The 57,671-nt window shown below is 45.5% G+C and carries 51 protein-coding genes and 2 pseudogenes (2 of these 53 running past the window's edge); 40 read left to right on the top strand and 13 right to left on the bottom strand.

Going from position 1 to position 57,671, the window contains the following annotated elements:
* Positions 1 to 1,973 carry the 5' portion of a methyl-accepting chemotaxis protein gene (locus HGP28_RS09150; RefSeq protein WP_168836144.1) on the bottom strand. It extends 19 nt beyond the left edge of the window, so 1,973 of the gene's 1,992 nt are visible here — the first part of the coding sequence; its start codon is at positions 1,971 to 1,973; its stop codon lies beyond the left edge, outside the window.
* Between the two features lie 361 nt (positions 1,974 to 2,334).
* On the opposite strand from HGP28_RS09150, the gene hinT reads away from it, so the two are divergent.
* From hinT to HGP28_RS09130, 4 genes are all read left to right on the top strand, one after another.
* Positions 2,335 to 2,694, top strand: a complete 360-nt coding sequence (gene hinT / locus HGP28_RS09145; protein ID WP_168836143.1) for a purine nucleoside phosphoramidase — start codon at positions 2,335 to 2,337, stop codon at positions 2,692 to 2,694.
* Between the two features lie 388 nt (positions 2,695 to 3,082).
* Complete coding sequence (locus HGP28_RS09140; RefSeq protein WP_168836142.1) at positions 3,083 to 3,514, top strand: YcfL family putative periplasmic lipoprotein; 432 nt, start codon at positions 3,083 to 3,085, stop codon at positions 3,512 to 3,514.
* A gap of 117 nt (positions 3,515 to 3,631) precedes the next feature.
* Positions 3,632 to 4,171 (top strand): alpha/beta hydrolase YcfP, encoded by a 540-nt coding sequence (gene ycfP / locus HGP28_RS09135; protein ID WP_168836141.1) that lies wholly within the window; start codon positions 3,632 to 3,634, stop codon positions 4,169 to 4,171.
* A 522-nt stretch (positions 4,172 to 4,693) separates the two neighbouring features.
* On the top strand, positions 4,694 to 5,983 hold the full coding sequence (locus HGP28_RS09130) for an NAD(P)/FAD-dependent oxidoreductase (RefSeq protein ID WP_168836140.1): 1,290 nt from the start codon (positions 4,694 to 4,696) through the stop codon (positions 5,981 to 5,983).
* A gap of 105 nt (positions 5,984 to 6,088) precedes the next feature.
* Here the strand turns inward: HGP28_RS09130 and HGP28_RS09125 are convergent, their stop codons facing one another.
* Genes HGP28_RS09125 through HGP28_RS09115 form a run of 3 tightly spaced genes read right to left on the bottom strand, consistent with a single transcriptional unit; the run spans position 6,089 to position 10,927 of the window.
* Positions 6,089 to 6,853, bottom strand: a complete 765-nt coding sequence (locus HGP28_RS09125; RefSeq protein WP_168836139.1) for a peptidoglycan binding protein CsiV — start codon at positions 6,851 to 6,853, stop codon at positions 6,089 to 6,091.
* Between the two features lie 6 nt (positions 6,854 to 6,859).
* A complete protein-coding gene (gene mfd / locus HGP28_RS09120) occupies positions 6,860 to 10,321 on the bottom strand; it encodes a transcription-repair coupling factor (protein WP_168836138.1) in 3,462 nt (1,153 codons plus the stop codon).
* A 12-nt stretch (positions 10,322 to 10,333) separates the two neighbouring features.
* The gene (locus tag HGP28_RS09115; protein WP_168836137.1) at positions 10,334 to 10,927 is read right to left on the bottom strand and encodes a PilZ domain-containing protein; all 594 of its coding nucleotides are present in this window, start codon (positions 10,925 to 10,927) and stop codon (positions 10,334 to 10,336) included.
* Between the two features lie 388 nt (positions 10,928 to 11,315).
* Between HGP28_RS09115 and lolC the strand changes: the two genes are divergently transcribed.
* From lolC to lolE, 3 genes are read left to right on the top strand one after another with little or no spacing between them, the layout of a single operon-like run.
* Positions 11,316 to 12,524, top strand: coding sequence for a lipoprotein-releasing ABC transporter permease subunit LolC (gene lolC / locus HGP28_RS09110; protein ID WP_168836136.1), 1,209 nt, complete (start codon positions 11,316 to 11,318; stop codon positions 12,522 to 12,524).
* Positions 12,517 to 13,236 (top strand): lipoprotein-releasing ABC transporter ATP-binding protein LolD, encoded by a 720-nt coding sequence (gene lolD / locus HGP28_RS09105; protein WP_168836135.1) that lies wholly within the window; start codon positions 12,517 to 12,519, stop codon positions 13,234 to 13,236. Before lolC ends, lolD begins: the two co-directional genes overlap by 8 nt.
* Positions 13,236 to 14,474: a lipoprotein-releasing ABC transporter permease subunit LolE gene (lolE, locus tag HGP28_RS09100; protein WP_168836134.1), complete on the top strand. Its 1,239-nt coding sequence runs from the start codon at positions 13,236 to 13,238 to the stop codon at positions 14,472 to 14,474. The genes lolD and lolE overlap by 1 nt, the downstream gene beginning before the upstream one ends.
* 66 nt (positions 14,475 to 14,540) lie before the next feature.
* On the opposite strand, the gene HGP28_RS09095 is transcribed toward lolE, so the two are convergent.
* Positions 14,541 to 16,268, bottom strand: coding sequence for a glycoside hydrolase family 36 protein (locus HGP28_RS09095; RefSeq protein ID WP_168836133.1), 1,728 nt, complete (start codon positions 16,266 to 16,268; stop codon positions 14,541 to 14,543).
* 382 nt (positions 16,269 to 16,650) lie between these two features.
* Between HGP28_RS09095 and HGP28_RS09090 the strand changes: the two genes are divergently transcribed.
* On the top strand, positions 16,651 to 17,127 hold the full coding sequence (locus tag HGP28_RS09090) for a DM13 domain-containing protein (RefSeq protein WP_168836132.1): 477 nt from the start codon (positions 16,651 to 16,653) through the stop codon (positions 17,125 to 17,127).
* Between the two features lie 126 nt (positions 17,128 to 17,253).
* On the opposite strand, the gene HGP28_RS09085 is transcribed toward HGP28_RS09090, so the two are convergent.
* Entirely contained in the window at positions 17,254 to 17,763 is a 510-nt protein-coding gene (locus HGP28_RS09085; protein ID WP_168836131.1) for a DUF2062 domain-containing protein, read from the bottom strand.
* An 8-nt stretch (positions 17,764 to 17,771) separates the two neighbouring features.
* Here HGP28_RS09085 and HGP28_RS09080 point away from each other — a divergent pair, with 8 nt between their 5' ends.
* The 14 genes from HGP28_RS09080 to HGP28_RS09015 all read left to right on the top strand — a co-directional run bounded on the left by HGP28_RS09080 (position 17,772) and on the right by HGP28_RS09015 (position 32,096).
* Positions 17,772 to 20,111 carry a DNA internalization-related competence protein ComEC/Rec2 gene (locus HGP28_RS09080; RefSeq protein ID WP_168836130.1) on the top strand — a complete coding sequence of 780 codons (2,340 nt, stop codon included), beginning with the start codon at positions 17,772 to 17,774 and terminating at the stop codon, positions 20,109 to 20,111.
* Positions 20,112 to 20,140: 29 nt separating this feature from the next.
* Positions 20,141 to 21,889, top strand: coding sequence for a lipid A ABC transporter ATP-binding protein/permease MsbA (gene msbA / locus HGP28_RS09075; RefSeq protein WP_168836129.1), 1,749 nt, complete (start codon positions 20,141 to 20,143; stop codon positions 21,887 to 21,889).
* A gap of 27 nt (positions 21,890 to 21,916) precedes the next feature.
* Positions 21,917 to 22,924: a tetraacyldisaccharide 4'-kinase gene (lpxK, locus tag HGP28_RS09070; protein WP_168836128.1), complete on the top strand. Its 1,008-nt coding sequence runs from the start codon at positions 21,917 to 21,919 to the stop codon at positions 22,922 to 22,924.
* Entirely contained in the window at positions 22,905 to 23,084 is a 180-nt protein-coding gene (locus HGP28_RS09065; RefSeq protein WP_168836127.1) for a Trm112 family protein, read from the top strand. Before lpxK ends, HGP28_RS09065 begins: the two co-directional genes overlap by 20 nt.
* Positions 23,084 to 23,836 carry a 3-deoxy-manno-octulosonate cytidylyltransferase gene (gene kdsB, locus HGP28_RS09060; protein ID WP_168836126.1) on the top strand — a complete coding sequence of 251 codons (753 nt, stop codon included), beginning with the start codon at positions 23,084 to 23,086 and terminating at the stop codon, positions 23,834 to 23,836. The genes HGP28_RS09065 and kdsB overlap by 1 nt, the downstream gene beginning before the upstream one ends.
* Positions 23,837 to 24,021: 185 nt before the next feature.
* Positions 24,022 to 25,191 (top strand): FAD-dependent monooxygenase, encoded by a 1,170-nt coding sequence (locus HGP28_RS09055; protein ID WP_168836125.1) that lies wholly within the window; start codon positions 24,022 to 24,024, stop codon positions 25,189 to 25,191.
* A gap of 122 nt (positions 25,192 to 25,313) precedes the next feature.
* On the top strand, positions 25,314 to 25,805 hold the full coding sequence (locus HGP28_RS09050) for a hypothetical protein (protein WP_168836124.1): 492 nt from the start codon (positions 25,314 to 25,316) through the stop codon (positions 25,803 to 25,805).
* 25 nt (positions 25,806 to 25,830) lie between these two features.
* Positions 25,831 to 26,013, top strand: a complete 183-nt coding sequence (locus HGP28_RS09045) for a hypothetical protein (RefSeq protein WP_168836123.1) — start codon at positions 25,831 to 25,833, stop codon at positions 26,011 to 26,013.
* Positions 26,014 to 26,032: 19 nt separating this feature from the next.
* On the top strand, positions 26,033 to 26,500 hold the full coding sequence (locus tag HGP28_RS09040; RefSeq protein WP_168836122.1) for a DUF2127 domain-containing protein: 468 nt from the start codon (positions 26,033 to 26,035) through the stop codon (positions 26,498 to 26,500).
* A 19-nt stretch (positions 26,501 to 26,519) separates the two neighbouring features.
* Entirely contained in the window at positions 26,520 to 27,143 is a 624-nt protein-coding gene (locus HGP28_RS09035; protein WP_168836191.1) for a glutathione binding-like protein, read from the top strand.
* A gap of 2 nt (positions 27,144 to 27,145) precedes the next feature.
* The gene (locus HGP28_RS09030) at positions 27,146 to 27,694 is read left to right on the top strand and encodes an HAD hydrolase-like protein (protein WP_168836121.1); all 549 of its coding nucleotides are present in this window, start codon (positions 27,146 to 27,148) and stop codon (positions 27,692 to 27,694) included.
* Positions 27,695 to 27,999: 305 nt separating this feature from the next.
* Positions 28,000 to 28,392 carry a hypothetical protein gene (locus HGP28_RS09025; protein ID WP_168836120.1) on the top strand — a complete coding sequence of 131 codons (393 nt, stop codon included), beginning with the start codon at positions 28,000 to 28,002 and terminating at the stop codon, positions 28,390 to 28,392.
* 164 nt (positions 28,393 to 28,556) lie between these two features.
* Positions 28,557 to 29,264, top strand: a complete 708-nt coding sequence (locus HGP28_RS09020; RefSeq protein ID WP_168836119.1) for an aspartate/glutamate racemase family protein — start codon at positions 28,557 to 28,559, stop codon at positions 29,262 to 29,264.
* Between the two features lie 303 nt (positions 29,265 to 29,567).
* Positions 29,568 to 32,096 carry a bifunctional diguanylate cyclase/phosphodiesterase gene (locus HGP28_RS09015; protein ID WP_343033841.1) on the top strand — a complete coding sequence of 843 codons (2,529 nt, stop codon included), beginning with the start codon at positions 29,568 to 29,570 and terminating at the stop codon, positions 32,094 to 32,096.
* A gap of 121 nt (positions 32,097 to 32,217) precedes the next feature.
* Here HGP28_RS09015 and HGP28_RS09010 read toward each other — a convergent pair whose 3' ends face one another.
* Entirely contained in the window at positions 32,218 to 34,560 is a 2,343-nt protein-coding gene (locus tag HGP28_RS09010; RefSeq protein WP_168836118.1) for a YgiQ family radical SAM protein, read from the bottom strand.
* A gap of 212 nt (positions 34,561 to 34,772) precedes the next feature.
* Here HGP28_RS09010 and HGP28_RS09005 point away from each other — a divergent pair, with 212 nt between their 5' ends.
* The 3 genes from HGP28_RS09005 to HGP28_RS08995 all read left to right on the top strand — a co-directional run bounded on the left by HGP28_RS09005 (position 34,773) and on the right by HGP28_RS08995 (position 36,430).
* Positions 34,773 to 35,474, top strand: a complete 702-nt coding sequence (locus tag HGP28_RS09005) for an HI_1241 family integral membrane domain (RefSeq protein ID WP_168836117.1) — start codon at positions 34,773 to 34,775, stop codon at positions 35,472 to 35,474.
* Positions 35,464 to 35,988: a GNAT family N-acetyltransferase gene (locus tag HGP28_RS09000; protein WP_168836116.1), complete on the top strand. Its 525-nt coding sequence runs from the start codon at positions 35,464 to 35,466 to the stop codon at positions 35,986 to 35,988. The genes HGP28_RS09005 and HGP28_RS09000 overlap by 11 nt, the downstream gene beginning before the upstream one ends.
* A 247-nt stretch (positions 35,989 to 36,235) precedes the next feature.
* A complete protein-coding gene (locus tag HGP28_RS08995; RefSeq protein ID WP_168836115.1) occupies positions 36,236 to 36,430 on the top strand; it encodes a DUF4250 domain-containing protein in 195 nt (64 codons plus the stop codon).
* 13 nt (positions 36,431 to 36,443) lie between these two features.
* Here HGP28_RS08995 and HGP28_RS08990 read toward each other — a convergent pair whose 3' ends face one another.
* Entirely contained in the window at positions 36,444 to 37,361 is a 918-nt protein-coding gene (locus tag HGP28_RS08990) for a LysR substrate-binding domain-containing protein (protein WP_168836114.1), read from the bottom strand.
* Positions 37,362 to 37,701: 340 nt separating this feature from the next.
* Between HGP28_RS08990 and HGP28_RS08985 the strand changes: the two are divergent.
* The 14 genes and pseudogenes from HGP28_RS08985 to metE form a co-directional block, all read left to right on the top strand.
* Positions 37,702 to 38,061 (top strand): annotated as a pseudogene (locus HGP28_RS08985) (5-methyltetrahydropteroyltriglutamate--homocysteine S-methyltransferase); the annotation flags it as partial.
* Positions 38,062 to 38,114: 53 nt separating this feature from the next.
* Positions 38,115 to 39,776, top strand: a complete 1,662-nt coding sequence (locus tag HGP28_RS08980) for a recombinase family protein (RefSeq protein WP_168836112.1) — start codon at positions 38,115 to 38,117, stop codon at positions 39,774 to 39,776.
* 128 nt (positions 39,777 to 39,904) lie between these two features.
* Positions 39,905 to 40,219: a hypothetical protein gene (locus HGP28_RS08975; RefSeq protein WP_168836111.1), complete on the top strand. Its 315-nt coding sequence runs from the start codon at positions 39,905 to 39,907 to the stop codon at positions 40,217 to 40,219.
* Between the two features lie 938 nt (positions 40,220 to 41,157).
* Positions 41,158 to 41,394 (top strand): hypothetical protein, encoded by a 237-nt coding sequence (locus HGP28_RS08970; protein WP_168836110.1) that lies wholly within the window; start codon positions 41,158 to 41,160, stop codon positions 41,392 to 41,394.
* A 1-nt stretch (position 41,395) separates the two neighbouring features.
* Positions 41,396 to 41,554 (top strand): hypothetical protein, encoded by a 159-nt coding sequence (locus HGP28_RS08965; protein WP_168836109.1) that lies wholly within the window; start codon positions 41,396 to 41,398, stop codon positions 41,552 to 41,554.
* Entirely contained in the window at positions 41,535 to 43,217 is a 1,683-nt protein-coding gene (locus HGP28_RS08960) for a hypothetical protein (RefSeq protein WP_168836108.1), read from the top strand. The genes HGP28_RS08965 and HGP28_RS08960 overlap by 20 nt, the downstream gene beginning before the upstream one ends.
* A 239-nt stretch (positions 43,218 to 43,456) precedes the next feature.
* Positions 43,457 to 43,639, top strand: a complete 183-nt coding sequence (locus HGP28_RS08955; RefSeq protein WP_168836107.1) for a hypothetical protein — start codon at positions 43,457 to 43,459, stop codon at positions 43,637 to 43,639.
* Between the two features lie 352 nt (positions 43,640 to 43,991).
* On the top strand, positions 43,992 to 44,339 hold the full coding sequence (locus HGP28_RS08950; RefSeq protein ID WP_168836106.1) for a P27 family phage terminase small subunit: 348 nt from the start codon (positions 43,992 to 43,994) through the stop codon (positions 44,337 to 44,339).
* The gene (locus tag HGP28_RS08945) at positions 44,339 to 44,593 is read left to right on the top strand and encodes a hypothetical protein (RefSeq protein WP_168836105.1); all 255 of its coding nucleotides are present in this window, start codon (positions 44,339 to 44,341) and stop codon (positions 44,591 to 44,593) included. Before HGP28_RS08950 ends, HGP28_RS08945 begins: the two co-directional genes overlap by 1 nt.
* A gap of 447 nt (positions 44,594 to 45,040) precedes the next feature.
* On the top strand, positions 45,041 to 46,306 hold the full coding sequence (locus HGP28_RS08940; RefSeq protein ID WP_168836104.1) for a phage major capsid protein: 1,266 nt from the start codon (positions 45,041 to 45,043) through the stop codon (positions 46,304 to 46,306).
* A 13-nt stretch (positions 46,307 to 46,319) separates the two neighbouring features.
* Positions 46,320 to 47,279: a phage major capsid protein gene (locus HGP28_RS08935; protein ID WP_168836103.1), complete on the top strand. Its 960-nt coding sequence runs from the start codon at positions 46,320 to 46,322 to the stop codon at positions 47,277 to 47,279.
* 94 nt (positions 47,280 to 47,373) lie between these two features.
* Positions 47,374 to 49,374 (top strand): hypothetical protein, encoded by a 2,001-nt coding sequence (locus HGP28_RS08930; protein WP_168836102.1) that lies wholly within the window; start codon positions 47,374 to 47,376, stop codon positions 49,372 to 49,374.
* A 1-nt stretch (position 49,375) separates the two neighbouring features.
* Entirely contained in the window at positions 49,376 to 49,927 is a 552-nt protein-coding gene (locus HGP28_RS08925) for an HK97-gp10 family putative phage morphogenesis protein (RefSeq protein WP_168836101.1), read from the top strand.
* Between the two features lie 58 nt (positions 49,928 to 49,985).
* Positions 49,986 to 51,920: pseudogene (metE, locus tag HGP28_RS08920) on the top strand (5-methyltetrahydropteroyltriglutamate--homocysteine S-methyltransferase); the annotation flags it as partial.
* Between the two features lie 174 nt (positions 51,921 to 52,094).
* Here metE and HGP28_RS08915 read toward each other — a convergent pair.
* The 4 genes from HGP28_RS08915 to HGP28_RS08900 all read right to left on the bottom strand — a co-directional run bounded on the left by HGP28_RS08915 (position 52,095) and on the right by HGP28_RS08900 (position 53,909).
* Positions 52,095 to 52,484, bottom strand: a complete 390-nt coding sequence (locus tag HGP28_RS08915) for a GspS/AspS pilotin family protein (protein ID WP_168836189.1) — start codon at positions 52,482 to 52,484, stop codon at positions 52,095 to 52,097.
* Positions 52,485 to 52,508: 24 nt separating this feature from the next.
* Positions 52,509 to 52,805, bottom strand: coding sequence for a YciI family protein (locus tag HGP28_RS08910; RefSeq protein ID WP_168836099.1), 297 nt, complete (start codon positions 52,803 to 52,805; stop codon positions 52,509 to 52,511).
* 51 nt (positions 52,806 to 52,856) lie between these two features.
* Positions 52,857 to 53,255, bottom strand: a complete 399-nt coding sequence (yciA, locus tag HGP28_RS08905) for an acyl-CoA thioester hydrolase YciA (RefSeq protein WP_168836098.1) — start codon at positions 53,253 to 53,255, stop codon at positions 52,857 to 52,859.
* 93 nt (positions 53,256 to 53,348) lie between these two features.
* On the bottom strand, positions 53,349 to 53,909 hold the full coding sequence (locus HGP28_RS08900; RefSeq protein ID WP_168836097.1) for a septation protein A: 561 nt from the start codon (positions 53,907 to 53,909) through the stop codon (positions 53,349 to 53,351).
* A gap of 333 nt (positions 53,910 to 54,242) precedes the next feature.
* Here HGP28_RS08900 and HGP28_RS08895 point away from each other — a divergent pair, with 333 nt between their 5' ends.
* On the top strand, positions 54,243 to 56,384 hold the full coding sequence (locus HGP28_RS08895) for a methyl-accepting chemotaxis protein (protein ID WP_168836096.1): 2,142 nt from the start codon (positions 54,243 to 54,245) through the stop codon (positions 56,382 to 56,384).
* Positions 56,385 to 56,475: 91 nt separating this feature from the next.
* On the opposite strand, the gene HGP28_RS08890 is transcribed toward HGP28_RS08895, so the two are convergent.
* Positions 56,476 to 57,671, bottom strand: the 3' portion of a protein-coding gene (locus HGP28_RS08890; RefSeq protein ID WP_168836095.1) for a tetratricopeptide repeat protein. Its footprint extends 319 nt past the window's final position; the window shows 1,196 of its 1,515 coding nt (coding positions 320-1,515); its start codon lies beyond the right edge, outside the window; its stop codon occupies positions 56,476 to 56,478.

Raw genomic sequence — 57,671 nt, 5'->3', positions numbered from 1 at the left:
ACCAGTATCGACTGCTTGCTTGCCAATACGGTTAGATTTTGGCTGGCGTGGGTAATATCTTCCATCGCATGGTAGCTCTGATCGGCAATATGATTGATCTCTTCAATATTCTGCGCAATGACCGTTGAGGTTTCACTTTGCTCGCCAGCCGCTTGGCTAATATGAGTGCTCATTTGACTGATTTCGATGATCAGCGCTTGGATCTCTTCCATCGCTTGGTTGGCTTTTGAGGCTTGTTCTACTGAGAGATCCATCTCTGACATGCAGCTTTCAATAACCTTGCTTGCCGAGCGTGAGCTCGATTGCAAATTGCTGATCATTGTTTCGATTTCGGTCGTCGATTGGGTGGTTTTTGATGCCAACACTCGCACTTCATCGGCCACTACGGCAAATCCGCGACCTTGCTCTCCAGCGCGCGCAGCTTCGATGGCGGCATTGAGCGCCAGCAAATTGGTCTGCTCAGCGATGTTGCTGATCACATCGAGAATCGAGCCAATTTGACCACTCATGCGTTGCAGTTCGGCGACCGCGTCAACAGATTCATTGAGGCGTGATTCTAACTGATGAATGGTTGAGATGTTACTTGACATAACATCGCGTCCAGACTGTGACGCCACTTCCACGCGATGTACTAACTCTAATGAGGATTGAGCGCTTTGAGCCACTTCTTGAACCGAATGGGCCATTTCAGTCATAGCTGTCGCGACGCTGGCCGTTTGTTCACGTTGTTGGCTTAGCTGCGACTGTGTTTTTGATGAGGTATTTTCGTTGGCAGTGGCGGTTTGCGTTAAATTTTTCGCCGCGTCATTGAGCTGTTCGATAATGTTGTGAAGGTTATCTGCCAAGCTATTGATGTGGCTCGAAACGCGACTAAATTCATTGTTATAACGAATGTCGATGCGCTGGGTCATATCGCCTTCAGTAAGCGCTTCTAGTGTGCGCAAAATATGAGTCAAAGGAGAGCGAACTGCGTGAGAAATGTGGTAGCCAATTGCCGCAGCAAAAAGTGTAACAATAACGCCAATACCAATCGCTTTAATTACCCCCTCTTGATAAACCTCACCCGCTTCTGCTAACGATGCGTTTAAGCTTATAGTCGCTGCATCTTGAAAACCAGCTAAGATCTCCATCGCAGTATCAACGGTTTGCGTTAAGCTTGAGATATTGTCATACAGCGCGTTTCGAGCGGTTAAATAGTTTGCATGTTGATCAAGAACGCCACCACGCTGGCCAATATCAAGAGTAAACTGTTCAACAGGCGCTTTGAAATCGTCGTTCAGTGACGGCATTTGTGTCGCCAAGCCGCGGAATGCGTAATTCAGATGAGTGGCGGCTTTGCGGTTAGTGGCAATTGCTTTTAGAACAAATTCGATATCAGTGCTTGCCAGAGCATCTGATGTGGCAACTTCCGCGTCTTTAAGTTTGGCAAAATAGCTGTTTGCCATCACTTTAACGGCGATTTTATCTTGATTGTCCACCGCCGCTTTCATACCTAAGGTAAGGTCGCTGTGCTGTTTTTGAAAGCTGCGCACAGACTGTTGCACTTGGCTTTGCGCGGCAAACATCGCTTGGTAATTGTTCATCGCTTCTTGCGCTTCAGTAAAATAGCCTTCTTCGATGGCTTTTAACTGCTTTATCTCATCGCTAAGCGATGGGTAGGCTTGCGCCGCTTTGGTTAGCTGATTGATTGTCTGCTGAAAGCGTTTTCGTTGCTCGCCAAAGAGCGCCAGCAGTTCATCCATACGCGAACTACTTTGGGTTGTGAGAAAATCTTTAAACGATTTATCGGCAGAGAGGAGGTCGACGCTGGTTTGGTTTGATATGGTGACTAGAGGCAGTGAGGTATTACTCACGGTCTCGAAATTGCTATGAATCTGACTGGTGCTGCGAAGCATGATTGTGATGGTGAACGCAAACAGCACAATGATTAATGCGAAGCCCGCGTACATTCTCTTTATTACTGATCCTTGCATGATTTCCCTATCCCCCACTCGTGGATAAACATGACGGTAAGTGATTCTTCCATTTGTGCTCAAGATAGAGTGTTGTGGTGTTTCGGCGCGATCGTGAAAGGGAAAACTAACTGCGATGAGGACCGATTTCTATCGAATCACAAAGAAAAGAATTAACGTCTAATGTCTTAATTATTATCGTATTGGCTATGATTGTATTCAGTGCCGGAAAGGTTTTTTATGACTCAGTGAGCAAAAAAAGTAATAGCATTATATGGTTAGTGAATTTTGTTAAGTGCACTGTATTTTTATTGTTTGCTGCTAGACCGTGGCGCATACTGGCGATATGGAAAATTTTTGCCCCTCAGTATTTGGAGTTAATATGGCTGAAGAAACCATTTTTAGTAAAATTATTCGTAAAGAGATCCCCTCTGACATCGTGTATCAAGACGACTTGGTCACTGCATTTCGCGACATTAGCCCGCGCGCGCCATCGCATATTCTGATTGTACCCAATAAGCTTATCCCAACCGTCAATGATGTCACCGAAGACGATGAGCTGATGATGGGCCGGATGTTTTCAGTCGCAAGGCGTCTTGCGCGCGAAGAAGGGATTGACAAAGATGGCTACCGTCTGATTGTCAATTGCAATGCTCATGGCGGCCAGGAGGTTTATCATATTCACATGCATTTGCTGGGAGGCAAGCCGTTCGGCCCACTCGTGGTTTCTCTCGACGATTAAGCGCAGAGCAATGTCGTGCTGGCCTAGTGCGCTAGCACGATTGTTCTCTTCCAAAGTATCTCAATGCCCCACGCTGCCGAATTACCTTTCCCCGCTTGTCGCCAAGCTGCAACTTCACGTTCTTTATGTATGGTGCCATACTGGACTCATCCACCTGTTGAAGTTGCATCTTTAAGTTGTGTGGGTATCGCGAAACACGAAAGGCGTTAGCAATATCTTTATCTTTTGCCCTGTGTTTCTTCCGTTTCATGGGTGGTCACTTATTGACTTCCTGAGCACGATTTTTGAACACTGACTTACTTTGATGGATATGACAAAAGTATGCGAGGTGGTAATGAAGCTTGTTATGTGGACAATGCGACGAAAACGGTCTTTATCACAAGGAGCTTTGCTAAGCCGGTTCGGGTTGCAAGGCAGTATCTGGCTATTGTTGGTGAGTCTGTTGGGGTGTGCGAGTAACCCCGACGAAACCGCGACTCTTGCCATTGATCAAGGAGATCGTAGTGTCTTTTTCGTTGATAGCATGCTTGCGGCGCGTTTTGAGCTGGTGAGTGAAACCCAGCATCAAGTTCGAAATCGTACCCAGGCCAGTGTTGTGTTGAAAAATCGCTTTAACACCCCTGTCGAACTTGAATATCGGTTTTATTGGTACGATGACCAGGGACTCGAGGTGGTCGAGCCGAGCCCGTGGCAAACCACATTAGTCCTATCTGAAGAGTCTATTACCCTGTCCGCGATTGCGCCTGTGGTTCAAGCGTCGCAGTTTCGAGTCAAAATCAAGGACGCGCAACTAAATTCCGCCGCGATATTCCAACCGTAATTTGAAGAGATTTTACGCTTTTGATCACTATTTTGTGGCAGTGTAGATAGCCGTTATCGGAAAAGCCATAGGAATCGTGGTAGATTACAAGAATACCGTTTTACAAGGAGAGTGATCATGATTATCTATTTGCATGGCTTTGATTCCACAAGCCCTGGTAACCATGAAAAGGTATTGCAGCTGCAGTTTATCGACCCAGATGTTCGTTTTGTCAACTACAGCACATTACACCCTAAGCATGATATGGCGCATTTGTTAAAAGAAGTGCATAAGGCAATTGAGGCATCCGACGATCCTGCGCCATTGGTTTGCGGGGTTGGTCTTGGTGCGTACTGGGCCGAGCGTATTGGCTTTTTGTGTGGTATTAAGCAGGTGATGATCAATCCAAATCTGCACCCAGAGCAAAATATGCAAGGTCGTATCGACAGACCTGAAGAGTATCAAGATATTGCGACCAAATGCGTCACACAATTTCGCGACAAAAATCGCGATAAATGCATGGTGATCTTGTCGCGTAACGATGAGATTCATAACAATCAAGTGACGGCAGAAACGCTGGGTGCCACTTATCCTATCGTGTGGGATGAGCAGCAAGGTCATAAATTCAAACAACTCTCTCACCACCTTCAAACCATTAAAGCGTTTAAGAACGCGTAATTCCCGTCAAACTTAAAGTTGCAGCAAGGCTGCAACTTGCTTATGTTGCATTCAAAAGCCTGTTGTTGATTGTTTTGTCATTGTTTGTAATAAATTTTGCTCAATTAACATTTTTCGTGTGGGATTTTGCTTGCGTGATGTAGCGCGGCCTATATAATGATTTTGTGCAAAATAATTTGATAAATATCAAAAAAAATTGAGAGCGAGTGAACTCGCCGTAGATTTGTCATTTGAACCAGTAGCGTAATTTGCAGCAGCAACGTTAAGTTGTTTAGGTAGAGGCATTCAATGTCATCTTATTATTTACCTCAATCTTAAAGACTCTAACTATCGAATTTTCAGCCAGTTAGTTTTATCTGTGTCCACGAAGTGCTCACATAACGCGGCGTTATATACGCGTCCTACTTGAAGTTTCAGCGGTATAGCGTCAGGTTGCCAGGACATAAACGCTTGAGCGACGCTCGCGTTCGACTGGCCGTACCCAGCCTTATTTTTCATTTTGTTATTTTAGAGGGATGTTGTATGACTCGAATTATTGTTGTTGGTGGAGGCGCAGGTGGACTCGAGCTCGCGACAAAACTTGGCCGAACCTTGGGTCGAAAAAATCGCGCGCAAGTGACGTTAGTGGATCGTAATGCCAGCCATTTGTGGAAGCCGTTACTTCACGAGGTGGCAACTGGTTCGCTCGATGAGGGGGTGGATGCGTTAAGCTATCGTGCGCACGCTCGTAATCACGGTTTTGAGTTTCAGCTTGGTAGTTTGGCGGCGATTGATCGCGAGAATAAAACCATCACACTCAGTCCGTTATTGGATGATGAAGGTGAATTGTTGATGCCCAGCCGCGAACTCGATTATGACGTGTTGGTTATGGCAATTGGCTCAACCTCAAATGATTTTAATACGCCAGGCGTTCGTGAACATTGCATCTTTTTGGATAGCCCAGAGCAAGCTGACCGATTTCGTACAGAAATGAATAACGAATTTCTAAAGCTGCACGCAAAAAATGGGCAGGGGACAGTGGATATCGCTATCGTGGGCGCTGGTGCGACGGGTGTTGAGTTATCAGCAGAACTGCATAATGCGATTAAAGAGTTGCACAGCTATGGCTTTGGCGACTTAGACTCAACCAAATTGAAGGTGAGTTTGGTTGAAGCCGGTGAACGTATTTTGCCGGCGTTGCCGCCACGAATTTCGACCGCAGCGCACCATGAGCTGGTTAAACTCGGTGTGAACGTTCGCACTGCAACTATGGTCACTCAGGCTGATTCAGATGGATTGACCACCAAAGATGGCGAAAAAATTCCAGCGCAGATCATGGTTTGGGCCGCTGGCATTAAGGCACCAGATTTCATTAAAGATATCGCTGGGTTGGAAACTAACCGCATCAATCAGTTGGTGGTGAAGGGAACGCTGCAAACAACGCGAGATGACGATATTTTTGTTATCGGTGATTTGGCGCAATGCACTCAACCTGATGGCAGTTTTGTTCCCCCGCGCGCGCAGGCGGCGCACCAAATGGCGAGTCACGCTTACACAAATATTATGGCGAAGTTGAATAATAAACCGTTAAAAGATTACATCTATAAAGATCACGGTTCATTAGTCTCACTCAGTCGCTTTTCAACAGTCGGCAGCTTGATGGGGAATCTCACTAAGGGGTCGATGATGGTCGAAGGGCGCATTGCTCGAGTCGTCTATATTTCGCTGTATCGAATGCACCAAATGGCGTTGCATGGTGTGGTAAAAACCGGATTGATTATGCTGGTGAGTCGCATCAATCGAGTGCTACGACCGAATTTGAAATTGCATTAACACTCATTATTAAGATATCAAAATGGGCGCTTAGCGCCCATTTTGATATTTATATTACCTGAAGAGATCAAAGGTTCAGTTCGTTCTTCAATCCTTCAATTTCAATTAGTTAGTCGTGGTTTGCTCTACACGACGCACTTGCAAAATCACGCCCATGAGTGGGTTGTCAAAATAGTGAGTTTCGCCACTGCGCATTCGTCTTTTTTGATCAAAACGATAACTCTTTAGGAAGGTCTCTTGCTCAAAAGTGGGAGAGATCTCTGCCATATTGGCAATTTGCACATTGCCATCGACGCTATCTACAAAAAACGACTCTTCGTTCAACTCAGTATCGGCAATGGTAACATTCCTGACGCTTGGCTGTTTTAGGTCAAGCTCAATGTCGGCGTAGAGGTAGTGTTGAACATAGACTTGTACTTTACCATCAAGCTCAAACAGTGGCGTAAGAACGGTGCCAGTAATGCTTTCAGTATTACCTTGGCTTGTGGTCACGTCAGCGACGAATTCACCCGAATAATCCTTACCTGCCGTGATATGAAAGGTTGGCGCTGAACGCGAGCCTTCATCTCCTTGACGCCACGCCTTGTGGAACAAAACTTCAAAGCCTGCGTGGTTTTGTAGCGCGCGGATTTGTGAATTTAACTGATAGTCATTTTCAGGCAGCAGGGTTACTCCTTTGGCAGTCTGATATTCAATATCGGTAAACTCAGCAACGCGGCGCATATCAATTGTCGGTTGAGTGTTAGGCCAGGCCTCCATGGTTTGCTCAGCGTCAACCGTGCGCTTAAAGATCACGATTTCAACATCAAATTGACGGGCCATAGAAGGCAATGAAACGCAAAGTAACAGCAGTGGAATAAACAATCGCATGCAGATTTAACTCGTTGGTAATAAATTTTGTTGAAAGTCGTTTAGGAGATCGCGGACGCATTGTACTCGCTTTCTCCGATCGGTTAATGGTACGACAAACTTGAATTTTGTTGGACCATCCATTGCAAATTTTTGTGGTTGTGACTGTAGCAAATTGACCAAAAATGCTGGGTTGATGGCTGCATTTGGGTAAAACTCGATGAAGCCACCCTTATCATGAGCTTCGATTTTCTTCACTCTGAGCATTGCAGCAACTAACTTGAGCTCCGCCACTTCTAGAAGATTTTTTGCGGCATCTGGTAAGGTGCCAAAGCGGTCGATAAGTTCCACTTTCAGTTCAATTAATGCGTTTTGCTCGGTGACACTGGCAATACGTTTGTACATTGATAGTCTTGTATTCACATCCGGAATATAGTCATCGGGCAATAGAGCTGGCAACCGCATTTCGATTTCGGTTTGCTCGCGCAGCAAATCATCCAAAGAGGGCTCTTTACCTTCTTTTAGGGCTTCGACGGCTTGTTCAAGCATCTCCATATAGAGTGTAAATCCAACTGATTGAATTTGCCCACTTTGTTCATCGCCTAAAAGCTCACCAGCACCACGAATTTCCAAATCGTGTGTTGCCAGTGTAAAGCCGGCACCAAGATCCTCTAATGAAGCGATAGCATCAAGACGTTTAATTGCGTCTTTAGTCATGGCTTTGGGATGCGGCGTGAGCAGATAGGCGTACGCTTGATGATGTGAGCGGCCGACACGTCCACGAAGTTGGTGAAGCTGAGCGAGTCCTAGGTTATCGGCGCGATCCATAATAATGGTGTTGGCGGTTGGAATATCAATCCCGGTCTCAATGATGGTCGTACACACGAGTAGATTGAAACGCTGATGATAAAAATCGTTCATCACCTGTTCAAGCTCGCGCTCTCGCATCTGCCCATGGGCTACGGTCACGCGCGCTTCTGGGATCAGCTTTTCAAGATCTTCAGCGACTTTTTCAATCGTTTCAACCTGGTTATGCAGAAAGTAAACCTGGCCACCACGCATGATTTCACGCAGCGCCGCTTCACGAATCACGCTGTTGTCGTGTTGTCGAACAAAGGTTTTAATTGCAAGACGTCGTGCTGGTGGCGTGGCGATAATCGACAAATCACGCATACCGCTCATGGCCATATTCAGAGTACGCGGGATTGGTGTCGCTGTTAACGTCAAAATATCGACATCAGCGCGCATCGCTTTGACTTTCTCTTTTTGGCGCACGCCAAAGCGGTGTTCTTCATCGACAATCAATAGCCCCAAATCGCGAAATTGAATGTCGCTTGAAAGCAGCTTGTGAGTACCAACAACGATGTCCACTTTTCCTTCGGCGACCGCTTGCATGATCTGCTTTTGCTCTTTGGCCGATTTAAAGCGTGACAACACTTCAACGCGAATTGGCAAGTTGGCAAAGCGGTCACGAAAGTTTTCAAAGTGCTGCTGTGCAAGAAGCGTGGTTGGCACAAGAACCGCGACTTGTTTGCCGTTGTCGGTGGCGACGAACGCCGCGCGCATTGCCACTTCGGTTTTACCAAAACCGACATCACCACAGACGAGGCGATCCATAGCTTTGGCTTGGCACATATCAGAGAGTACCGCGTTAATCGCCATTGACTGGTCGTCGGTTTCCTCAAATGGGAATCCTGCTTTAAATGTGGCGTATTGACCTCGGTCAAGGGCGAATTTAAAGCCGGGTTTGAGTTCGCGTTTGGCGTAGACATCAAGCAATTGCGCTGCCACATCCCGCACTTTTTCGGCCGCTTTGCGTCGCGCTTTGGCCCAAGACTCACTGCCAAGTCGGTTGATGGGCGCGGTATCGTCGGCACCACCAGAATAACGGCTGATAAGATTAAGCGATGCCACCGGCACATACAGTTTGGCGTCATTTTGGTATTCAAGAGTGACATATTCGGTTTTCATGCCACCCGCTTCGAGGGTTTGCAGCCCGATATAACGTCCGATACCGTGGTCAATGTGCACCACAGGCTGACCTGGCTTTAACTCCGCGAGATAACGAATGACAGTATCGCTATTGACTGCGCGTTTGTCTTTTTTGCGGCGTTGAATGACGCGATCGCCAAGCAGGTCGCTTTCGCAGATGAGGGCAAAGCGCGGAGTCAGTGCAAGGAAGCCATGTTCACTGGCGCCGAGGATCAACGTAAAACGCTCATCACTGCTCAGTGCTTCGGTTAGACTTTCGCACTCTTTAGGGCGGATCTGAATCCCAGCTAAGAGTTCGGACAGCGCTTCGCGGCGGCCTTGCGATTCGACGGAGAAGATCACTTTGCCGTCAAACTGGTGGGCAAATTGACCTAATTGAGCTAGAGGCTCTTTATTTTGCTGCTGAACATGCAGTGTTGGCAGCGCTTCAATGTTGGCGTTAGTGCGCCCCGCTTTTGCTTCAACAGGGTCGCAATGCAGTCGAATTTGGCTGTGCGATTTTAAATGGCCATACAGTTCGTCTTTGGTTTGCCAAAGTTCGACAGGAGCAAGCAGCGGCCGCATTGGGTCAACACGTTTTTGATCGTAACGATATTCGATATCGGTCCAAAAACTGTCGATAGCGGCATCCAAATCGCCAACACTGACGATTTGGGTGTTCGAGTCTAAATAATCAAACAGTGTCTCAGTGCGCTCAAAAAAAAGCGGCTGCCAATACTCAATGCCGGCTGGCCATACGCCTTTTGTCACTTGAGCATAAATCGACTCGGGTTCACGACGCGCGTCAAATTTACTGCGCCAGCGAATGCGAAACTCTTCAATGGCGTTGTCATTGGTGGGAAATTCGTGCGCGGGTAAGAGGCGAATCTCACCAATATCCGCTGTTGAACGCTGGGTTTCGGCATCAAAGGTGCGAATTGTATCAATTTCGTCGTCAAAAAAATCAATTCGATACGGGTCGCGGCTACCCATAGGGTAAAGGTCGATAATTGAGCCTCGGCTGGCGTACTCACCTGGTCCAAAAACTTGATCAACGTGGCGGTAGCCAGAGTTTTCCAGCTGTATTCGCAGTCGTTCAAGAGAGTATTGATCGCCTGTTTTTACCACTAGCGTGTGCTGCAACAGAAAATCACGAGGTGATTGGCGCTGCAACAGGGTGCTAATTGGCGCGATGGTAATGCCGCTACGCTGCTGTGGCAGTTGAAAAAGCCGTTCAATTCGGTCGGAGATGATCTCTTGGTTGGGTGAAAAGTTGTCGTAAGGCAGAGTTTCCCAATCGGGGAAAATAGCCACTTCACCTTGAAAAAACTGTTCAATCTCCGCTTGCAGCTTAAGCGCGGTTTGCGGATCTGGCACCACAAACAGAGTGTGGCTAGGGTGGTTTTGCGCAAGTTCTGCAACTGACAGGGCAAGCGCGGCGCCAGTGAGATTACCGAAGTGTTTTTTGTCGCCCGCACCGCTTGGTTGCGGAACCGACAGAATGGCATTTGGGTTCATTATCAACTCAGTCTATTTTCTTTCGCGCTCAAGTGAGCGTTGGCGAAGCAGTTTTTGCTGTTGGTACAGAGCTGCTTTGATCAGCAGATCTTGGTCGATGTCGCGTAGCATTTGATAGCGTAAAGTTATGCGGTATTGTGTCTCGCCAGTCTCAGTTTGAGCGTCACTCACCGTTTCGCAGCGAATCACTTCGGCATAACAGAAAATGGCAGCGGCTGGATGGTCAATAAACAGTTTGACGCGTGCTAATTGGCCGATGTCTTGTGAGACTGGACTTAAATAACGCACTTCGCTAGCGCCGAAATCCGTGGTAAAAAAGCGCAAACTTTCATCGTCTTGTTGTGCCAACATAAAGCTGAGCAAAAGGTTCAGTTTGGCATTTTGTGCATCAAGCAGCCCGATCACGTGAGTAAAGTCGCTCTGCTTGAGTTCACTTCGTGCATTTTCGGCCATTTGGTCCAGTTGGCAAAACTCGTTGGCAACGCGAAAGGGAGTAGGGATCTGCGCCTCGAAAGCATCCTCGCTTGGCAGCGAAAACTCAGGGGGTAGCATCTCGACATTGATCGTCATGCGATGACGAACGGTGAAGTATTCTGATTCTGTCATGGGCAATCCTTCTCACTGCGTAGGCTGCGGTATCTCACTGAAAAATCTGACTCAGTGAGGTGATTATCGTCAAGACGCGCAACATATCAAGCGCCGTTATGCAAACTTGGTGAGAATGACGAAGTTTGATTAAATTTTGCCCGCTTAGTGGTTGAATTACGGTTTCGAACTTTTTTGAGTTATCATACTCAAATTATCGTCTCGATGACCGTTATACCCTTTCCACTTGAAGTTGCAGTATTGTTGGCTGGCTCTGATAAACCTCACCACATAGTGTATCTATGTTGATGACGTGCTTAGAGGCTTTGCTCGTTTACCACCGACCTGCTTCATCGAGTTGTTTGGGCCTAGGTTACTTGGGTATATTATTCTCATTTACGGATCGTGTATGTTTCATCCTGTATCGGTAGCTATTGGGTTGCGCTATCTCAAAGGCCGCTCCGGTGATAGGTTTAGTCGCTTTGTTTCTTATATGTCGACCGCTGGTATCACTATTGGCGTCCTTTCGCTTATCACCGTATTGTCAGTCATGAATGGTTTTGAAGCGCAACTGAAATCACGTATTTTAGGTGTGTTGCCACAAGCGGTTATCGGCTTGGAACATGGGCCAACGCCGCAGCAATTGGCGGCGCCGAGTTTTATCACCGAATTGTCTGAAACGCGTCCACCCGCCCCGCTGGTACGAAGTGAAGTGGTGTTGCAAAGTCCGGCCAATCTCTCTGTCGGTTACGCCGTTGGGGTGGAACCTGCGGCAGACGACCCGATTACTCAGTATCTCATTGCGGGCCATATTAAGAGTTTGACTCAAGGGCAGTATGGCGTTTTTCTGGGGCATCAGTTAGCGCGTGACTTGCGTGTCTCGGTCGGAGACAAAGTTCGGCTTTTAGCGACCAACGCCTCGCTGCTTACGCCGCTTGGGCGCATGCCAAGCCAACGTAATTTTACTGTGATGGGTATTTTTAATACCGGCTCTGATGTGGATGGTCAGCTTATGATCACTCATATCGAGGATTTGCGCCGATTGCTGCGATTTAAACCAAATACCATCTCTGGATGGCGTCTATTTTTTGATGATCCATTTCGCGTGGCTGAGTTAGCCAATAAGCCGCTACCGGCCAGCTGGCAATGGCACGATTGGCGTGAGCAGCGCGGTGAGCTGTTTCAAGCGGTAAAAATGGAAAAGAATATGATGGGCCTTATGCTTGGTCTGATTGTTGGTGTTGCCGCCTTTAATATCATCTCGGCACTGATTATGGTGGTGATGGAGAAGCAATCTGAAGTCGCAATTCTAAAAACGCAAGGTATGTCTTCAGGTCAAGTGATGACGATTTTTATGGTACAAGGTGCTAGCAGCGGCGTAATTGGCGCAGTAGCGGGGGGCGCTCTTGGCGTGATCTTGGCTAGTCATTTAAACACCGTCTTAGAGGCTATGGGCGTTGCGTTATTTGCCTATGGTGGCGAACTGCCGATTTTAATTGAACCAATGCAAATTGTGCTGGTGGTGGCATTGGCCATTGTCTTGAGCCTCACGGCAACCTTGTATCCTTCTTACCGAGCATCATCTGTGAAACCTGCTGAGGCGCTACGCTATGAATAACTTATTGTCTTGTACCCATGTTCGCAAAACTTACCGCGAAGGTGAGCTTGAAACTGAGGTACTTAAGGGCGTTAGCTTCTCAATGAAACCCGGAGAGTTGGTGGCGATTGTGGGTAGCTCTGGTTCAGGAAAAAGCACTTTGCTGCATATATTGGGGGCGTTAGATGATGCAACCGAAGGTAAGGTGCAGTTTCTTGATTACGATCTCTTGAGTTTGACGGGCAATCAGCAAGCCAAAGTTCGCAACCAGCATCTGGGCTTTATTTATCAGTTCCATCACTTATTGGCGGATTTTACCGCATTGGAAAATGTGATGATGCCCCTTCTCATTGGTGGCGCGCGTAAGGCGGCGGCTGAGCAAAGTGCATTAACCTTGCTTAAGCAAGTCGGTTTGGCTCATCGAGTTCATCATAGGCCCGCTGAACTGTCTGGCGGGGAGCGGCAACGTGTCGCAATTGCTCGAGCCCTAGTCAATAAGCCTGCGTTGGTGCTTGCCGATGAGCCAACTGGGAACTTGGATCATCAAAGTGCGCTTGCGATTTATGATTTGATGCGTGAGCTGAATCGAGAGTCGCAAACCGCTTTCTTGGTGGTGACTCATGACAAAGAGTTGGCAGCGAAAATGGATCGCCAAGTGGTGATGCAAGATGGCCTTTTGGTAAAAAATGAACCGAATGTTGTGATGGCTCAAAGTCAAGTTGAGGAGGCGTAATGTCACTGGCTTTGACAATAGGTTATCGCTTTAGTCGCGCGAAAAAACGCAACAAAATGGTCTCGTTCATTTCAGTATCGTCGATGATCGGTATCGCTGTTGGCGTGGCGGTTATTATTATCGGACTTTCAGCAATGAATGGCTTTGAGCGCGAGTTGCAGCAGCGCGTGCTCTCGGTGGTTTCTCACGCGGAAATGGAAGGGGTTAATGCGCCAATTGAGCAGTGGCCTTTGATCATTGAACAAGCGACTGAGCATCCACAAGTGATAGCGGGAGCCCCTTATGTGCGTTTAACTGGGCTGGTCGAAAAAGGGGCGACAATGAAAGCGCTCGAAATTCGCGGTATCGATGCGCAGCTGGAGCCTCAGGTCTCGTCGATTTTCAGTTTTGTCGATAAGAAAGGGCAAAAGGCATTTTTACCCGGTCAGCGCCAAATGATCTTAGGCAAAGGGATTGCAGATACTATAGGAGCTAAAGTGGGTGATTTTGTCACTTTGCTCATTCCGCAAGCTGGAGAAAGTCAGAAGGTGACTGCACCGAAACGCATTCGTGTTCAAGTCGCGGGGCTGCTGACGCTCAATGGTCAAATTGATCACAGCTTAGCCTTGTTGCCATTGCAAGATGCGCAAGAGTACGCGGGTTTGGCCTCAGGCGTGACGGGGATTTCTCTCAAAACCAGCTCAGTGCTAGAGAGTCAAAATATTGTTCGCGAAGCGGGGCAACAGGTGAGCGCTTACGTCTATTTGCGCAGTTGGCAGCAGAAATTTGGTTATCTCTATCGTGATATTCAGATGGTGCGCACCATTATGTATTTAGTCATGGTACTGGTAATAGGCGTAGCGTGCTTTAATATTGTTTCAACGCTGATGATGGCGGTGAAAGACCGCGCGGCAGATATTGCGATTTTACGTACCATGGGAGCGAACGATCGTTTGATAAAACGTATTTTTATCAGCCAAGGTTTGTTTTCTGGTGTGCTAGGAAGTGTAATTGGCAGTGTTCTTGGTGTGTTGGTGGCGAGTAACTTAACGGCGCTGATTCGAGGTTTAGAGACTCTGGTTGGGCATCAGTTTTTATCTGGTGATATCTACTTTGTTGATTTTCTGCCTTCCCAGTTGATGTTTTCTGATGTGATAGTCGTTTCGGCTACCGCTATTGCTCTTAGCTTGTGCGCTACCTGGTATCCCGCCTCACGCGCTGCCAAAGTATTGCCAGCTGCCGTATTGAGCGGTCACTAATGCCTTTGAATGCCTAAGCCATCCCCAAGCCTTGTTTTTTACAGTGCTTGGGGAAGGTTGAACGATTTAAATCGCTCGGCTTATCAGGCTTCGAGCGGCAAGCCCTGAAGGTAAAGACAACTCAAATAAAGCCGTTGGCTCGCTATTTAGCTTCTCCCCACTCCAATAATCAAACCAATTACAGGCCACCTGACTTTGCAAAGTCAGGGTTTGCGCGCCGTTGTAGTGATAATTGAATGCGCAATGTAGGGTTTCTTTGGTATTTAACGTTAGGGTCGCATGGTGAAAATGCAGATCGTCAAAACGCGCGTTGGCGGAGTTTTGTGATTGTCTTAGTACCAGCTTTTGCCATGATGAAACCGCAAGAGGTGAGGCATCTGGGAGAGGGTCGCCACTGAGCAATAAGCCGCCACTGGCAAGCAGCGCATTGCGATGAAAGTCATAAGCCTCATACTCTGCAGCTTGGTTAGGCAATGAAGTGAAGGTGGCGCAATCTGGGTCAATTTGCCACAAACGTTGATGTTGCCAACTGCGGCAGAAATTTTCTTTGGCAATTTGCTCGAAGCGACCAGAAAAACGCTCGACATCGTCTGAGACGCGCATCGCATCCACCAGCCCTAATGATGGCCACATCGGCGCGTTGCAGCCCAATAACCACGCCTCTCCCGCGCCGCGACGAATTGCCTCCATTCCCATACGATAAGCCTCAATACCGGTCACGTTGGCAAAGCGCTGGCCTTTCAATGTGCCCCAATAGTTGGCATCGAGCTTAAAGAGTTCAACACCCCATTGCTCGCGCATCTTGCGTACTACGGAGGTTAAATGCGCCTGAACCTCAGGGTGAGAGGTATCCAAAATAAACCAAGGGGTGCAGCGCCATCCGCCATAGGTTATCTCTTCGGCTTTGAGTAATTTGCCGTCACTGTGAGTTACGAACCAATCCGGATGATTGCTCAGCAGTTCAGAGTCTTTATCTGCGATAAAAGGGGCTATCCAAATTGCAGGCTTTTTGCCTTTTGCGCGAATATTGGCAATCACAGCGTCAATGCCATCTGGAAATTTGTTCGAAGGGGTTAACCAATCGCCCATGTGGGCTTGATAACCATCATCTAGTAATACCCACTCAATCTCAGCGAAGGCATCTTGCATTGCCTCAAGATTCTCGGCGATATGATCTTGAGTGACATTAGCGTAATACGCATACCATGAACACCAGCCCACGGGTGTTTGTGCGTGTGTTCCAGCGCAAGGCGTGTGGTGGCGAGCAATGGCGTTGCTAAAGCGAGAAAAAACAGCGTCTAATGTCGCCTCGCGGATCACAACGAGCGATTCAAGATATCGATTGGTAAGCTCTGAGGTAAGTAGCTCTTCACCATCGAGATAGGCGGTAATTGCGTAATGATCCGCTTGTGGTTCGATTTCAAAATAGCCTGCAAAACGCTGGCACGAGCTAAAGCCCATTAAACAAAAATCTTGGTTGGTTTGAATTACCAGATAGTTGTAATAGCGCTGCGGCGCGTCAATCGGATAAATGCGATACTCCCCATTATTATCGGGGCATCTGCCAATCGGGTGAGGTTGGTCAATACGCCCACCGGTTTGTGCGAGCATTTGAAATCCATCACCGAGAATTTGCGCATGACTGTCGAGCGCGAGAGTCATGCGCCAAAGCGCGGTCTGCGATGAAAGCTCAAAATGGGAGTCATCTTTAATTTTGAATGTGAATTCATCACCGTGAATTATCGTCTCAATCTGATTTGAGTCGACCAAAAGCGTCATATTATTGTTAATCATTAGAGTTCCACTCGTCACATAATTCGCCCAAATTATGCGGTTAATCGCTCAAATGAGTCACACTAAAAATACGGTCACACCTCACGTTATTGATATACCCAAGTAACCTCAAGATGTATGGTTCAGCGAGAATGACTTGGTTTGTCAGTGAGGCGAGGATTTGAAGATTGAGTGGTTCTCAATCGAAAATCGTCAACAAAGCTGATGAGCCAAGGCAGCTCGCCCTTTGGGAGCCAATCACTGAACCGATAGCGGCGTTAAACAACTTGAAAATAGACTCGCTATTTCGCTGCGTTGTTTGCCTTGCTCTCAGCTCAGTGAGCCGGCTCTGAATCCAGCATCTTGAGGTCACTTGGGTATAATATTCAACAAGGAAAAGCGGATGAGTATAAAAAAGATAGTGCTACTGACGATAAGCCATATTGCGGTTGGTGTTTTAGGGTTTGCGGCAGGCATTTATTATTTGCCTATATTGATCGCACCCACCGCGCCCTCATCTGAAGAAATTAATCAATTGGCGCTCAATGGACAGTTTCAAGCTCAGTTTGAGCGTGCGCTGGCTGGTAGTGATGCGCTGCATTGGGGGGAAGGGCAGGTTTTCTTAAGTGATGAAGTGGTTACATTTCTTGGTCAACTGGCGCCAGGGCCTGATTACAAGCTCTATCTCTCGCCCACATTTGTTGAAAACGAAGCGGAATTTGAACAAGCGAAAGCGCAGATGATTCAAGTGGGCGATATTAATACGTTTGATAATTTTATTGTGACTTTGCCAAAGGGGGTTAATTTGGCGAAATACAATACCGTCATTGTTTGGTGTGAATCTTTCGGTGAATTTATCACCGCAGGCCAATATCAATAAAAAAAACGCCCCGTAACTTTGATTATGGGGCGTAATTTTTACTGTTTAAACGACACTGCATTTCATGCAGAGTGTAATCACGGTCGTGAAACGCGAATCGACTCTTCTTTGAGATGATGAAGTTGGTTATCGTGACTTACGTTTTCGCCAGCTACGCACTACTGAGTAGCGCCATAATCCGCGGACCCCAAAATAACCAAGTGCTGCGGCTACAAATGCGCAAACCGTACAGCCTAATAAAAAGGGAGGGCCAATATGGCTCATTTGATTGAGCAAAAACTCCCACGATAATTCAAAATGAAAGTGTTGGTGGGGAGTGCCCATCAAAAAAGCGCCGAGTTTGTAGGTAAAGTAAAAAATTACCGGCATTGTGATTGGATTGGTGATCCAAACCAGTGCGACCGACAACGGCAAATTGACGCCAAACAAGATAGCTAGACCGGCGGCCATGATCATTTGGCTCGGAAGTGGTACGAACGCCATGAATAGGCCCACGGCGAAGGCACCGGACGCAGAGCGGCGGTTGAGGCTCCACAAATTAGGGTTGTACAGCACATTACCAAACACTTTTAACGCCTTTTGACGTTTGATGGCCTCATGGTCTGGCAAGAAGCGTTTAATCAGCTTTTTGGGCATAAGATGCGATGACTCTCTTATTTGACACTAGATGTTGGATATTATTTATCGTCACTATACTGACAACGCGCTTTTGGCCTGGGTTACCCCATTGGCTTTGGACGTTGCCACTGGTGGCGCTCATCGTTTTGATCCTCAAATACCGTCGATATATCGAAGGCTTAGGTGTCTTCCTTGCTCTGCTCATCATCATTACCGAAGGCAATCGTTTGCAGTGGCAATCTCAGTCCCTGTTTCGAGCTGGAGTGCATAGTACCATAAATGCACGAGTTGACAGCCCCTTTATCCCTATAACAAACGGATATGAGGGAATTGTGTCCATCAATATGTTAAATGGCACGCCAATTGAAGATTTTCGCACCATAAAAGTACTCGCGCGAACGGCTTTACCGCTTAGCCTCGGCGACCACATTACCGTCAAAGCGACGTTTACACCCCTTTACGGCTTACGTAACCGAGTCGGATTTGACCGAGAGCAGTTCTACTTTTCGCGCGGCATAGTGGCGAAAGCTTTGTTGGATACCAAAGACAGCTTTCGCGTGGTATCTCAGGCCAATTTGCGCGCGCAACTTTTAGCTAAAGTGACCGAAGATGCCGACTCTTTACCACATTTTCCCCTAATTAAAGCACTTGGGTTTGGTCTGCGCGATGAATTGACTGTGACATTATGGCAACAGTTACAAGGCAGTGGATTGATTCATCTGCTGTCGATTTCGGGGCTTCACATTGCCATGGCTTTTGCTTTTGGCGCGTTTGTCGGTGCGGGAATGCGGTTGATATTGCCGCGGGCGGTTGCGCTGCCTTGGTTGTGCGGCTTTGTGTTGAGCTGCTGCTATGCGTGGCTGGCAGACTTTTCAATTCCGACGGTACGCGCGCTGCTGTTTTGTTTGCTGATCACACTGTTTAAGTGGCGCGGTTTGGTCTATTTGCGCTGGTATCTATTTTTGTGGGTAATGGCGCTCAATCTTATGTTTGATCCATTTGCCTCACTTTCTTCGAGTTTTTGGCTTTCTTACGGCGCCGTCGCTGCGGTAATTTTGGCCTTAATACCAGCAAAAACGCGAGATGATGCAGCGCCAATTGGCTGGCGAATATTCGCGGTGATTAAGCGCGCGATGGCATTTCAGTTGCGGCTCAGCGCGCTGCTACTGCCATTGAGCATCATTTATTTTCAGGGAGTAAGTAGTGGCACCATAGTATTTAATTTGGTTTTTATTCCTTGGTTTACCTTGATTATGGTGCCACTGCTTTTCGTCGCAATGCTCTGCTCTGGGCTATCAATATCACTGCCTGCCTTTGGTTGGTTGGCAGCAATAGTTTGGCCATTGGTGGATAGAGCGCTTGCACCAGTGACTTTTGCGATAGAGCCAGCCGCAAATGCGTGGCTCACTGTGTCTGCGTATTGGTATCCCCTGATTGGGTTACTGTTGGTGGCTCTTTTGTTGTGGGAGTATTTGAGCACGCTAGGTCGAGCGATTGGGATTTTAATTTCTGCAGTGTATCTAGGGTGGCCTTTTTCTCACTATCAGGACGATAAGCTGCGCTTAGAGATTTTTGATGTTGGGCATGGGCTCGCGGTGGCGTTTCATCGCAATGGTCATAGTGTTTTGTATGATACTGGACGAGCGTGGCCAAATGGCAGCATTGCGCAGCAAGTCTTGATGCCAAATTTCTCAGCGATTGGCTTGATGGCATTAGATGGTCTGGTGGTTTCCCATGATGACAACGATCATGCGGGTGGCACCAGTTCAGTCATGCAGAAGCTATCGCCACGCTGGGTGAGTGGCAGCGCGCCGTCAATTTTGCTAGAGAAGGAGCAGGCCAGTATGACGTTAAAGCCCCAACTGCGTCCTTGTGTTAAAGGGCAGAGCTGGGAGTGGCAACAAACCCATTGGCAAGTGCTTTGGCCTCCCAAACTCGTCACTCGCGCGTACAATCCACAGTCGTGTGTGATTCGAGTGACCGATTTACATAGCCAAAAGCGGGTCCTTTTAACGGGCGATATTACGGCTGTGGCTGAGTGGCTTTTATTACGAGAGCCGGAGCAATTGAGCGCTGAGGTGGTACTGGTGCCCCATCACGGTAGTGCGACGTCGTCTTTGAGCCGTTTTGTCAATGCGGTCGATGCACACTATGCCATTGCGTCGCTCGCACGAGGGAATCAGTGGGGACTGCCGCAGCAAAGTGTAGTGTCGCGCTATACTGAGCAAGGGAGTCGATGGTTGGAGACCGCACGTCACGGGCAGATTTCGTTAACATTTGAACCGAATGGGATCTCGGTTGAAACACAGCGCCATGATACTTTTGAGCCTTGGTATAGGCAGATGATGCGTAACCAAGTAGAATAGCCGTTCAAATTTAGAAAGAACCATTCTTTATGTCAGTAAATCATGATGAATCCACATGGCGTACTTTTAAACGTCTATGGACATATATTCGCCTTTATAAGGTCGGTTTGGCGGCGGCCGTTGTCGCATTAGTTATCAGTGCCATTTCCGACACTTACATGATCTCTTTGCTAAAACCGCTACTTGATGAGGGATTTGGCAGTGCCGAGTCCGACTTCCTACGTACATTGCCTCTGATTGTGTTTGCAATGATGTTTATTCGTGGCGTGGCGAATTTTGTCTCTGCGTATGCATTGAGTTGGGTTTCTGGCAACGTGGTGATGCAAATTCGTCGCATGGTGTTTAACCATTTTATGCATATGCCGGTCTCTTATTTCGACAAAGAAAAAACCGGCAGTCTGCTATCTCGCATCACCTATGACTCTGAGCAAGTGTCAGCGGCAACCAGCCAAGCTTTGGTTAGCATTGTCAGAGAAGGTGCCAGCATCATCGGCTTGCTTGTATTGATGTTCTATAACAGTTGGCAACTCTCTTTGGTGTTGTTTGCGGTTGCTCCTGTGGTGGCGTGGGCAATTGGCAATGTGTCACAGCGTTTTCGCAAAATATCTAAGAACATGCAAACCACCATGGGCGTTGTCACTGCCTCTGCTGAACAAATGCTAAAAGGTCACAAAGTGGTGCTCAGTTATGGTGGTCAAGATATTGAACGTGAGCGTTTTGAAACCGTCAGTAACAGCATGCGCCAGCAGACAATGAAGCTGGTAACCGCCCAAGCGGCGGCCAACCCAATTATTCAGATGATTGCCTCCGTTGCTATTGTTGCGGTGCTTTATTTAGCCAGCATTGATGAAATCAAAGATCACTTAACACCCGGCACCTTTACAGTGGTGTTCTCGGCGATGTTTGGCTTGATGCGTCCACTCAAAGCACTGACCAATGTGACCTCGCAATTTCAGCGTGGTATGGCGGCCAGCCAAACGCTATTTGCGTTAGTTGATTTGGACACTGAGCGTAATGACGGCACTCACCGCGTTGAACGAGCCAAAGGCGATGTTACGGTGAAACAGGTTCAATTTACCTACGCTGGCGCAGAAAAACCGGCACTGAAAGAGGTGACGTTTGAAATTCCGGCAGGCAAAACGGTCGCACTGGTCGGTCGCTCTGGCTCGGGCAAGAGTACTATCGCGAATCTTTTTACCCGCTTTTACGATGTTGATTCGGGGACGATTGAACTTGACGGTTATGATGTGCGTGACTTTGAACTGAAAAACTTGCGCGAGCAATTTGCACTGGTTTCTCAAAACGTTCATTTATTTAACGACACCATCGCCAACAACATAACGTACGCTGCTAACGACAGATACAGCCGGGAAGATGTTGAAAACGCGGCTAAATTAGCTCATGCCATGGAGTTTATTAACAAACTGGAATTGGGCTTAGATACCATGGTCGGCGATAATGGCGCGATGCTTTCTGGTGGTCAGCGGCAGCGTATTGCGATCGCGCGTGCGTTGCTACGAGATGCCCCGGTACTGATTTTGGACGAGGCCACCTCAGCGCTGGATACAGAGTCTGAGCGTGCAATTCAAGCGGCTTTAGATGAGTTACAGAAAGACAAAACGGTGCTTGTGATTGCACACCGCCTCTCAACAATTGAGAATGCCGATGAAATTTTGGTTGTCGATGATGGCTATATTGTCGAGCGAGGCGATCATAAAACCCTATTGGCACAAAATGGTGCCTACGCACAGCTTCACCGAATTCAATTTGGTGCGTAACAGAAGATGAACAAGTGAGATCGCGCTGTGATTGATACGATTTGGTTTGGCAATTCGCCATTACGCTGGTTGCTCTGGCCGTTGCTTTGGCCACTGGCAAAGCTTTATCAACGAATTTCAGAGCAGCGTCGACAGCGTTATCTGTCGGGTGAAAAGCCGGTGTATCGCGCGCCTGTTCCTGTAGTGGTTGTCGGGAATATTACCGCCGGTGGGAATGGCAAAACCCCGGTTGTGATTTGGCTGGTAGAACAATTACTTCAGCGCGGATATAAGCCCGGAGTGGTTTCTCGTGGCTACGGCGCAAAAGCGCCTGCGTACCCTTTGGTGGTTAACACAGAAACCGCGGTGAGTCATTGTGGTGATGAACCTAAGCTGATACACAAGCGCACTGGTGTTCCTGTGGTGGTGGATCCTAACCGCTCGCAAGCGGTTAAGACTCTGCTTGAGCAAGACGTTAATGTGGTCATAACCGACGACGGTTTGCAGCACTACGGCTTAGCGCGAGATGTGGAGCTGGTTGTGGTGGATGGCAAACGTCGTTTTGGGAATCAACGTTTTATTCCTCAAGGGCCGCTGCGTGAAAGCGTAACACGCTTAGAGGGTGTCGATTTCGTGATCAATAACGGTGGGCCTGCGGCGGAAAATGAGTGCGTGATGCAATTAAAACCAACCCTGGCTGTTAATTTGGTGACAGGAGAGCGGCGCGCCGTAACAGCATTGCCTCAATTGGTGGCACTGGCGGGTATTGGCTACCCAAATCGGTTTTTTGACACATTACGTGGATTAGGGGCATCGCTTATTGCGACGCGAGGTTTTGCTGACCATAAAAGCTTTCAACTTTCAGATTTACAAGCGTTTGCGGCGCAAGGGCAGCATGTCATCATGACGGAAAAAGACGCCGTTAAGTGCGATCAATTTGCTCAGTCTAATTGGTGGTATTTGCCTGTCAGTGCAGAATTTAGTCCCGCAGACGAACAACAATTAATGCAAAGAATAACCGAGGTAATAGAACGTTATGGATCATCGTTTGCTTGAAATCATCGCTTGTCCAGTGTGCAAAGGAAAACTGACTTTTGATAAAGACAATCAAGAGTTGATTTGCAAACTGGACCGTTTGGCTTACCCGATCAAAGAAGGCATACCGGTGTTACTTGAGAATGAAGCGCGCAGTATGAGCATGGACGAGGGCCGCTAATGTCGTTCACTATTGTCATCCCCGCACGCTATCAGTCGACGCGATTGCCGGGTAAACCTTTGGCTGATATTGGTGGTAAACCAATGATTCAATGGGTTTATGAACAAGCAAAGCAGACTCAGGCAGAGCGAGTCATTGTTGCGACAGACGACGAGCGGGTTGCAAACGCTGTGTATGGTTTTGGCGGTGAAGTGTGTATGACATCACCACACCATGAATCGGGTACCGAGCGATTGGCCGAAGTCGTTAAAAAAATGGCGATCGTAGATGACCATATTGTGGTGAACGTTCAAGGTGACGAGCCACTGATCCCACCTGTTATTATCTCTCAGGTTGCTGAGAATCTGGCCAAGAGTGACGCGCCAATGGCAACGCTTGCAGTGCCAATTACCGATGAGCACGAAGCATTCAACCCGAACGCAGTCAAAGTGGTGGCCAATGAAGCGGGTTATGCACTCTATTTTAGTCGGGCGACGATTCCCTGGGATCGAGATGCCTATGCCAAAGGCACAAAACAAGCAGTCAATCCGCTAATGCGCCATATCGGTATCTACGCTTACCGCGCAGGTTTCATCAATACTTATATTCATTGGGCGCCTAGTGCGCTTGAGAAAATTGAGAGCCTAGAGCAATTACGCGTGCTTTGGTATGGTGAAAAAATTCACGTTGAGCTAGCGAAACAAGCGCCGCCAACTGGCGTTGATACTCCTGAGGATCTTGAGGCGGTGAGGGCAATTATTGCCGTGCAGTGATTTGGCGTAATAACCAAACCGTAAGGCCAGTCTTTCTCAGATTGGCCTTTTTATTTTTGAATCCAATTTATCGCTCGAGCTGGCTATGACAATGCTTTATCATGTCGTTTGGCTCGTTTTCTCGATATTGTGATCTTTCGTGGATGAAAGACGGCACAGCAGAGATTCAGTAAAAAGGCCTCGATATGATAGAGACGAGAAAAGGCGCAATTATAGGCGCTGGCATTGGGGGATTAACCGCAGCGGTGGCGCTAAAACAGCGAGGCATCGCTATCGATATTTATGACGCCTCTCCTGATATGACGGCGTTTCCTCGTTCGAATACGGGGATCATTGTGCCACCTAATGCCATGGCCGTATTAAAAAAGCTCGGGTTAGCGAAAGCGGTAGCTGAAGCGGGATTTGAAGTCGACTGGCTGACGATTTTAGATCATAAAGCACAGGTATTGTCTAAATCAAAGGCCGCATATTCGTACAAAAAAGGCAGCGCGCCGACCATTGCCATTCGGCGTAATAAACTGCGCAAGATCTTATTAGATGAGCTGACGCCTGAGCAAATTCATACCGAGCATCGCTGTTTGGCGCTGGATGAGCACAGCGATGGTATTTGCGCTCATTTTGAATCTCAGGACTCACAACAGTTTGATTATGTTATTGGTGCAGATGGTCTGCACTCCCAAGTGCGCGCCCATTTTTTTCCTGAGCAAAGATTACAGATAACATCGCAAGTTTGCTGGCGCGGCGTTGTTGAAACCAAGCTGCCTCGACCATGGCGAAATCAACTGACTGAGCTTTGGGGCATGGGACTGCGCTTTGGTTTTGTGCAAGTCAGTAAAAAGTACGCTTATTGGTACGCGATTAAATCCGCCATCACCACCGATGAGCTTGATGTGACATCGGACGATCTCAACCTCATCGAATTGTTTCAAGAATTTCCTGATATCGTGTGCCAATTAATCGCGTTAACTCCGCCGACTGATATCCATTCAGCATCCATCGGTGAGCTGCCGCCGCTTGCCCTTTGGCACGGTAAGCACGGCGCGCTGTTAGGCGATGCCGCTCACGCGTCGATCCCCAACTTAGGCCAGGGTGGCGCTCTTGCAATGGAAGATGCGTGGGTTTTGGCGAAAAAGCTTGCTAAATATCCTCAACCCGAGTTAGCGTTTCAGCAGTATCAGTTGTCAAGACGCAAGCGTGTCGAGCGAGTCGTGAAGTTGTCCCAAACACTAGGAAGCGTCAGCCACTTTGAAAGTCCACTTGCCTGTGTGCTGCGAAATGTGTTTATGACCAGTGTTCCGGGATTTGTCACGCGTCATCAACAAAAACAGCTTTATGATTGCGGCGACCTTGAATAATTCATCGCTTTGTAAGCGGTAACGTGACTTATACCCATATACCGATATACCGATATACCGATATACCGATATAAGGGTATATATCGCCTCTCAAGGAGTGAGAGGTATTTTAAGGATTGAGCATGGATAGTTTCACTTCTTTTGGCCAGTGGCCCAGACTTTGGTGCTTCACTGCATTACTGGGTGTGGGTTATCTTATTTTTTATCATTGGACGGATTGGGGTTATGGTGTGACAGCCCAGTCATGCCGTGGCACTTTACTGGCTCATCAAAATAATGTCGCTCATTGGTATATCGACCCGAATGAGATCTGCCTTTCTACTGATTATGGTGCCACTCTCAGGCACCACCCTGATGGATACACCGTGGCCGCAAGCCTATTGATGCCAAATGAGCATTTGGCGATAGGGCACCAGTATGATTTTAGTCTCGCACCATTGAAAGCTCATTTTATTGCGTTCGAGCGCGACGTTTCTCGCTTGGAATATCAAGTGGTCGAGCTTAGCGATGGACGCGCGCAGTTATTACAGCAAAGTCGCCATACATGGTTGGCTAAATTAGGTCTAATAATGCTAGTTAGCTGGCTCATTTATTCCGCTCAGCGCTGGTTGTGAGTCTATTTTTAAAATGAGAGTAACGATGAATCGATGTGGTCAATGTCGGCAATTTACCCGTATGCCGAATCAAGTCAAAGATCTTTGTGGGGCGTGGCAGCAACCCACACTCGCCGATAGAGCAGCTTGTGAACTATTCTTAGCCAAAAGTGCCAGTAAGCGACTGAATAATGGATTGCCGCCATTGCGGCGTATTGAGGATGAATGACACCACAAAAGGATGCTAAATGAACCAAAGAACCGCGGGATTAAAATGGATTGCGCTTTTTGAGGCCAGCAAAGGCACATTAGCATTGATGGTCGCGGTGGGATTGCATCAAGTGACGGGGGCAACATTGACCCACCTTAGTGAAGAAATTGTCATGCATCTACATCTTAATCCAGCCAATTTCCTTGGCGGTGATTTAATTAAGCTCAGTGATACAGTGACACCAACGCAACTTACACTAATGGCTTTGGGGGTCGGCAGTTATGCGGTGATTAGGTTGGTTGAGGCCTTTGGTCTTTGGCACGGTTACACTTGGACCGAGTGGTTTTCTTTATTCAGTAGCGGGGTATATTTACCGTTTGAATTAGTGCATATGTGGCATCAAATTAGCTGGGTAGGTGTTGTTATCTTTATGATAAACCTTATCATTGTGGCTTATATGACAAGACTTATCTATCGAAAGCATAAGCAAAAATCTATCATTTAAATGGCAAGGAGTGCCGATGATTACAGTATATGGCGATGTTAATTCGGGAAATTGTTACAAAGTAAAATGGATACTTGAGCGATTACAGATTGAATACCAATGGCAAGAGGTCGATATCCTCGCGGGGGAAACGCAAACTCAAGACTTTTTGGCAATAAATCCTGCAGGTAAGATCCCTGTGGTCACATTAGCCGATGGACGTTGCCTTTCAGAATCAAACGCAATCTTAGGCTATTTTGCTCAAGGCTCAGAACTCTTACCTGAAGATCGCTATCAGTGTGCCCAAGTGTATCAGTGGCTCTTCTTTGAACAGTACAGTCACGAACCTTACATTGCGGTAGCGCGGTTTATTCAAACCTACCTAGGTATGCCGGAATCACGTCAAGCCGAATACACTCAGTTGCAGTCCGGTGGGCATAAGGCCCTATCACTGATGGAGGCGCAGTTATCGCGCACGTCTTATTTAGTGGGGGAACGGTGCACCATCGCCGACATTGCCCTTTATGCCTATACTCACGTAGCTGACCAAGGTGGGTTTGATCTCAATTTATATCCCTCGATACAGCGTTGGTGCGCGCAAATGACCAAGCAGCCAAATTATGTCGCCATGGGTAGCGCGCCGATAAGCGCGTGTGAAGTTTAAAGATGAACGTACAATTCAATCCGATTACGTATGATCGCGTAGAACGACGTCCAGTGTTGCTTTTCGACTGGGGCGATACGCTCATGCACGACGATAGTACCCAAACCGGAAAAATGTGTGATTGGCCGCAGGTGAATGCCATTAATCATGCGGTGAGTACACTTGCATTGCTAGCAAATCACTACTTTATAGGTATTGCCACTGGCGCAGCGGATTCAACCGAGCACGACATTTATCGTGCGTTAAGGCGTGTCGAACTCGACGCTTATATCTCAACTATTTTTTGCCAAAATAACCTGAAGGTAGGAAAAGATTCGAATCAGTTTTTTGTTCGAATTTTAGACCAACTTGGTTGTCAGCCGAGTCATGTCACCATGGTAGGAGACTGTTTGGCGCGAGATGTGCTTTCAGCGCAAGCTGCTGGACTGAACGCGATATGGTTTCGAAACAAGCGGTCATTAGCTTGCTCATGCGAGGAAATGCCAGAACGAAACTTGAATATTGCCACTATCGATTGCTTATCTGAGCTACCCAGCCGTCTCGGCTTTTGACTTTACCCCGTCGCATTTAAGGTGGTTTGCCTTGCTCTTCGCCCAGTGAGCTGACTCTGAATCCAGCATCTTGAAGTCACTTGGGTATATACCCAAACAACTTGAAGCTGCAGGTAGGCGGCAAACGAACAAAGCCTCTGAGCATAGATAGACTATGTGATGAGGTTTGTGAGAGCCAGCCAACAACGCTGCAGCTTCAAGTAGAAAGGGTATAATCCAATTAATGAGTCATTCATTACCACCACGCGTTTGCGACATTGCCCATAATGAATGCAAAGTGCGTATGCCGATATTGGGGGTGAGCTATGAACCGTTTAGCAAAGAGCGTTCGATTCAGTCTGGTGATTTTTTGTTTATGTACAGGCGCTACTAGTTGGGCTGAGTCTGCAGTGGAGAGTGACTGGCATGAGCTGGAATCTGACGCGAAAAAATCAGAACAAAAATTTCAATCGATTGAAAAACAGATCTCGAATAAATACCACCAAAGCGGTCAGAACAGTGAAGAGGCCTTTACCGAAGAGTCGCAGATAAAATTGCATCAGCAGGAAAGCGGTAAAACCGATGGAGATGATGCGTTTGGCCAGCAGGTGGACAATAATTCTCACGCGCTTGAGCAGTCGGCTCAGGCGGATGAAGAGAAAGCAAAACAGACGCCTGAGACCCGCGCGTCGGAAAGTCAATTAAAAGAAGCATATTAAGTTGTTATATTGCATAACAAGTGAACAATCAGCAGCCTCTGATGGAGAAACCGTTTGATTTTGCGCCGTTATAGCGCCAAATTGGGGACTTAACCTGCCACAGTCTCGCGCTCTATTTTGAGTTTTCGCGAAGTGGTAACAAAACGTGTTGAGTTGGAGCGATTATGAAGACAATTGGTTTGCTGGGCGGTATGAGCTGGGAGTCAACCTCGCTCTATTATCACCAAATTAATGAGCATGTGAAAGCCGCGTTAGGTGGTCTCCATTCAGCAAAAATTGCATTATACAGCGTCGATTTTGCGGAAATAGAACGTTTGCAACATCAGGGTCTTTGGCAAGAAACGGCCGATATTTTGGCAAAAGCGGCGCAGGCAGTAGAAGCTGCAGGTGCTGACTTTTTAGTGATTTGCACTAACACCATGCACAAAGTCGCGCCGGAAATATCACAACAAATTGGGATTCCGGTTTTGCATATTGCAGATGCAACAGCCATGGCTCTCCAAAATGCAGGTGTAACGCGTGTTGGATTGCTGGGAACGCGTTTTACGATGGAACAAGATTTCTATACATCGCGTTTAGTTGAACATGGTATTGATGTTTTGGTTCCACAGGATGCTGATAGAGAGCGTGTGCATCAAGTGATATACCAAGAATTATGCCAAGGACGGATCGACCCCGCCTCACGCCAAGATTATGTCCGTATTATCGAATCGTTGGCAGAGCAGGGTGCGCAAGCAGTTATACTGGGCTGTACCGAAATTACCATGCTGGTCAGCCAAACGGACACCACTGTGCCGCTTTATGACACCACGGCAATTCATGCGGCGAAAGCGGCGGAGCGAGCGTTGGAGATCTGCGAACCAACAAATTGAAAATTAGGGAAATCCTATAAAAAAGGTACTCTTTTCGGTGTTGCATACTGAAAAATTACGTAACAATAAAAAAAGCTATGACTTAGCTAACAGAGTTGAGCGTAATATCTGTTATTTCGGGTGATATCTAAATTATCTTACCTACTTGAAGTTGCCACGCTTATTCGTATAAAAGAAGAGCTGGCAACGACAATCCTTCTCATCTAGTGCATTTATGCTTTCAAAGCGCTGATAGGTTTATTTTGTCGCCTGGCTGCAACGTCAAGTTGTTTGGATATAGGCACTGTCGGAGTTCACAGGTTCGTGACGATTTTATCGGATAAAAAATTACTGCGTTTAATTAAGATATTGCCTGTCGCATTAACTTCGATATTCATGCTGCTTTTGGTGCTCATTATTTTGCGAGAGAATCACCAACGTACACTTGATGTGATTGAATCAGTGCGCACCGATTATATCACTAGCCAAAAGACTTATGTCACAAGGCAGGTAGATGCAGTGCTCAATCAGCTTTGGTATGAAAAAAATCGCACAGAAGAGCGTTTGAGAAACGACATTCGCGATCGCGTCAAGCAAGCGCATACCATTGTTGAGAGCCTCTATTATTCAAACCAGCATAAGCCACGACAAGAAATCGTTGAGCTTATTCGTCAGGCTATCGACCCGTTGCGTTTTAACGATGGTCGTGGCTACTTTTTTATCTACACCCTTGATGGTACTAATGTTCTTCACCCCATCAATGAAGACTTAGAAGGCCGTAATCTCCTCGAGCTTCAAGACAGCAAAGGCAACTACATCGTACGTAATATGCTTTCTCGTATCGAGCAGAATGATGACGGCAGCGCATTTTATCGTTGGTGGTTTGTCAAGCCAGGCAACGCCGAGCGTGAATTTGAAAAAATCGGTTTTGCCAAGCGTTTTTCACCACTGAATTGGGTGATTGGGACCGGCGAATATATTGATGATGTTGAACGTGATACACAGCAGCGAATGAAGGAGTGGCTTGAAGGCTATCGCATGGAGACGAATGGGTACTTCTTTGCGGTGGATCAGCATGGCAATAATATTGTGCGTCTTGCTAAACGTTGGTCGAATACGTCCCCTTTGATGACCAGCACACTATTTAATGCAGAACTGAAAGAGCTGAGTTTGTCGGAGGCGGAGCTTGTTTCCTATACCAGCCCTTATTGGTCTAACGCAAAACACGATCCGCAAAAAATGAGTTACATTCGCCGAATGCCAGATTGGGGATGGGTCATTGGTGGTGGTGTTTTTATGGCTGAGGTTGAGCATTATATTGCCGATCAAATTACAGAGTTAAAAGCACAGAATGTCATTGAATTAACCAAAGTGCTCGGCTTATGTTCGCTGCTTGCGGCCATTTTGCTATTTTTATCCCTGATATTGAGCCGCTATATTCAGCGACGTTTTAAAGTTTTGCATCGACGTATCGATGCTGACTTTTCACAATTAAAAGAAAGTAAGCAATTATTGGCTCATCAGGCTGAACACGATGGTTTTACCGGATTGCCCAATCGCGCACTATTAGAGAAGAAGATTCTTCAAGGGATTGAGCTATCGCGAGTAAATCAAAAACAGCTTGCCGTTATGTTTGTTGATTTAGATAACTTCAAAAAAGTGAATGATCAGTACGGACATAAAATTGGCGATGCGCTTCTGGCGGGAGTTGCAGATAGATTTTCGCACCTGCTTCGCAGTGAAGATACAGTGGCAAGGTTTGGTGGCGATGAATTTGTGTTTTGTTTTCCACTTGTCGATGGATTGGATCACGCTGAATACCTTGCAGAACGTGTTCGCCACTCAATATCTGGCGCGTTTTCATTTGATGGTGCGATGATCACCACCGATTGCAGCGTGGGTGTTGCCATGTACCCAAGTGATGGTGACAGTGTTGACCAGTTAATTTCAAACGCTGACATTGTGCTCTATCGCGCTAAAAGTGGTCATAAGGGTAAAGTGCGATTTTACGATGAACGCATTAGTCAACAGATCCAGTATGATTTCTTAGTTGAAGATGAGTTGAAACAGGCGTTAGAGCGCAGCGAAATTGAGGTCTATTACCAGCCACAAGTGCATCCGAGAACGGGTGAGCTGGTAAGTATGGAAGCATTATGTCGCTGGAATAGTCAAAAGCTCGGTTTCGTTTCGCCAGAAAAATTTATTGCACTCGCTGAGCAATCAGGGCTGATCTTTGCCCTCGGTGAATACGTATTCCGCCGCGCTTGTCTTGACATCAAAACGTTGCAGCAGCGTGGCGAGCATGTGACAGTCTCGATTAATATTTCTCCTAAACAGGTTCTTCAACGGGGCTTTGTGACCGACGTATATTGCATCGTGAATGAGCTTGATGTGGATTGTCGTCTTATCACGCTTGAAGTGACTGAAAATGTGTTTATGGAAGAGCTGGATCGCGTCAAACCGGTGTTTAAAGATCTTCGGGAGTTGGGTTTTGGTATCTCATTGGATGATTTTGGAACCGGGTATTCGTCACTCAGTTACTTAAATGCACTACCCATTACTGAAATTAAGATTGATCGTACTTTTGTTGATAAAATGCTAAGCAGTTCGCGCAGTGAGAATCTGGTGCGTTCGATCATCGCGATTGGGCAGTCAAATCGTATTTTAGTGGTCGCAGAAGGGGTTGAAACTTCGGAACAGCAAATTCGTTTGCATAATCTTGGAGTAACTCGATTGCAAGGTTATCTGTTCTCACCTCCCATACCGTTTGATATTTTACAAGAGCGCTATTTCAGTCATCAATCTACAGACTTGAGCGATTGGGAGCTTGAAGAAAAGGTCAAGGTGCCGTAGCGAATTGCTTCGGCACGCAGGGGTTATAACCAAGTGACCTCAATCTTCAAATCCTCGCCTTACTGACAAACCAAGTCATTCTCGCTGAACCATACATCTTGAGGTTACTTGGGTATAGAGTTTACTTGGCGTGACTGTGTTTGCCACGCGCGCGGCCGTTTGACTGTGTATTCGATTGAGCGCGGCCACGAGATGATTCGTTGCGTGCGCCACGCTTTGCAGCTGTTTGGCCGGACTCATTGCGTGTTTGACCTCGACTTGGCTTACTTGCGCTCCCCGACGAGTTGTTGACACCAGATTTGCGTTGGGCGTTGCTTGTCTGTGCGTGGTTGGATTTGTCGCGCTGGCGTTTGCCATCCAAAGGCGCAAACCCGGGCTGGCCTTTACTGTGCTTGGTCGCAAAGCGATTGGCGCCATGCCGGCCAGACTTACGACGCTGTGCAGGAGTGAGCGCATCGATATCGTCTGCGGGCACAAGGCAGCTTGGTTTATCACCAATCAGGTGCTTTTTACCCATCGCAATTAAGGCTTCTCGAATCAAAGGCCAGTTGGCCGGATCGTGATAACGCAGCAGCGCTTTATGCAGTCGACGCTGACGCTCACCCTTCGCCACAGGTACCACCTCACGCTGCTTATATTTCACGCGCTTAAGTGGATTCGTCTCTGAGTAATACATTGACGTTGCATTACACATTGGTGATGGGTAAAAGTTTTGCACTTGATCGCACTCAAATTGGTTGGCTTTGAGCCAAAGCGCCAAATTGAGCATATCTTCGTCTTCAGTTCCGGGGTGAGCAGAGATAAAGTAAGGTATAAGGTACTGTTTTTTCCCAGCCTCTTGGCTGTATTTATCAAACATCGCCTTAAAGCGCTCATAAGTACCCATACCTGGTTTCATCATCAGATCAAGCGGGCCTTTCTCTGTATGCTCGGGCGCAATTTTTAAATACCCCCCCACATGATGGGTCACCAACTCTTTAACATACTCAGGAGACTCAATCGCAAGATCGTAACGCACCCCAGATGCAATCATGACCTTTTTAACACCTTTGACCTGACGCGCCGCGCGATAAAGATCAATAGTGTGTTTGTGGTCGGTATTGAGTTTATGACAGATCCCTGGGAAAACACACGACGGACGACGGCAATTCGCTTCGGCCTTTGGATCGCTGCAGCCAAGGCGGTACATATTCGCAGTGGGCCCACCAAGGTCAGAAATGGTACCGGTAAAACCGGGCACTTTGTCACGAATTTCTTCGAGTTCGGTCAAAATCGATTCTTGCGATCGGTTTTGAATAATACGGCCCTCATGCTCGGTAATTGAGCAGAATGAGCAGCCACCAAAGCAGCCACGCATGATATTCACAGAGGTTTTGATCATGTCATAAGCCGGTATTTTGGCTTTGCCATAGCCAGGATGCGGCACACGAGCAAAAGGCAGACCAAAGACATAATCCATCTCTTCAGTGCTCAGTGGAATCGGGGCTTGGTTAACCCAAAGTTCGCGATCCCCATGACGTTGGATCAGCGCGCGTCCTGAGTACGGGTTAGTCTCAAGATGGAGCACGCGGCTGGCATGAGCGTACAGTATGCGGTCGTTGTTGAGTTTTTCAAACGCAGGCAATCGCACTGCGGTTGTCTCCGCGTCATGGCGTGAAGGGCGCACGGTAATAGGTTGTGGCTGCGATGATTTACTGTCGCACTCGGTTTCCACTTCATAGGGGTTTGGTGGAATAAACGCTTCTTTGCGAGGCTTTTCAATTCTTGATGAGTCAATGATTTGATAACCGTCAGGCGCATGAGAAAGCATAACGGCGGTGCCACGAATATGAGTCAGCGTGCTAATTGGCTCACCTTCGGCGAGACGATGAGCTACTTCCACTAACGCGCGCTCTGCGTTACCAAACAGCAAAATATCGGCTTTGGCATCCATTAAGATTGAGCGGCGCACTTTATCTGACCAGTAATCGTAATGGGCGACGCGGCGCAAACTGGCTTCAATGCCGCCCAGCACAATCGGCACCTCTTTGTAGGCTTCTCGACAGCGCTGTGAATACACTAAGCTCGCGCGGTCAGGACGTTTGCCACCTTCATTATTGGGCGTATAGGCATCATCGTGGCGCAGTTTTTTGTCGGAGGTGTAACGGTTGATCATGGAGTCCATGTTGCCCGCGGTCACGCCAAAAAACAGATTCGGCTTGCCGAGCTGCATAAAAGCGTCTTTGCTGTGCCAGTCGGGCTGCGCAATGATCCCGACACGAAACCCTTGGGCTTCAAGAAGTCGCCCGATGATCGCCATGCCAAAGCTTGGGTGATCAACATACGCATCCCCAGTGACGATGATAATGTCACAGCTGTCCCAGCCAAGTGCCGTCATTTCAGCGCGCGTCGTCGGCAAAAAGGGCGCAGTGCCAAAGCATTCTGCCCAGAACTTTTTGTAGTCGAAAATTTTCGTTAGATTCATGCTTTTTGCCCTGATGAATGGATGATGACGCCAATGGCTGAGGTCGTGAATAAAGCGCGGAAGTGTACCATAGTCGCTCGGGTTAGAGTCAATCGCTATCGACATTGCAACGGCCAGCGATGAACAATTGAGACACAGTGATTTGCTGAATTTGCTGAATTTGGTGGCTTTGGGTATGATTCCAAGCCCATTTTACGAGATAACGAAACGTGATGATCCCGCTGTTATTAAACAATTTAGCGCCGATGCTGTTTGGCGCGCAGCTTATTCTTACTTTGGTTCTAGTCAAAGGTGATATTTGCCCAGGTCAACGAGGTCGAATTCATAAGCTGTTTCCTGCTCTTTCAATCCTATGGTTGGCAGTGGCCTCACTTAAGATTGAAGCCTTCATGATCGTTTTCGCGCTGTTTTACTTTTATTCTAAAGTACAAACGGGCAAGACTCGCGAAAAAGGACCGTTGTGGCTGCTTCATTTGGCCAATGGCCTCGCGTTTTCTTATCTGATGATTCAAGCTTTTGAACAGTCATCTTTCGCCGCTTCAATTGCCACACTATTGCTCAGTGTATTCATCGGCGGTCTCTTTGCTCAGTTACTTTTGACGGTTGCTCGCTCTCGACTGCAAGCATTTAATAAAATTCTACCTGTTGCTGGCGTTATCGGCGCAATGGGATTGGTTTTGGCGTTAATGGCGGTAATGTATCGTTTGGATGAAGCGGTGATTGCGCAGCAAACGCATTCTATTATTGCGCTATTTTTACTCTTGATCCTTGCGATTGTGGCGTGGTGTTGGCACATGTTGACTCATAAAGCAGCCACCAAGTTGCAATTGGGTATCGCACTGTTCTTGGCATTATTTGCTAGCACAGGGATTCAGTTTTTGTTTCAGCTAACCGGTGCGTTGAATGCTGCTTAATACCTCACGCCTTGAAGCGCGTTTTATGACCGATGACGATTGGTCGTTTTTCTATCAGTTGTTTTGCAACCATGATGTGATTAAGCACTGTTTCGACCCGCTGCCAAAGGCTGAGATCAAAGCAAAATTTGAACAGCGAAGACTTCCTTGGAAACTTGAGTCAAATTGCTGGCTCTGCCTCATGGTCGAAACTCGCGACACCAAGACAAAAGTGGGGATCATTGGGTTTTATTGGAATGGGCAAGTCGCTGAACTGGGTTTTATGTTTGATCCGCTCAGTCACAATCAAGGATTCGCAACAGAATCAAATCAAGCGTTGCTGACGTATGCGCAAGCGCATTGGAATATCAAACAGTTTCGCGCTGTGGTTACCGAGGGAAATAGTGCCTCAGAGAGTGTGTTGAAAAAATGCGGATTTCATCTTGCCACAATTGAACCCGACGCATATCAGATTGGTGGGCACTGGTTTTCTGACCACATTTACGAGCTCAGAGTAACCGAGGCCTCTGCCTAGACTTTGTGCTAAAGGCGCCTTATTCACGTCCTACTTGAGCTTGCAATGCTTTTCTTTAAGAACGCAGGTTACCTACCTTAGACGCCCATTTTTTTGGTATAGAGTCGCTTTTGTGCGTTGTAACTGAGAACTTGCGTATTTTACGTCTAGACTAGAGCGTAAGCCTTGGTTGAGTTGGCCCATGATAGCAACGATGCTTTGGCAAACAGACGATTTAACACCATGTCGTATCGATAGGAGAGGTGCTATGGATTTAAGTCATGTTAATCAGCTCGATAATGTCATTTTACTCAGTATCTTAAATGAAAAGCTGCGCATTGAATGCAACAGTTACGAGGAGCTAGCCAGTCGCTATGAATTAGATACCGATATGGTGAGGCAAAAACTGGCAGACGTCGGGTATCATTACGACCCGTTGACCAATCAATTCAAAGCGGTTTAGAGCGCTTTTCCACTTAGATCTTCGCCATCTTGATCCCATCAAGGTGGCTTTGGCACTGTTGCCGTGCGGTGGAAAAAAACGCCTGTAGATAACGTTTTTCGCGCTCGCTTGCGCGAACGCCAGCATAAAGCCGACGCCATAATCCATTACCTAGTGGTAGGCTTTGAATAAGGCCTTGACGTGAAAACTCACTGATGGCCCAGTTTGGCAGAGCAGCAACGCCTAAACCAGCCGACACCATTTGCACCAACATCAAGGTATTATCCGCTTGTTTCCAGCGTGAAGGCTCGATATGAGCTGGCGCAAGAAAATGTTTTACAACGTCTAGGCGTTGCTTTTGCACCGGATAGGAAAGCAGCGTTTGATCTTGTAAATCGCTCGGTTGAATTCGTTTTGAATCTGCCAATGGGTGGTTGGTGGCTGTAATGAGGCGCATCTCAAAATCGAACAAAGGCTCATAATGAATTTCAGCTCGAGTCTGAATGTCAGAAGTGATCACCAAATCCAGCTCGCCGGCTGCCAAAGCCGCTAGAGGCTCAAAGCCAAAACCGGATGAAAAATCCAATGCAACGGATGGCCAATTTTGCTGATACTCGCGTAGTGCTGGCATGAGCCACTGAAAACAGGAGTGGCATTCGATCGCCATATGCAGACGCCCATTCACATCCTCTTTTAAACTCGCAAGTTCATTTTCGGCTCGAGCAAGCTGAGGTAACACATTTTGTGCCAACGTGAGCAGAATTTCTCCTTCGGCGGTGAACTTAACAGGGCGAGTTTTACGCAAAAACAGGGCGCCGCCAATTCGAGTTTCTAACTCTTTTAACTGATGTGACAACGCCGATTGGGTGAGGTGCAAAGAGGTTGCGGTCGCAGTCAGTGACCCGGTGTCGCGTAACGTTTGTAACGTACGTAGATGCTTCAGCTCAATCATAAAACGCCTCCTTGCGTAATTCAGTGACCGGCAAATGACATTTCCTACTTAGAACTCGAGTGGTCCGTTTCGAGTTTGTTGAGGCCATTTGGGTTACGTTACCTTGACGCGTAATAAATGTAAACATCTGGACGTCTACATGTCTTAGTTAGGTTTTTGTGTTGTCTTGGGTATATACGTGAAATTCATTCATGATCGCAATGAATATTTCCCGTTTGGCCTGAGTGAGATAACTCGTTTAAATGATCACAAGGCGAACCCTTTCCGCTTCACCTTGTGTAAAAAGCGAAGTGATTTTTTTTGGGGGGGAGGCAGGCAATGACACGACAGGGATGAAATCATGACAACACACATTTTGGGTTACCCTCGCATTGGGGCAAAACGGGAATTAAAATTTGGCCTTGAACAGTATTGGCGCGGCGAGATCACACAAAAGCAATTAAACACGATTGGGCGAGCGATACGTCAAGAAAACTGGCGCACTCAGAGCGATTCGGGTTTGAGTTGGGTAACGGTGGGTGATTTTGCTTGGTATGACCAAGTATTGAATACATCAATGATGCTGGGTCATATTCCTAAACGTCATCGTAATGGGTTTCCAACGTTAGATACCATGTTTGATATTGCGCGAGGTAAGGCGCACGCGGGCCAAGATGGTTGCGCCGCAAGTGAAATGACCAAATGGTTTAATACCAATTACCTGCTTTAATGTCATATCTGTGATATGCTGTAAATCCAACGTAAGGAGGCAGTATGCACGATCTAAGAGGTAGAACAGTAATCAGTTACATGCGGTTCTCAAGCACTAAGCAGAAGTTGGGAGACTCAGAGCGAAGACAGATAGAAGCGATTACCGATTTTGTTAATAAAGCAGGAGCAGCATTAGACGAAACATTATCAATGAGTGACCCTGCATTATCGGCTTTTAAATCTGAACATATATCTAAAGGTGAATTGGGCGTATTCTTTGAAGCACTTAAAGAAAAAGAAATAATATTACCGACAAATCCTAAACACGTATTAATGATCGAGAAATTAGACCGATTAACACGTTTATCATTGAAAGATGGACGTAGATTAATTGAAGACTTACTTGAATACGTCGATATATATGAACTAGGTTACAACAAATTATACACAGAAGAAGCAGCAGATGATCTCGCTACTGCTTTAGTTCTTGCTGTTAGAATTGACGCAGCGCATCAATACAGTAAAAACCTTTCTGATCGTTTGCTTGCCACGTGGGATAACAAATATCGTACTCAGAAGCACACAAGCAATAAAACGCCGTATTGGTTGCAAAGGACATCAACGGGATATGAATTAATAGAAGACAGAGCAATTATTGTTAGACGTATATTCAATGAATACGCGAAAGGCAACTCACCTCGTTCGATTGCTCAAGGACTTAATGCAGATAATATATTGCACTTCAAAAATGGATCTTGGAACCAAACAAAGATAAAGAATATTATTAACTCGTATTCTGTTACAGGTGATATTAAAAGCCAATCAAGAACGAAGGATTTAAAACGAGCAAATAAAGAAGAAGCGGATCTGATTATAAGTGATGTATATCCGCAGGTGATATCACACGAATTATTTGATAAGTGCCAAGTGCCAAGAATGCAGCGCGAATTTGGAGCAGGTAAGAAAGCCGCATATAATGAAAATCTATTTGAAGGTATTATAAAATGCAATGAATGCGGTTCTACATATACCTATCACAAGAAAGGTAGATATATCTGTTCTAACCGTGATACAGGTGGAACGTGTTCAAATGGATCAATTGAAGTTAAAGCGGTTGAAGAAGCAATTTCAAAATCGTTATTCTTGCATCTAAGGAATGAAGGGGTATTCAATACTGAAAAGGATACTACATTAATTGATCAATTATCGTTGAAAATCTCTAAGAAAGAAAAAGCGTTAAAGCAACTGACCGAATACGCCGAAACATTGGAGGAAGAAGACGTAACGATAACTATTTCAATATCAAAGCATAAGAACGAAATAAAAGAATTAACGAAAGAAATAGATCTGCTGTCTCAAAGTGAAACCGAGGTACTTGATCTGAATTGGTCAGAAGTAGCCAACGGAGATGAAGAAATAAGAGTAAAAGCCAAGAAAATTTATTTAAGACTGTTGCAGTCATTACGTGTTCACAAATACAACGGCAGAAGCAAACAGCCGTATTTCTTGTTGTACGAGTTGCAGGATCGTGAGTGGATGATCCGTATAGAACAACAGAAACAGGAGCGTAAGGAGTTCATAGGTGGTTCAGAGAAACAGGTACTTGAGTATTACACTATGCCAGTTATCACACACGAAACGTTAGAGCAGAACATTGAACGCAGTTCTATCCTGAAGCACCTTGTAAACGCAGCCACAAGCGCGCAGGAGGAGTTGAACGCTTAGATGGAGTCAAGTACAAGTGTCGGCAGTATCACAATATCAAAAAGGTGTGAGACTAGATTTTGGAAACTGCTAGTAAGCAGTAAGAATATCTATATATTAAGCAATAAAACAAAACGTAAGGATCATCTATGAAGAAAATGATATTGGTTGGCGTCCTATCTGCTCTATCGTCTGCATCCAATGCGGCTGAAGTAACTCAAGCGGACGTTTGTCGTGAATTAGGCGATTTATCAGTAAAAATTATGACAGCACGTCAGAACGGAATTCCCCTATCTACCATGCTAGAAGCACTTAATGACGATACAGCGGTTGCTAACCACATGAAACAGGTAATCATTGAGGCATATAAGCAACCGCGTTATAGCACGGACGAAATGAGAGCAAGGACAATAGAGGACTTTAGGAATGACGTAGAACTAGAGTGCTTCCAAGCGGCGAACTGATACAGACGTTAAGCCTTAAATATTAGCCCCAGAACGCCCAAGAGCACCGTTTAAGCGCATCACCTGAACCAATGCATAACTTATTACAGAAGCCCACAGGAGCGCGTATAGAGCGTTTCGTGGGCTTTTTGATTTTATATATAACAACCTGTTTCAAGGGGTATCAAATTTTATCAGAACGATATACCATATAGTGAACTTGAGTCAGTAATTAAGTGAGATTATATGAACTGCAAATATCAAATGTTCTTTGATGCTAAAACAGACACTAAGTTAGATGAGTTATCAATGAAATTAACTAAGAACGGACGCAGATTGTATTTTGTAAAAGGCGATCAGTTCAGTCGTGATGATGTCATTGATTACGTAGTTCGAAAATATAACGTGATGATACGTCATTAAGGAGTAATTAAGTTATAATACCACAGTGTTAACCTGCAAATTAACACCGCCCTTGGATCATTGGTTCAAGGGCTTTTATTTGTCCTAACTTAACCCTATTTTCCCTAAGCACTTAGGACATCATAAATTGTTGATATTAAATCAGAATATCAATTGTCCTAACTTGTCCTAATGTCCTAGGGTTCTACTTGTCCCCACTTGTCCCCTTGTCCCCACTTTTCGTCGATTTGTCTCCATTTCGGGTGTTTGCCTCCACCTAGTGAAGACAACCTAATCTACTGAAATATAACATAAAATGCACTTGTCTCCACTGTCTTCACTGTCTTCACCTATTCGACAAAACCAACGATTTGTCCCCACCTACGCATAGTTGTCCCCACCTAAATGAGGACAATTTTCCAACCTGTTTCAGTGGCTATCAAAGTTAAACAGAACGCTATATCATATCTTACAGATATCCAGAAATATCGTGTCATAATAAAAGTAATAACTATTTTTATAAATAGAAGTAGATAAACCAAAAGAGGGCAAGAAATATGCTACAGAAGCGCACAAGCGGTCGCCCAGCGAGCGACGATAAAACTATTTTCGCTGTATACGATCAAGCAAAGACATATACAAATGTAAGCGTGGCGAAGCAAAACGGGATCAGTTTAAGTACTGTTTCACGTTTCAAACGCATCGTTAAAAATGACCCTGATCGTTTTCAGGAATACATGACTAAAGAAGAATACGCAGTGTTGAAATACAAGAAAGATATTAAGGGGAAATAAAATGCAGATTGAATTCAGCCGTAAAGAAATGGATCACATCAACAAATATAAAGGTGATTACTCAGACAAACGTTATATTCGCCAGTTGATCCGTGAAGATATGAAGAAGAAAGAAAACGAAGAAAGCCAAGGGGCAAATAATGAGACTAAGCGCAAGTGATTTAAAAGCACGTTTCGAGTTAACACCAATCGCAACATATCTAACTAACACAGGTCGAGGAAAATCAAATTCAGTAAGCGAGTTCGCAGAATTATTAAGGCCAAGCAAAACATATAAAGACCGTTATTTTCCACGGTTCGATGATTGTCGTGTTATTTTCGCAACTAACACGCGTGAAAACCGAGACGCAATGAATAAAAAGAACTCACTTTTTACTATCGTTCGTGGTGTTTCAGAAATCCTTGAAGAATATGCAGGTAAAGAAGTATCAGAAGAATATATTCGTTTGTTGACTCAAGAACCATCAGAGCGCACAAGATTAAAGCGTATGGAGCAAGATGGATTTATTACAAGCACTGACTCAGAAATACTAAAAGCGTTAATTACAAAGGAGTTCACAAAACTATTCCGTGAACCTTTTATTACTATGACTTATCAGAAGTTGGTAATGTTCAAGAGTTTCAAGTTCCTGAATAACTGTTATGTATTTCTGGACGAAATGAGACAAGACCGTATTTGGACAGGCGAAGGAGTTTTCAAAGTTTGGGGATCTGAATACAAAGAGAAGATTAACAAGCGCATTAATAACTTCACGCACTCAATCGTAGATAAAGCGAATAAAGGTGAAATCAAGGGGATTGCTTTATTATCAGCAGAAGAAAGCCTAGAAGCAGCGTTAGAAAGTCCAACGTTTCCACCTTTCAGAAAGGATTATAAAGGGACTGATATCACCTATAAACTGTCAAATATTGACCCACTACACGATGATAAATTAACGATCTGCATTGTTCACGGCACAAGTGATCGCCGTATGACGAAACGCACGTTTGCCAAGTTAGCAAGGAAGCAAGGTTATAAAGTTATTACAGACGGGAAATATGAGACTGAAACAGGAGATTATGAGGCAATCGGGGATTTCACTATTGAAGGTGTAAAGGGTAGTAATAAGTTAATGGACGTTGATCTATGCACTATTATCAGCACACCGCACCCGCAAGAGTTCACGCCAGTTATGGCATCGTGTGAACTCTCAGCGGATGAAGCAAAGGCGTTAGTCGCGAGTGATAAAGCAAATCAAGCAGTAGGACGTAACACAGGATATCGTAACCACGGCAACGGTAAACATATTCTGATTGTACCTGAAAATATTTATTCATCTCTGAACCTGCATACAACAGGAAATATTATTTACGCAAAGAAACGCAAGGACGTGCAGAATTTACCAGATAACGCAGCAAGTAATATTCTAAAGGCTTTTTATAAAGACAACGTTTATTACTGTCAAATGGCTGCGTATGAAATCGCACTCAGTATTAAGTTGTCAGCAGACCAACGTCTAGCAGTTCGACAAGTGAAGAAAGATATTAAATCACTGTTGGAATATTACGGATTAAGTAAGAAACATATCCGTGAAGATAAACTAGTTAAAGTTGTTATTGAAATGCTGTTCACCTTCAATATTGAGCAGAAGCGCAAGACCGTAGCAGGGGCTAAAACAGAATGCTACTGCGAGAAGGAAATCCAACACACCGCCGCACAGCAAGCACTGTTGGACGATTGGCAAGCACTGGAAGACCTAGAAGCAATCCGAGATCTAACCAAGGACGAACGCAAGCAGCGAAAAGCCCTATGGGAAGCGTATTGCGAGGCACTGAGCGACTGACCCCAAAAGGGTAGAAAAATGCACTATTACTAATAATATTATTAGCAAAGGTGCAAATTTCTACCCCTATTATCCCACCCAAAGCACATCCAGATAGGCGAAGCCTAACAATATTACAGGGACTACAGATATTAAGGAGAAATAATGAAAGGAAGAAAACGAGCAACAGCAAGAAAGAAGATCTACTTCTACATGCTTGAAGAAGAAAGACGAATTAGAAAACGCAGCAGGAGAAAATATTGAATGAGTACGTGCCACTGACAGAAGATGAAGCACTAGAACTAATCATAGAATACCTACTTACACAAAAATTAACATCTAATAACGGACGTAAATCAAGGGAAGCAGTTCAACCAGACGAAGCGCTTGAATTACTGCGCGTCAATACCGACCACCTGAAAGAAGAAGGCATAATAAGATGATATCAAAATATAAACCATTGCCCGCACTACGTACGGACATATCAAAAGCAAGTACTACAGAAGAAATAAACGCTGTTCGTGATGATATACAAAGCACTAATGATAGGCTTAGATATATTGAACAACAGATGCATATTATAGAGAGTGATAATAATAATATGTTTAATAATATTATTGTTAACAGACATAAGACCCTGTGGCTTGAACACTATTACTTAACATTTAATAAAATCTATAAAGAAAAGTAGTACAGGGGGAGTGCAGCAACAATTTAAGCATGAAGCACGATTGCACCGCCTCCTCTTTCTTAAACAAATAAAGAACTTTCAGACGATTTTACACGGAGAGTAAATTGAAAAATCTAACTACAAGACAGCAACGCATAGCAAAACAGATCAAAGCCGACGTGCAAGACACTAATACTGTAAACGACGCACTAGCCGCATCAATGGCGGTTCTTATAACCACAATCGAAGATTGCAACGAGCACATCAATAAGCACGGCGTTTTATTAGTTGAAACGGGATCTAGAAAGCAGCAGATCACAAAAGAAAATCCAGCAGTGAATACACGAGATAAAGCAATAAAACAACTGAATGTTATTGCTAGAACAATAAAGATCGAAACTGAGAAAGTGAAAGAAAGTTCTCTTAATGATCTACTTAATAACATACAGCAGATCAATAAAAAGGAGCAGTGATGAACTACAAGGACTTAAAAACATTCCCTGAATTAATTGAACTACACATGACAGCAAAATCATTTGAAGAACTGGCTTATTTGAAGTGCGAGAAGGAACTGACGCAGAAAGAGATAGACAGGTTAACTAATGAAGCAGATCGGCTATTACGTGAAACAGACGATTTTTATATGTCGAATGCACAGGTATGCATTAGGCAAGCACGTATTAAGTACTATTTGAATAGAGCAAAGTATCTTATTACTGGCGAATAGAAAAAGGGACTGAATGCCAGAAGATGAAGCAAAACAGTCCCAAAAACCCACTTATACAAGGAAGTAATGAAAACCAATGAGCATCCCACTATTGACTTTAATCACCAATGCTTACCATTCCAAGGTATTTTATTTAAGGAGTACTGCGGCGCGAAGCCGTGAAACTGGAAGTTAGAAATAAAATAGATTTATTCATAAGCAGTCTCCAGTCAGTTGTTAGAAATAATAAAAGGTTGCGTTAAATGTTAAACTTACAAGTTTAATAATAAAAGAACCTTCCAGTTTTCGGCTTCAGGCTTATTACCCCAAAGGATTACATAACAACTAAGAGTACATCTTAATAAGCATCTAATACTATTTATTATATAAGTCGAACCGCCCAAGAATAAATACCCCTGTACGGAAAGCGTGCACGCTTTTCAAATCAAATTAATACAGGGGTTTATTATGAGCATCCAAAATAAAATCGACAATATTTCTTCAATTGAAGGAATGAAATCAGTTCTTAAAGATATCGTTGAAGATATCGCAGACGTTGAAACTAAATCGCAACGTAACAAAGTAACCAAACAAAAAGAAATCAATTTTCAGGAAGTAGCAAAGCAAACACTGAAGATCGCTTTTAAAACAGCAGGAGCAGGCCATAAAGAAGGTCTAGAGCAGTTCGCGCATCGAGCGGGATTGTATAAGCATAACGATATCACAAACGGACTACGCGAATACGCAGAAGCAAAAGCACTTGATACGGGCATTTCTGGATCAGCAACTATTCAAGAAATGGTTTCAAGTGAATTAAATGAACTTGCTATTCTTAATGATATTATTCTACAACAAGTTAGACGTGGTTCACTGCCAGATGGATCGCCTTATCGAGTGCCAAAAATAGGACAACGCCCTAATGTTGTACCAACAACCGAGAATATTAACGGTGAAGTATTCAATCCAACATTGAACCAAGAATATATTTTCACTAGCGCAGATTTTAGTAAATCCGCAAGTATGCCAGCGTTCACGCACGAGATTATTCAAGACTCAACTCGCGATGTTGAAGCAGATTGTATGCGACTTATTGCTGACCAAAGAGCGTTTCACTTCATTTCAGAACTTCTATTTGCGGATGGATCAGATGATCATTTGCGTGGTGTATTAACTAGCCGTATTGACTCAGATAACAGTTACACAGAAGCACTTAAAGAAGACGAAGACCGCGATCAAGAATACTTGAAGGTAATTAAAACCGAAACGGCAAACGAATTACCAGTAAATGACACTGACTTAATTGATTTCTTGGTAGATGTTCAGAGTGATATTTCATTCAAATACCAAGGTAATAGTGCTTGGTATCTATCAAAAGAAGCATTCAAACGACTTCGTAAAGTTAAAGTGAATGAAACAGCAGGTGATAACCGTCCTTTATTAGTTCAGGATTTCGGCGAATTAACTGGCGAACAAAAACAAACTAATTGGTCGTTACTTGGTAAACCTGTTTACGTAATTGATCAGTTAAACGCTACAGCAGGAACAGCAAACGACATCCCATTATTTTATGGTGATCTATCCGCTTGTATTGAGTTCGGTACTATTTCAGGTTCTGAGCACGTAGTTATTGACGAGGTGACGATCAAAGGTCAGAAAGCGATTTATTCGGATGTTCGTTTCTACTCAGTAATGCATAACAATGATGCAGTTCGTGTTGTAGTAGCAGCGGCATAAGGGAGGGCTAATTATGACTCCTTTAATTAAACGTCTGCATGAAGACGGCAAGAAAGAACTTAATACAACAAGTGGTGCAGCAACTATTCAACAGCAGTTGACATCTTCATATATTGAAAAAGCACTTGATAATGATGTTCTATTATCACGTATGGCATATGAAGTTGCTAACTCTCCGAAGTTCAGTAAACCAGTTCTAAAAATATACACTTCAGTTCAAGATGGAACAGAAGGACAAGCACCAACTAAGTCTACTGATCCTGTTTATATTCAACAGAACGCGATATTTCATAAGAATGAAAGTCTAGTATCAGTAACGCACGAAATTATTCAGGACTCACAAGTTAATGTTGTTCAGCACGTATTTTCGCAAGTCGGTAATCTTACAGCAGTTAAAATGCAAGATGACTTATTGAATGACAATATTGATTTTGGTTTGGCTAATTACTGCATTGATAAAGAAGGCCAGCATCTGAACTCAAATGTGCCATATCAAGAAGCAATCAAGAGCGATAATGATCGTGACGATTATGTATTTCAAGTGCATAAAAGCGGCGTAGATCATACTTGGGGCGGTGATACTCAATCTAAGATACGTTTTATGATTGATCTTATTAAGTCAGTGCCTAGCCGTTATCAAATGGCTGAAGACTTCGCGATATACATGAACCGTGAAAATTGGTTCAGTGAGTTCAATTTTATCACTGAAAATACAGGCGATAATGTTAACCACAATATCACGCCTTACACTTGGCAAGGTTACAAGGTAGTAATTATTGATAATCTGGCTGATGACGTTATTTTCGTTGGTTCACTGATGAACGCTTATTCACTTCTAAGTTTAAATGGTTCAGTTGTTAATATTGAAGACGAAATCACAGAGAAGGGATTGTCTCAGTACTACACAAGTAATCGCTTTTCTGGTTTACTGTTGGATAACACGGCTATTCGTTTTGGTGTTAAAGCCGCTTAAAAGAACAACACTGATACATATAAAAATAATAAATCAGTGCAAGTCCTTTTCGCCCTGATCCTTGATCGGGGCATTTTTATTTCAAGGAGCGAATATGGCTTATAAAGCAGGACAACTAACAATAGATCTGCAAGCGAATAGCGCACAACTATCACGCGCTTTATCCGCAGCAGAAAAGAAAACTTCTAAGTCACTTAATAAAATGGCAAAGGATGCCAATAAAGCAAACGGAAGTTTCAAGAAACTAACATCAAGAATAAGCGCAATTGCCAATCCAGCAACAATAGCGGCAACAGCAATAACGGCAGTCACAGCAGCAGTTATTGCAGCAGGTCAGCATAGTTTGGAATTAAGCAAACAACTTGAACGATCAGCGGAAGCCGCAGGTTTAAGCATTACTGAATTTCAAAATATGTCACTGGCTGTAAGGTCAGTTGGTATCGACACAGAACAACTAGGTTCAATACTTGGGGATACTGAAGAAAAGATCGGTGATTTCCTTGCTACGGGCGGCGGTGGTTTTCAGGACTTCGTTGATGTAATGGGATTAACTGAAGGTCAAGCAATCGCTACTGCGACTGAATTACAAAAACTTTCAGGTAAAGACGTTCTAGTTGAAATGGTTCGTCAAATGGAAGAAGCAGGTGTTTCAGCGGAGAAGATGAACTTTGCATTAGAAGGAATGGCAAGTGACGCAAGATACTTGATCCCACTGTTGACAGGTAATGCAGAGAAATTAACAACGCTTGAAACTAAGTACGGAAAATTAGCATCAACACTTAATACGCGCACTGTAGTAGCACTTAAAGAGGCATCTACACAGACCGAATTATTAACTAATAATGCATCAAACTTTGTTACCAGTTGGGCAACGCCTATAACAGAGGCGTATAACAATATTGCTGAAGCGGTTAATAAGTGGTTAACAGCGCAGGTTAAATTAAACCAAGAACTGAATGCCAGTATTAAAAAGACACAAGATGTTGCAGCACCTTATAAAGAGGAAATCGCAGAAGTTGAAAGTGAGATTGAAAGTCTTCGATCACAAATGGCTAAACCAGTTGTTAGTTTTTGGGGCGCAACTGAATTAACTGAAGCAGAAAAGGAAACTAACGCTAGATTAGAAGAACAAATAAAACTTCGCGAGGAAACTATTAAGCAACTCAATAAGGCTAAAAATCTTGCTATTCAAACAAGCGGCCTAACTGCAAAATTAGTTGAACCAACTCAAGCGACTAAACCAGATGCTAAACCTAAAGATGAACCTAAAGATGAACCTGAAGAAGATACAGCAGACGCAGCACTAAAAGCACATCAAGATTTTCTTAATAAAAAGTACGCGATGGATAGTATGTATGTTGATAACGCTATTCTGAAAGAGCGTTCACGTATTGATCAATTACTTGAATTTGAAAAGCAGTACGTCAAAGACAAAGAAATGATCGCTATTCTTGAGACTGAAAAGGAACAAGCAAGACTTGATGAACTTGTTAGAAATATGGTTATTACCAGAGAGCAAGCGGATCAAGCAATATTACAGTTCACCACTGAACGTAATGCGGCAGAATTGAAACTGGAACTTCAGAAGCAGGGCGATATATTAAACGGTCTATCTAATCTATTCGGTGAAAACAAAGCATTAGCAATAGCAGCATTCGCCTTCACCAAGGGCGCAGCACTGGCAGAAATGGTTATTCTACAATCACAAGCAATAGCAGGTGTTTGGGCGGATCAAACCTTACCTTGGTATACGAAAGCAGCACAGATCGGTGTTGCAGTAGCAAGTATTGCAGCAGAAATAGGTAATATCCAATCAGCAGCAATAGGTCAATTTCATGATGGAGGTATGATCCCAAGAGACGGCACTTATTATATGCAGGGCGGTGAAATGGTTATACCTAAAGATACTGTTTCTGACTTCGTTGATAATGCAGGTTCAGGTTCAGGTGGTACTACTATCAGTGCGCCTATCACAATAAACGGATCTGTGACCGATGAAGCGTGGTTTAGTAAACAACTGATGAAGCAACGCAACGTAATATATGCGGCGCAGCAGAAATCAGAACGTGAAAATCCGACAAAGCGCAGGAGATAATATGATTGATACTAGAATAATGTTTAATGGCTTTGAAGGTGCGCCAGCAATTAATGAAGTATCAAAATCACTTCAGTACTTCGATCCTAAACCTGCCTTTAGAAAAGGTAAGAAAGTATATAAGTCTAATCCACTTCAAAATGATATTCGTCTATCACTTAAAGAGTCAGCGAATATATTAGGAAAGAAAGCCGCAGCGTTAGCACCAAAGCAACTTGAAACTAAAGAAGGTCTTATTCATTTGAAGGACTCGATTAAAGTACGTGTTTCAGGGAATAAAGCAGTTAACAAATATAATGATGGTGTTGTTGCGAAAGCCAAGGTTACTACGTCAGGTAGAAATGTTGGTTGGTATGCGGCAGTGGTTGAATGGGGACGCGACGAGGGTGAAGTGGGAGCAATGGACGCACAGCCGTTTATGGTTCCCGCGATAATGGCTGTTGGTGATCGTGCTATATCTGCCTTTTATCAGTCGTATACCGTAAGATGGAATAAGCGAGCCAAGGCACTACAGCGCAAGGTTCAACAGAAAGTTAAGCGCTACAAACGATAACGAAAGCCGTCCTGTATTGGGCGGCTTTTTACTGAAATGACGTTAATGAAATTTATTGACCAATTATCACTATATCGTACCGGAATTTCACGCCGATGACCGATTTACGCTCGCTTGGTCGCAGCTGTTCGATGAAGTTAGCGAAGCTCAGACGCTTGGTTATCAAGTCAAACCTGTTTTGCTCGGTCCGCTGAGCTATCTCTATTTGGGTAAATCGGCTGAGCCTGATTTTGACCGTTTGACTCTGTTGCCACGACTCCTAGTTGGTTACCAAGCGGTTTTGGCTAAATTGAGCCAGCTTGGTATCGAGTGGGTGCAAATCGATGAGCCGATCCTCGCACTGGATCTTGAGTCGAAGTGGCAAGATGCGTTTAAGTTGGCTTACCAAATTTTACGTTGTGATATTAATGTGTTACTCACAACCTATTTTGGCGCGGTGAATGATAAGTTATCGATGTTAACCCAATTGGCTGTTGATGGGTTGCATATCGACCTTAGCGCAGCGCCGGAACAGTTGAATTCCGTGTTAGCCGCGCTGCCAGAAGATTGGGTGTTGTCACTTGGGATCATTAACGGTCGTAATATTTGGCGAGCTGATTTAGCTCATTATGCCGAGCGCTTAAGAGATGTTAAAACGCAGCTTGGCGCGCGCTGCTGGATAGCCAGCTCATGTTCATTGCTGCACAGCCCTGTCGATTTAAGCCAAGAGAACGGACTCGACCCCACCACATATTCCTGGTTCGCGTTTGCAAAACAAAAGATGGATGAAATTGCCTTGTTGCACGACGCGTTAGAGCAAGAGAATGACGCGCAACGCGCCTGTGAACAATACAGTGCGCCATTACGTCAGCGTGAACAAGCATCAGAGGTGCATAAACCACATATTAGAGCGCGACTCAATGATGCTAATGCGCTTAGTGAGCGCGCGCTAAGTTATGCCGAGCGAGTTTCTCAGCAGCGCTCTGCATTGAATTTGCCACTGTTTCCTACCACCACCATTGGGTCGTTTCCGCAAACTGACGCAATTCGTCGAGCAAGGCGCGAACATCGGTTGGGGTTAATCACCGACGCTCAGTATCAAGATGCGATGCAATCGAATGTGCATGATGCCATACAACGACAAGAGCAATTGGGCTTAGATGTTCTGGTGCACGGAGAAGCGGAGCGCAATGACATGGTGGAATATTTCGCGGAGCGGCTTGAGGGTTTTCAAACCACTCAGTTGGGATGGGTACAAAGTTATGGTTCGCGCTGCGTGAAACCCGCTATTGTTGTGGCAGATATAGAGCGACCTGCGGCAATGACGCTAGATTGGGCTCAATACGCGCAGTCGCTGAGTGTCAAGCCAGTAAAAGGTATGTTGACCGGTCCGGTCACTATTATGTGCTGGACCTTTCCACGCGAAGATATTTCACGTCAGCAGATCACGGAGCAGCTCGCACTGGCTCTGCGTGATGAAGTGGATGATTTGCAGCGTGCGGGTATTGGTATTATTCAGATTGATGAACCAGCATTGCGTGAAGGGCTGCCATTGCGTCACCAAGCGCAAAGCGACTATCTAAATTGGGCGGTGAATGCCTTTAAAGTTGCCAGCGGTAGTGCATGGCCACAAACTCAAATTCACACCCATATGTGTTACAGCGATTTCAATCAGATCATTGATTCAGTCGCAGCGTTAGACGCAGATGTGATCACCATTGAGACATCGCGTTCAAATATGGCGCTATTGCATGCGTTTGAAGAGTTTGATTACCCGAACGAAATTGGTCCGGGAGTGTATGACATACACTCGCCAAATATTCCTAGCCAAGAGTGGATTGAAGCGCTTCTCACGAAAGCGGCGCAGCGTATTGCGCCTCAAAGGTTATGGGTTAACCCCGATTGCGGTTTAAAAACCCGGTGCTGGGAAGAGACAGAGGTGGCATTGACCAATATGGTGGCAGCGGCAAAAGCGCTTAGAGAGCAGTACGCGGCTTACCCGCTTTCCAATTGACGTTATTCCGCGACTGGCAAGCTCTTGCAAACCTCATCACACAGGTTCTCTATGTTCACGAAGTGGCCAGGAAGTGTTCGCGAAGTGCTCGAAGGCCTGTTTGGTTGTCGTAGCTTTCAGTATGATGAATCCACAACGCCGCACTGAGTGTGGCGTTGCTATTTTAGCTGAGTGTTATTTCGTCGCGCAACTTGGCGCTGAAATGTACTCATCGACCATTAATTGACCGCGCGAGTTACGCAGTTTAATTCGATATAGCAAGCCTTTATCGAGTTGTGATTTAATCTCAGGGTTATTGCAATAATAACTGACACTGGCGCTAACAACATCACTGATAGGTTTAGCTCCCGGAGCACTGTCGTTGTATATCATCATGATTTCAATCACGTGGCGCTTGGCTGTGGCACTCATCACTTGCAATGGGCCATATTCCAATGGCAGTCCTGCGGATAAAATCCCTGCTCGGTTGGATGCAAGAATTTCAAGTTGGCGTGCTTGCTCATCATTTGAGGCGCAGCCTGACAGGGTTAAGATAGATAGGGCGCTGCAGAGTAGCCCTACCATCCGTTTCGAAAATCGCATCATAATTTAAAAGACTTTTTTAAAGGGTTTGACGGTAACATGAGCGTAGACGCCGGCTTTGATATAAGGGTCGTCATTGGCCCACGCTTTTGCCGCGTCAAGCGAGACAAAGTCGGCAATAACGGTTGAGCCAGTAAAGCCCGCTTCACCAGGGTTCTCACTGTCAATTGCAGGCATTGGGCCTGCGGTTAATAAGCGCCCTTCGTCGCGCAACTGTTGTAGTCGAGCTAGGTGCTGTTCACGGACACTCAAGCGTTTTTCTAACGAGTTCTCAATGTCTTGAGCAAAAATTACGTACCACATGGTCAATCCTTTTGTAGTGAGTGTTTTGGGTCCAGTCATACCCAAGTGATGTTATTTGCGAATCGGTCGCGGTTTGCCATGCTCATCCACAGCAACATAGTTAAACGTTGCTCCGCACACCTTATAGCGATCGCCAACACCATGATCGAGCACCGGCTTTACCCATACTTCAAGATCGATGCTCATTGACGTGCGGCCAATTTTGCGGCAATCGCCATAAACGCAGACCACATCGCCGACAGAAACCGGCTGTTTAAATTCGATACTCGATACTGAGACGGTCACAATCTTGCCATTTGAGATTTCCTTGGCCAAGATGCCACCCGCCAAATCAAGTTGGGACATCAGCCAGCCGCCAAAAATCTGTCCCGCAGCATTGGTGTCTGATGGCATTGCCAAGGTTCGTAATAGTAGCGAACCCGACGGGTTTTGAATGGCTTGGATCGTCATCTTAATACTCCATTGATGGCGCAGTATAGGGCGTTATGCAAATTGAGTTCGACACAAAAATGCGGCCTTGAGGCCGCAGAAAAAACATTTGAGTTATTCATCTGAAGTCGATGCAGATGAATTTTTCGCCTCTTGTGGCATTTTCTTATAGATGTAAATACCCGTAACCACCATAGCACCAAGTGTGGCTGCAAGTAACCCAAAGACTTTAAAATTGACCCAGACATCCAGTGGCAACGAATACGCAATGTAAATATTTAGGCCTGCGCAGAATGAGAAAAAGCCCACCCAAGCCCATGTGACATTAGCCCAAACTGAATCTGGTAGAGCGATCTCTTTTCCAAGCATGCCTTTGATAACTGACTTACCAATCGCGTGCATCACTGCAAGGCCAATCGCAAACATGGCGTAAACAATCGTGACTTTCCATTTAATGAAATTATCGTCTTGCAGAAAAATAGTCATGCCACCAAACAGCGCTACCAGAACGAAGGTAACGAGCTGCATTTTCTCGACCTTTTTGTATAAGGCGTAGGTGATAACAAGTTGCACAGCGGTCGCCGCAATAAGTGCGCCCGTCGCGATATAGATATCGTACATCTTATACAGAGCAAAAAAGATGATCAGAGGAATAAAATCGAGCAGTTGTTTCATAGTTGCAAGTGTGTCCCTTGTGACAAATTGCCCTCAGTCTAGCGAAATTTCCCCCAATGTGAATAGCGACCAACAAATCGAAACACATTCGTATCACGATTTGAGCGAAAAGTATTGTCACTAGTGCACTATTTTAGTGCGCTTCGGTGCACTAAAGTAGTGCGTCTTTTGGTGAGGGGCCAGGATGAGAGATAGCTCGAGTCGAGCAGCAATAACGAAATCTATTAATACATTGAAATGTGAAATGGATCTGGTTCGTTTTTTGCACGATAGTTTACAAAACTGTCTCAAACAAGATAAAAACATTAAAAAAAATTAAATGAGGTGTAACTAATGGATTTGACTCACCAAGAACGTCATTGGCTAAAATGGTTCGGCGCAACAGGAAAGTTGGCGATGCGCAAAGCGTGCTTTCTTAATCGAAATCGAACCCGTGAATTGGAACAGACATTTGAGCGAATTGCTCAAACGCGCGTCGACCTGTTAAATAGCTGGGTCGCCAATCAATGGAACTTCCTCGAAGACGCCGCTTTGTATCTTTCAACCCGCTCAGAGGTGGTTGATGATGAGACACTGGCTAAGCTGCTGCAGCGAGGGCGTGATTTTTCAGAATTGTTTGTGGTTAACGCGAAAGGGACAACACTCACATCAAGTTATGTTGGCCATAAAGGGCAGGTCAATATCGCTCCTAAGGCGCTGCAAGCGGGGTTAGTGAAACGTTATCTTCATGGCCCATATGTGGACAAAGCCACGCTGGAAGTGGGACCGTCAACATCGGCATTTCATGACGAAGTCACTCTCATGTTTTATGTGCCTTTTGTGATTAATGGAGACGAAGCGTTTTGTTTGTGCGGGCGCGTCCCAAATGATGTGGTTGGCGATCTTATCCAGCGTGAAGCAGGGCACATCTACAGTGAGTCTGGTGATAACTATATTTTTATGGTCGATTCCCAACACGATGGCCGCATTGCTCCAGGCGTTGCTTTATCCCGTTCACGCTTTGAAGACAGCACGTTTTCTCATGGTGAAAACCTCAAGCAAGGTATTCGCACTGATTGGGGCACGGTGAAAATTCATCGTCATACCGAATTTGAAATTCGTTTTACCGATCCGGCGACAAACGAGCTGCATCCGGGCGTGCGCGAAACCATCAAAAATGGCAGTAACCTTTATATCGAGTATCCAGGCTATTCGGATTACCGACATATTCCTGTGATTGGCAAAGGGGTGACGTTTCAACTGGACGGTTCGCCCGATACCTTTGGCATGATGTGCGAGTCGGATCTTGAAGAGGTGTATCGCGATCGAAGTGTTGGTTATTCGTTAACTAAGCAGTTTTATGCCAGCATGATAGCGACATTGTTTTTGCCGTTTTTGGCGGCGCAATGGATGATGTTATCGCCACTGCTTCATGTGGCCCTCATGTCATTATGCATGTTAATTAGTGGCAGTTTGTTTTATCGACTGAGTGCCAAGCCTCTAAGTCAAAAAATGAAACAGATGACTCAGGTGATGCAAACGCTTGCCGAAGGGGATGGTAATTTAAGTCAGCGACTGGATCCTGCCACCTTCAGTAGTGATGAGTTGGGTAACTTAGGTCGTTGGACCAACAGTTTTATTGATCATCTTGATAATATTATTCGTGAACTTATTCATGCGAGTAGCGAAGTTAAGCAGGTTTCTGAGTCGATGTTTCGCCGTAGTCAGGCGCTGAGTAGCGCCAGTGAAGCGACATCGGGGTCATTAACGCACATGTTGACTCTGAGCCAGCATCAACAAGATGAAATCACTAACGCCAATGTTTCAGCCACGCAGATGGACGTGGTGATGAAAGAGGCGGTAGAGAGCGCGGAAGCCGAATATTTGCGCGCAACCGAAGGCATGAACTTGGTTAAAGATATCGTCGAAAATTCAGCAATCAGTGTGAATGAAGTCAACAGTGAGATGGGTAAAGTCTCAGACATTATCGATATCATCACCGATATTACCGCGCAAACCAATTTGCTCGCACTTAACGCCGCGATAGAAGCCGCTCGAGCTGGAGAGCATGGCCGAGGCTTTTCTGTGGTTGCCACCGAAGTACGCACACTTGCAGATAGAACTTCAAGCGCGGCGCAACACATCGGGCAAATCATGCAAGAGCTGCACGATAAATCGCAGCGCGCGGTAAAATCGATGGAGCAAGGCGTGCAGAACGTGAGTAATGGCAGTTTGATGGTTGACTCAAGTGAGCGTAACCAACAGATGCATGATGCGGTTTCAGAGTTATTTGGTACGATCTCTGCGCTGGATAAAAACAGTGCCGACAACCGTGACAGTGCAGCGAAAGCCCAGACATCGGTACATCAATTGCAAGTTTCGACTCAGCAATTGGCGCGTCGCGTCACCTTGATGAAAAATGTACTCGGGCGTCTGGAACAATTAATTGGCCGCTTTGAGGTGAGTCGTAAAACTCAATTTAGTGCCGTGCGCTAAGCTAATTAGCTACTATACCCAAGTAACCTCACTTAAAATAAAGCACCCAACAAAATAAGTTGGGTGCCTAAATTAACGCTGACGTTTTCGCTTAATGTTTGCAGCGAAAATCTTTGGGTTTAATCGTGCAGCGGATGGATTGATATGCCTTTTGATAGCTAATCTCCATTGGGTATGCCGTGCGCAGTTGGTCGTAGATCTCAAGCGCCGCAGTGTGGCGATTGGTGTGAAACAGCGACCATGCCTTTAACTCTGCCAAATCAAAACTCTCACCATAGCGCTGTTCATACTGGCTGATTTCGTTTAGTGCTTGTTCGTATTGGGCCTGCTCGAAATAGCTAATGATGTGGCGCTTGCCCAATTGTTGCTGCAGTCGATACTGGGTGTCCGTACTTGGCAACTGGCCGACTTCGTTCATCGCTTGATGGTTAAAGCCCGCTTGTTCGAGAGCCAAAATATAGCCATGGCGCGCGTTAGTGTACGCATTACTTGTCGGTTCAAGTTGCGGGAGCGCTTGTTCAAATACTGCCATTGCAGAGTAAGGGCGCTGCAAATCATAAAGTTTCCACCCTTTGAGCGCTAATGATTCACCATCGAGCGATGGCTTTTTCGCGAGCGCATTTAAACAAGGTGCGGCGGGAGCACCTGTTTGACACAGGGCAGCAACATCATCATCGCCTGAGGCGATTTCGAGCTCGAGAATGCTTGGAAAGCGTTTGGCGTATTGCTGCTGAGTTTGAGTAAAAGGCTCTGGTTGATCGCTCAAAATGTAGCTGTGCAGTAACCCTTTGACTCGTTTTTCTGAAGGCCCCGCCCAACTTATCGCATGTTCAAACCACTGCTGCGCTCGATGCGGCTGAGCGTTATCGAGATACTTCCAGCCTAACGTTTCAGCAATCTGACCATTGCCACGTGTCTTAGCAATGCGCTCGGCGTGGCTAAGCTCCTCACTCGACACTGTTTTTTGTTTTAAACGTGTCAGCCGAATGTTGTCCTTGGTTTCTTGCACAAGCTGGGTATCAGGCGCTGTGCTCTGCTGATATAAGCCTAAAATGTGCCCATGAGCTGAGGCGTTGCTCCAACCGAGCATTTTTTGAAAGGTAGCGCGGTTGTATTGCGCGCATTGGTTAAGTAGGTTTTGATACTTTTGTTTGGCTTTAGGGCCATAACCGCTGCCCATTTCCGCGCGCAAATCTTGCCATTGCCATTGAATGCGTTGACAGTTTTGCCATTGCGGTTGTGACTGAGCCAACTTTTCGGCTTCACCAAATAGTCGTTGCTGATTAA

The sequence above is a fragment of the Vibrio agarilyticus genome (assembly GCF_012641465.1).
Classification (GTDB): domain Bacteria; phylum Pseudomonadota; class Gammaproteobacteria; order Enterobacterales; family Vibrionaceae; genus Vibrio; species Vibrio agarilyticus.
The sequence above is the reverse complement of the archived record's forward strand: the minus strand, read 5'-3'. Positions and strand labels throughout refer to the sequence as shown.

What these genes read in the sequence shown, in the direction of transcription:
- msbA (WP_168836129.1), top strand. Translation starts at nt 20,141, where the DNA reads ATGTCAGTAAATCATGATGAATCCACATGGCGTACTTTTAAACGTCTA.
- HGP28_RS09030 (WP_168836121.1), top strand. Translation starts at nt 27,146, where the DNA reads ATGAACGTACAATTCAATCCGATTACGTATGATCGCGTAGAACGACGT.
- lolE (WP_168836134.1), top strand. Translation starts at nt 13,236, where the DNA reads ATGTCACTGGCTTTGACAATAGGTTATCGCTTTAGTCGCGCGAAAAAA.
- yciA (WP_168836098.1), bottom strand. Translation starts at nt 53,255, where the DNA reads ATGACGATCCAAGCCATTCAAAACCCGTCGGGTTCGCTACTATTACGA.
- HGP28_RS08940 (WP_168836104.1), top strand. Translation starts at nt 45,041, where the DNA reads ATGAGCATCCAAAATAAAATCGACAATATTTCTTCAATTGAAGGAATG.
- HGP28_RS09065 (WP_168836127.1), top strand. Translation starts at nt 22,905, where the DNA reads ATGGATCATCGTTTGCTTGAAATCATCGCTTGTCCAGTGTGCAAAGGA.
- lolC (WP_168836136.1), top strand. Translation starts at nt 11,316, where the DNA reads ATGTTTCATCCTGTATCGGTAGCTATTGGGTTGCGCTATCTCAAAGGC.
- HGP28_RS08915 (WP_168836189.1), bottom strand. Translation starts at nt 52,484, where the DNA reads ATGGTAGGGCTACTCTGCAGCGCCCTATCTATCTTAACCCTGTCAGGC.
- mfd (WP_168836138.1), bottom strand. Translation starts at nt 10,321, where the DNA reads ATGAACCCAAATGCCATTCTGTCGGTTCCGCAACCAAGCGGTGCGGGC.
- HGP28_RS08990 (WP_168836114.1), bottom strand. Translation starts at nt 37,361, where the DNA reads ATGATTGAGCTGAAGCATCTACGTACGTTACAAACGTTACGCGACACC.
- HGP28_RS09050 (WP_168836124.1), top strand. Translation starts at nt 25,314, where the DNA reads ATGGATAGTTTCACTTCTTTTGGCCAGTGGCCCAGACTTTGGTGCTTC.
- HGP28_RS08925 (WP_168836101.1), top strand. Translation starts at nt 49,376, where the DNA reads ATGATTGATACTAGAATAATGTTTAATGGCTTTGAAGGTGCGCCAGCA.
- ycfP (WP_168836141.1), top strand. Translation starts at nt 3,632, where the DNA reads ATGATTATCTATTTGCATGGCTTTGATTCCACAAGCCCTGGTAACCAT.
- HGP28_RS08970 (WP_168836110.1), top strand. Translation starts at nt 41,158, where the DNA reads ATGCTACAGAAGCGCACAAGCGGTCGCCCAGCGAGCGACGATAAAACT.
- HGP28_RS09125 (WP_168836139.1), bottom strand. Translation starts at nt 6,853, where the DNA reads ATGCGATTGTTTATTCCACTGCTGTTACTTTGCGTTTCATTGCCTTCT.
- HGP28_RS09020 (WP_168836119.1), top strand. Translation starts at nt 28,557, where the DNA reads ATGAAGACAATTGGTTTGCTGGGCGGTATGAGCTGGGAGTCAACCTCG.
- HGP28_RS09040 (WP_168836122.1), top strand. Translation starts at nt 26,033, where the DNA reads ATGAACCAAAGAACCGCGGGATTAAAATGGATTGCGCTTTTTGAGGCC.
- HGP28_RS08980 (WP_168836112.1), top strand. Translation starts at nt 38,115, where the DNA reads ATGCACGATCTAAGAGGTAGAACAGTAATCAGTTACATGCGGTTCTCA.
- HGP28_RS08975 (WP_168836111.1), top strand. Translation starts at nt 39,905, where the DNA reads ATGAAGAAAATGATATTGGTTGGCGTCCTATCTGCTCTATCGTCTGCA.
- HGP28_RS09055 (WP_168836125.1), top strand. Translation starts at nt 24,022, where the DNA reads ATGATAGAGACGAGAAAAGGCGCAATTATAGGCGCTGGCATTGGGGGA.
- HGP28_RS09025 (WP_168836120.1), top strand. Translation starts at nt 28,000, where the DNA reads ATGAACCGTTTAGCAAAGAGCGTTCGATTCAGTCTGGTGATTTTTTGT.
- HGP28_RS08945 (WP_168836105.1), top strand. Translation starts at nt 44,339, where the DNA reads ATGAACTACAAGGACTTAAAAACATTCCCTGAATTAATTGAACTACAC.
- HGP28_RS08910 (WP_168836099.1), bottom strand. Translation starts at nt 52,805, where the DNA reads ATGTGGTACGTAATTTTTGCTCAAGACATTGAGAACTCGTTAGAAAAA.
- HGP28_RS09115 (WP_168836137.1), bottom strand. Translation starts at nt 10,927, where the DNA reads ATGACAGAATCAGAATACTTCACCGTTCGTCATCGCATGACGATCAAT.
- HGP28_RS09085 (WP_168836131.1), bottom strand. Translation starts at nt 17,763, where the DNA reads ATGCCCAAAAAGCTGATTAAACGCTTCTTGCCAGACCATGAGGCCATC.
- HGP28_RS08900 (WP_168836097.1), bottom strand. Translation starts at nt 53,909, where the DNA reads ATGAAACAACTGCTCGATTTTATTCCTCTGATCATCTTTTTTGCTCTG.
- HGP28_RS09130 (WP_168836140.1), top strand. Translation starts at nt 4,694, where the DNA reads ATGACTCGAATTATTGTTGTTGGTGGAGGCGCAGGTGGACTCGAGCTC.
- HGP28_RS08995 (WP_168836115.1), top strand. Translation starts at nt 36,236, where the DNA reads ATGGATTTAAGTCATGTTAATCAGCTCGATAATGTCATTTTACTCAGT.
- HGP28_RS08965 (WP_168836109.1), top strand. Translation starts at nt 41,396, where the DNA reads ATGCAGATTGAATTCAGCCGTAAAGAAATGGATCACATCAACAAATAT.
- HGP28_RS08895 (WP_168836096.1), top strand. Translation starts at nt 54,243, where the DNA reads ATGGATTTGACTCACCAAGAACGTCATTGGCTAAAATGGTTCGGCGCA.
- HGP28_RS08935 (WP_168836103.1), top strand. Translation starts at nt 46,320, where the DNA reads ATGACTCCTTTAATTAAACGTCTGCATGAAGACGGCAAGAAAGAACTT.
- HGP28_RS09010 (WP_168836118.1), bottom strand. Translation starts at nt 34,560, where the DNA reads ATGAATCTAACGAAAATTTTCGACTACAAAAAGTTCTGGGCAGAATGC.
- hinT (WP_168836143.1), top strand. Translation starts at nt 2,335, where the DNA reads ATGGCTGAAGAAACCATTTTTAGTAAAATTATTCGTAAAGAGATCCCC.
- HGP28_RS08930 (WP_168836102.1), top strand. Translation starts at nt 47,374, where the DNA reads ATGGCTTATAAAGCAGGACAACTAACAATAGATCTGCAAGCGAATAGC.
- kdsB (WP_168836126.1), top strand. Translation starts at nt 23,084, where the DNA reads ATGTCGTTCACTATTGTCATCCCCGCACGCTATCAGTCGACGCGATTG.
- HGP28_RS09005 (WP_168836117.1), top strand. Translation starts at nt 34,773, where the DNA reads ATGATCCCGCTGTTATTAAACAATTTAGCGCCGATGCTGTTTGGCGCG.
- HGP28_RS09000 (WP_168836116.1), top strand. Translation starts at nt 35,464, where the DNA reads ATGCTGCTTAATACCTCACGCCTTGAAGCGCGTTTTATGACCGATGAC.
- HGP28_RS09045 (WP_168836123.1), top strand. Translation starts at nt 25,831, where the DNA reads ATGAATCGATGTGGTCAATGTCGGCAATTTACCCGTATGCCGAATCAA.
- HGP28_RS09095 (WP_168836133.1), bottom strand. Translation starts at nt 16,268, where the DNA reads ATGATTAACAATAATATGACGCTTTTGGTCGACTCAAATCAGATTGAG.
- HGP28_RS09080 (WP_168836130.1), top strand. Translation starts at nt 17,772, where the DNA reads ATGACTCTCTTATTTGACACTAGATGTTGGATATTATTTATCGTCACT.
- lolD (WP_168836135.1), top strand. Translation starts at nt 12,517, where the DNA reads ATGAATAACTTATTGTCTTGTACCCATGTTCGCAAAACTTACCGCGAA.
- HGP28_RS08960 (WP_168836108.1), top strand. Translation starts at nt 41,535, where the DNA reads ATGAGACTAAGCGCAAGTGATTTAAAAGCACGTTTCGAGTTAACACCA.
- HGP28_RS09090 (WP_168836132.1), top strand. Translation starts at nt 16,651, where the DNA reads ATGAGTATAAAAAAGATAGTGCTACTGACGATAAGCCATATTGCGGTT.